The organism is Paenarthrobacter sp. NPDC089307 (genome assembly GCF_040685055.1).
GTDB lineage: Bacteria > Actinomycetota > Actinomycetes > Actinomycetales > Micrococcaceae > Arthrobacter.
The window spans coordinates 173,015-216,760 of the sequence record NZ_JBFBHE010000008.1 but is presented as its reverse complement, the minus strand read 5'-3'; the positions used below and the strand labels follow the sequence as shown (position 1 = coordinate 216,760).

Below are 43,746 nucleotides of genomic sequence, written 5' to 3'. Positions count from 1 at the left end.
GCCCGCACCATCCAGGAACTCGAAAACGCGGGCCTGGCCGGCTGCCACATCGAGGACCAGTTCAACCCCAAGCGCTGCGGGCACCTGGACGGCAAAAACGTCGTGGACATCGACACCGCCACCAAACGCATCCGCGCCGCAGCAGACGCCCGCCGGGACCCGAACTTCCTCATCATGGCCCGCACCGACATCCGCGCCACCGACGGAATACAGGCAGCCCAGGACCGTGCCCGTGCCCTCGTGGACGCAGGCGCTGACGCGATCTTCCCCGAAGCCATGCGTGACCTGGACGAGTTCCAAGCAATCCGCGACGCCGTGGACGTGCCCATCCTGGCCAACATGACCGAGTTCGGCAAAAGCGAACTCTTCACCGTCGAGCAGCTGCAAAGCGTCGGCGTGAACATGGTCATCTACCCCGTCACACTCCTCCGCATTGCCATGGGCGCTGCAGAAGCCACCCTCGAAACGATCAAACGGTTGGGCACGCAGGAGGTTCGCGTCCCGCAGATGCTGACCCGGGCCCGTCTCTACGAACTCGTCGACTACGAGGAATACAACCAATTCGATACCAGCCTCTTCAACTTCCAAATCCCCCACACTCGCTAGTCCAGCACTGCAACGAAGGAGTTCAGCATGGCTGATACAAAAGTTAAAAAAGGGCTTGCAGGAGTGGTGGTGGATTACACCGCCATCTCCAAGGTCAACGCAGACACCAACTCACTGCTCTACCGCGGGTACCCGGTCCAGGAACTGGCTGCCAAGTGCAGCTTTGAGGAAGTGGCGTACCTGCTCTGGAATGGCGAGCTGCCCACCACGGAGCAGCTGGCCGAATTCACCGCCCGCGAGCGTACCGGACGTGCCCTGGATCCTGTGGTGAAGCAGGTAGTTGATGCCTTGCCCACCACGGCCCATCCGATGGACGTGTGCCGTACGGCCACCTCCGTGATGGGCGCCCGGCATGAGCTTGCCGAGGACTCATCGCCCGAGGCCAACATGAAGAAGGCCATTGACCTGTGGGCGGCCATGCCCGCCGTTGTGGCGTACGACCAGCGCCGGCGCCGGGGCCAGGAAGCAGTGGAACCCCGCGATGACCTGGACTACTCCGCGAACTTCCTGTGGATGGCGTTCGGTGAAGAACCCGTGGACGAGGTCGTGGAGGCGTTCAACGTCTCGATGATCCTCTACGCGGAACACTCCTTCAACGCTTCCACCTTCACCGCCCGGGTGGTCACCTCCACGCTCGCGGACCTGCACTCAGCCGTGACCGCTGCTATCGGCGCGCTCAAAGGTCCTCTGCACGGTGGTGCCAATGAAGCAGTCATGCACACCTTCGATGAGATCGGCATCCGCAGCGAGGAATCCCTCGAAGAGGCCGCCTCCCGCGCCAAGACGTGGATGGAAGATGCCTTGGCCCAGAAGAAGAAGGTCATGGGCTTCGGTCACCGGGTCTACAAGCACGGCGATTCCCGGGTGCCCACCATGAAGGCCGCACTGGACAAGATGATTGCCCACTACGGCCAGCCGGAGCTCCTGGGTCTCTACAACGGCCTGGAGCAGGCAATGGACGAAGCAAAGGCCATCAAGCCCAACCTCGACTACCCGGCCGGGCCCACGTACCACCTGATGGGCTTCGAAACCCAGACGTTCACGCCCTTGTTCGTGGCCAGCCGCATCACCGGCTGGACGGCGCACGTCATGGAGCAGCTTGCCTCGAACTCCCTGATCCGCCCGCTAAGCGAATACTTCGGTACGGAGCAGCGCTCGATCTAAATCAGCCCCGTTCAGCCCCTAAACCGGCGGTGGGGCACCGGATGATCAAAAGGATCATCAACTATCGCAACGCTTCGGTGCCCCATCGCCTCATTGAAAACCCGGCCTCACGGAGCAGTCGGAAGTTACGACAGAAAGGACAGCCACCAATGGCCCTGCACCAACAACCCGACTGGGGACGCCTCCTTGGTCAACACGTGGAAATCCGCCAAGCCGGATGCTTGGTCCGGACGGGCATCGTTGACGCAGTGATGCCGGACAATTCGATACTTTGGATTTCAGCCGAGGGGCCGTGGCCCAGGGAAATGGTCGAGAAGACAGGGAACAGGGAAGTCTTCTCCCGCTACGAGTGGGACTTGCCTACGCCGATGTGACTACCTGGGATAACATCCTCGCTACGGATTGGCCTGAATTTATCGTCATCCTGCAGCGGGTGGTCCCGGACAACGAGCTCGCGTCTCGTCTGCTGGCCCGCGCTGCTGAGTCGGGACGCATTTCTTGGCCAAGTTTGAAGAGGCGTGCATTCGCCACGGATGGGGTGCGTTCCTGAAAGCAGGGCTGTATTCCTCCTATGTCACCGAGGGGCCCATGCTGCGCCCTGCTGGGTAACTATCTGTAGTTCCCACGAACGTTGTGAACAGCGTGGCGTGATTTAAAGGACGAGGGCCCGGGGTCGATTTGGGTTACGACGCTCATATCGATGCCCAAGAGGCCCTCGTGTTTTACCTTACCCATGCCTATGCCGGCCTCACACCCAGGGCCAGGGGGAAGCTCGCCGGTTTGGTCATCGAGCAGGGTTGGACGCTACGTCGGGCTGCGGAACGGTTCCAGTGCTCGCCGCCGACGGCCAAGATATGGGTGGACCGATACCGGCCCTTGGGCCAGGATGGCATGGCCGATTCGTCATCACGCTCCCGGCGCAGTCCTGCCGGACTCCCGAGCACCGAGTGGCAAATTGCGGCCCTGCGGTTTACTCGTCGCTGGAGATCGCACCGGATCGCACCGGCCCGCGGCCCACCTTCACGTGGCCCGCTCAACCGTCGGCAAGGTCCTGGCCAAGGTACCGGCTGCCGCGTAACTGCTTGCCTGGACCTGGGAACCGGGCTGCCCGTCCGCAAGCCCGCACCACGGCGCTACGCACACAAGAACGTCGGGAACCTCATCCATGTCGACATCAAGATGCTAGGTCGCATACCGGCCGCCGTCGGATACGCCTATCTGCACCATGCGGTTGATGACACTCACGGCTCGCCTACTCGGAAACCGTCGGTAACGAGAAAAAGGGAACTGCTGCGCCTTCTGGCTCCGTGTTGCAGTGTTCTTCCGCCGCCCAAGAAGTCAGGCCAAGGACCAGCCACCGGCGCAAGCAGAGCGCGCGCACAGAACACTTGAGAGGACATTTCGCATATGATATATTTTGTAAATGACAACAAAGGTGCGTGTTCGCGTAACTGAGGACCGCGTCGGTGTAGTGGAATTCGAGAACGGCCGGTACAACTTCCTGGACGGTGACCTCATTACATCTATCGCGGAGGCCTGTGAAGAACTTGCGGCACAGAGAAACGCCCGTTCCATCCTGCTTTGCAGCAGCGGCCGACATTTCTGTGCAGGCGCAGACTTCTCCGGCGCCGAGGAGAGCTTTTTCGAAGAGGCGGAATACGGCCGTCACCCCTACGACGCAATGGTCAGGATGCTTTCACTAGATCTTCCTGTTGTTGCGTCCGTCCAGGGAGCGGCGATTGGCGGCGGACTTGGCCTCGCGCTAGTTTGCGATTTTAGATTCGCCAGCCCAGAATCGCGATTTGCCGCACCGTTCGCCCGCCTCGGCATGCATCAGGGGTCAGCCATAAGCGTTACGCTGCCGCTCGTGGTCGGCCAGCAGAATGCCAAGGACCTGATGTTTACGGGTAGGCGGGTTAGTGGGGAGGAAGCATTCTCGCTTGGCCTGGTCGACAGGATCATCCCTGCCTCACAATTATCCGAGGGCGCGTACGAATATGCGGCAGCGATCGCCGCAAACGCGCCGATAACCCTTCGGTCGATTCGACGAACACTACGGGGCGACTTGATCAATCGGGCCAAGGAAGCGGTCAAGCACGAAATAGCAATTCAAGCCTTGGAACGAACCACGTTCGACCACAGAGAAGGCGTCGCAGCGGACCTCGCACGACGACTTCCGGCCTTCCTGGATCGTTAAGGAATCGATGTAAATCAAAGGCGCGACACAAGTGCAGATCAGTACCATCTGGCCTCAGCACATGACCAATATCGCTTAGCGAGGATGAGGTGATTACAAAACTTCGCCTTATCGGACAAGCCTCGGGCGGTCCTCGGATTGGAAGGAACTGCTTTAAACCCGTCACGCTGCTGTGACGATCAAAGGAAGGCCTATTAGGGTGGACATTCGGAAATTTCTGCAACCAGGCGACACCGTTGTAGTCGGTCAGGGTGCCGCAGAGCCCACTACGCTACTTGAAGAATTGGGACGGGCGTGTGAGACGATCGATGGTCTTTCTGCAATCTGCGGATATTCTCTTAGCGACGCTTGGCAGAAAATGCCGCCGGGCCGGTTGAAGATTAAATCCTATGCCGGACACGGCGCATTTCGGAAGATAAAATCCGCTGACGTCGATATCCTTCCGGAACATTACAGCCGGTTGGAGGGCCACATTGCCAGCGGTAGGATCCCTGTTGATGTCGTCATGTTGCAGGTGGGGCCCCTCGACGAAGAGGGATGCTACGACTTGGGCCTAACTGTCGATTATGCGGTTGTTGCGGCTGAGCATGCGCGCGTAGTTCTCGTAGAGGTGAACGAAAACATGCCTCGCACTAGGTCGACTCGGCGTCTTCCCGCCTCAAGGGTCACGGCTGCGATGACGAGCAGGCGTGATCTTCCGACGTCGCCGGCGCGACAGGCAAATGACGTGGAGGAAAGAGTCGCAGCGAATGTAGCTGGTCTGATTCCAGACCGTTCGGTCATTCAGCTGGGGGTGGGTGCGCTGGCTGATGCAGTTGCAAATCAACTTCACGACCGGCGCGGTTTGCGGGTTCGTTCTGGTCTTGCAGGAGATTGGCTGAAAGACCTTTGCGAGGCGGGGGCGGTGGATGAGCAGCCTGGGAGTATTGTAATTGGCCTTGCCCTGGGCAGCGATCATTTTTACTCGTTTATTCATGAGACAGATCGGGTAGAGTTTGCGCCAATTGATGTTCAGACGACAATGACTGGTTCGGAATTACGGATGCCGTATTTTTCGATCAACTCCGCAATCGAGGTTGACCTCCTTGGACAGGCAAATTCTGAGATTGTTGGCGAACGATATGTGGGGGCCGTAGGCGGTCAAGTCGACTTCTGTCGTACAGCACAGCGCAGTGGCAATGGTATGGCAATAATCGCTCTCGCCTCAACATCCAGAGACGGAAACAGCAGGATTGCTGCCTCTTTTGATCAGGGGATTGTGACAGCATCAAAGAGCGATGTAGATGTTGTCGTTACGGAATGGGGAGTTGCCGACCTGCGCGCTTGCACCTTCCGGGAGCGCGCACGTCGGCTAATTTCTATTGCTCATCCTAATTACCGCGAATACCTTGCAGCCAATGCGCGTAATTGGTAGAAATCCATCTTGTCACGGATCGATCTCTATCTTATGGATGTCATCTATTTCGATGACTCTTCCGCTTTCTTCCACGCACTACACACACTTTGAATAGGAGAAATAATGGTTCAAGATCTCAGTGGTAAGGTTGCGCTGATTACCGGCGGTACTGCCGGAGTCGGTTTCGAAGCTGCTCGTCAGTTGGCATCTCGAGGAGCAGACGTAGTCCTCACGGGACGTTCAGTGGAACGTGCAGAAGCTGCTGCCAGTGAACTCGCCGGTGTCAAAGGGTCAGTGACTTGGGAGCTGGGAGATGCCTCAGACCCTGATTCTCTGGTGGCGATAGTTGAGAAGGTCAGCAGTCAATACGACGGCGGAATAGACATGCTCGTGAGCGCGGGGGCAACGGGGGAGAGCGGTCCGGCACCTTTCGCGGATCTTAGCTTCGATGAAATAGTGCAGTCATTCAACACGAGGTTCTTTCCTCGGATCTTCCCGGTGCGCGCTGCCATTCCCGCCTTAAAGAGGCGAGGCGGATCGGTTGTCATGCTGACCACCGACGCCGCACGCCAAGTAACAACTGGTGAATCCGTCGTTGGAGCAGCCGGTGCGGGGGTGATCCTCCTGACGAAGGCACTTGGACGGGAATTTGCGCGGTGGAATGTCCGTGTGAATTGTGTGGCGATGACGCTGACCTCAGGCACGCCCTCCTGGAACCGGATCTTCGAAGGTGAAGGATTTCAGAACAAGATCTTCGAGAAGGCTTTGACACGATTCCCACAGGGTCGACCGCCGTCGGTGGAAGAGGTTGCTGACGTGGTGAGCTTTCTGGCAGCTGACGCAAGTCAGGTGACAGGGCAGACTGTTAGTGTCAATGGCGGCCTTTCGTTTGGAGGTTGGTGACGGACGAGCTTGTTAGGGCCCGGACGCGTTGCGTCCGGGCCCTCGCTGCGACACGTTCGTGCCCACGTCTTCAGTAGCCCAAGCGAGGACAAACCGACCTCCGCCGCGAGGTCCGGGGGCCTGCGATGTACCTTTCGATCAGTGCGAGCTTGAATTCGAACGAGTATGCCTGCTTCCCGCGGCTTGCTCACCAGTAGAGAAGCTTTACCGGCGAGCGGGACACCCCGGTAACCTTGCCGCCGCACTATCCGCGAGGGGATGCCCTTCTCAAACCACGCTACGGCAGCCTCACGCGGATCCTCGGATAACGAATTGCGTGCATCATAAACCGCTCGCCGGAAGTTGAAACTGAATCTTCCGGTCCAAACTTTCGGGGAGCAGTTCAGCTCGGGGCGTGCACCTTCCCATTCGCCGGGTTTCACGAACACCGTCCTTCGCTGGCCGCTTACCCGTCGGGGAGCGCCTTGATGGCCCTCAAAATTGAACAGATTCGAGGTCGCGCGTCGGCGGAATCTGTAACTACTCTGCCAGTCCTCAGCAATAGATTCTCCATACACCCGTGCTGGCAGTGCCATGAGCTTCATTTGAAGGACACCGCCGCGACCTTCATGAGCGGTCAAAGGCCTGCAGACCACGAAGCCTCCCGGGTAGGCCTCCCGGCGGGAACTTGCATTCGGCGTCCCGCAGATCTCAGTGCGGGACGCCATGGCCCATCATTAGTACCGGAGTGGCAAACGGCGGGGACTTGGTGTCGGCGATCACCGCTTCGGCCGGATCAGTTCCCACGGACAGGATGGCGTTATTGGTGTCGACATGCACGATCGAGGGGAGGAAGGCTCTGGCCTCCGCTTCACACATGGAGGCATAAGTAATGATAATGACCAGGTCACCCTCATGAACCAGATGCGCGGCGGCGCCGTTAATTCCGATGACTCCTGATCCTCGTTCCCCCGCGATGGTGTAGGTCTCCAACCGAGCCCCGTTGGTGATGTCCACGACGGATACGAGTTCCCCTGGGAGAATGTCAGCCGCCTCTAGCAGGTCGGTGTCGATCGTTATCGATCCGACGTAGTGCAGGTCGGCATGGGTGACGGTGGCACGGTGAATTTTGGATTTAAAAATCGTGCGGTGCATGGGACTCCTCATGGATGTTCCTGCAGGCTTGTTCGGCCCGGGCTTAATCGTTGGCCCGTCTGGATACCGGGTCGGTCGATAAAGGGTTAACCCTGTGGTGCTGTTGACGTCGGTTACATATCAAAGGTGTGCTCGGGGCCCGGAAAGGCGCCAGACCGCACATCGGCGCGGTATGCAACGGCTGCCTCGTGGATGATTGACCGTAGTTCCGCGTACTGCTTGACAAATGTTGCTACCCGGCCGCCGTGAAGGCCAAGCATGTCCGGCCAAACTAAGACCTGCCCTGTGGTGGCATTACCGGCCCCAATCCCGACGGTCGGGATGTGGAGCTCGGCGTCGATCTGCTTCGCAACTGCGGCCGGCACCATCTCCATGAGCACGCAGAAGGCCCCTGCGTCCTGAAGCGCCACAGCATCAGCCACGAGGGAATCGGCCGCATCACCGCGTCCCTGAACCCGATAGCCGCCGAGGGCGTGTTCACTTTGCGGGGTGAAACCTATATGGGCCATAACCGGGACTCCCGCATCGGTTACGGCGCGGACCCGGTCTGCGTAGACGGCGCCTGCTTCCATCTTGACCGCGTGTACGCCTCCTTCCTTCAAGAGCCGAACGGACGATTCCACGGCCTGGGCGGGTGAGGCCTCGTAGGAGCCAAATGGCAGGTCGCAGACCACCAGCGCACGTCGAGCCGCAGTGGTGACGGACTTGGCAAAGACGATCATGTCGTCCATCGTTATGGGCAGAGTGGTCTTATAGCCCATAACATTGTTGGCGGCCGAGTCGCCGACGAGGAGCACCTCTATGCCAGCCTCGTCAAAGATTTGGGCCACGTATTGGTCATAGGCGGTCAGCATAGCGAACTTCTCGCCTGCAGCCTTGGCTTTTGCCAAGTGGTGGGTGCGGATTCTGGCCATGGGCCGGGTTGCGGAGGGAGAGGAAGACAGTCTAGGAGCGGGCTCTCCGTTGCCGTAAGGGACGGTCTCTTCGGGCTGCATCTTCAATTGCCTGTCTTTTCGGTTTCTTGGAACGGTTTAGCGCGGAAAGCTTGGCTTCGGACATCCCCTTTGTCGACGTCACGTTGTTTGCTTGCTAGGGAGGAGCAAAATCCCGCTTTGACTTCCTGAAAAATATATAAAATTTTGTGAATGACCACAAGTGCCCGTTCGAACCGGCCACTCATCATGGCGCAATTAACGGCACCGACGCCCTGCACCTCACATTCAATCGCCTCTCGGGGACGGGCGGCGCGAGTGTCCACTCGACCGTCGTGGTTGACCCGCCGGGCGCGTGAGCGCGACTGAGGGCTACTTCAGCCAGCGAAACGGGGTCTTTGAGCCCCTACCCGTCGCTTCGAGCGGATGGCACCCCCGACCGTTTGCGACGCCGTGCCATAACCTGAATCCTGGCACGGGCGGCCGAGAAGGCTTTCCAAGTGCAGGGCCGGCAACCCGCGCGGGCGTCTTTCGAGCTCTTCCGCCCCGCGATTATGACGGCGTCGACCACTCGCACCACCGTCGTGCGCAGCGGTGGCCGACGAACCCTGGTCTACAGCGAACTGGTTCAGTGCGACGTTGTAGGGGCGCGCGCACATGTCCTCGTCATGGTGCTGTCGGAGAACCAGGATTGCCCCCTCTGGGTTGCTGCTGACGGGCATCTGATTCCCCCGCCGACCGGCATGTGTGGCGATGATGAGGGGCAAATTAATCGGAGGAACAGCGGATGGACCTCACAGGCTGCCGACCACTTCAACGAGCACGCGAAGGCCGTGCGGCAGGAGCCGCTTACAATTGTGCAGGGCGAGTCGCCTGCACCGTTCCAGTACCAGCGACATCACCAGCCTCGTCGTGCACCGGGGCCACCGCGGGCTCGAGTGCATCAATGCGGACGTGTCCGCCGCCTTCTCTCGTCTCCTTGTTGGTCCGGAGCCTTCGGCTCGACGAGCGTTGGTGGCCTGGACAACTCCGGTCACGCCGTGGCTGTGGGCCGCGCAGACAGGGCAACGAACTCAGACTCACGGCAGTAGCAGCGATATCTTGCCAGAGTAGCCCTCAGCACTCCGGAGTGCTCCGATCTCGTTACACCTCTCAGGGGAGGGTGCCGGCCGCGGGCACCGCCCAGCGAGGCGTTGCCAGTTCCAATGGCATCCCTGTACGTCCGTGACGGACGAGCGCAGCTTTGAATCCGGGCGTGACGCGGGTGAGCTGGAAGTCCGAGCGGCTCTACGTCCCCGCTGACTTTCGCGGCAATTACGCCGCGTCGATTCCCTCCAGCGGTACACGGATCAGCGTGAGCGCGATGAGTCCTAGCACGCAACTGGCCGCGACGTATATGCCGAGGGATACAGGCGTGCGGGTCGCCGCGAGCAGCGCCACCATGATGAAGGGCGCGAGGCCGCCGCCGATGATGTTGGCGAACTGGGTGCCGAGAGAGATACCCGAGTATCGCACCCTGGCCGGGAACATCTCAGCCCAGAGAGCCGATCCAGGGCCGAACATCATGCCCACTGAAACCATGCCAACGCACGCGGCGACAGTGAGAAGTGTGAAGTCGCGGGACTGGGCAAGGGGGAACATAACAAAGACCCATATTCCTGCCACGGCAATTCCAGCGGCATACAGCCGGCGCCGCCCGATCTTGTCAGATAGCCAGGCGAAGAAGACCGTGGCCGTCGCGAACGCGGCTATGGACAGCATGATGACGACGAGCATGAGATCCTTTGCGACGTGCAAGTCATTCACCGCGTACTGGAGCATGCCCGTCGATACGACGTAGAACATAATCGTCGCAGGCAGGAAAGCAAACACGATGAGGATCATTTGCTTGGGGCGCCGCAGCACCTGGATTACTGAGGAGCGCGGAGAACGGGACCGCTCGCCGAGCCTGGTCTCGGCCTCATTAAACTGCGGGGTTTCCTCTATGTACTTGTGCACGATGAACGCAATAGGAAACATCACGACAGTAAGGAGGAACGGCACCCGCCATCCCCAGGAGAGGAACTGCTCGTTCGTTGTTACCTCGCCCATGAATAGGAAGACCAGCGTGCCTGTGATCATGCCGATCGTGATGCCGATCTGTGGGAGTGCTCCGTACAGGCCGCGGCGGTGGCGCGGAGCCTGCTCGATCGACAAGAGGGTGGCACCCGCCCACTGTCCGCCGAGCGAGATGCCCTGCAAGATGCGCAGGAGTACGAGGATGATCGGGGCAGCAAGACCAATCGTGCTGTAACCGGGCAGGAACCCGATGAACAGGGTCGAGCTGGACATGATGATTATCGACACTAGGAGCGCCGGCTTGCGCCCGAACTTGTCCCCGATGTGCCCGAAAATGGCTGCGCCGATTGGGCGCCCGGCGAAACCGACGGCGAATGTCGCGAAGGAGGCCAGGACGCCGACGATCGGGTCCATCGAGGGAAAGAATTGGCTGTTAAGTACGAGCGAGGCTGCTGTACCGTAAATAAGGAAATCGTAGTACTCAATCGACTGAGCGGCGACTCCGGCGAACAGGAGACGGCCGTGCCTTCGTCGGTGGGGTTTAGCGTCGAATTTGACGCTGGTTTCAATTGTCATTGAAGTACCTCTTCCAGGGTTGTCCCGGACGTCGTTGACCGGTACAGGTTTCCAGCCTCACTGCGCGACAATATATTTGATATTTGCTGTGGGTAAGTCTCCCTTGATGTTGAGCTCATGTTCGTGCAACCAGAGGGGGATCCCATGGAAAGCTCGTGCGCGTGTCCGGCGGACGGACCGAGCCCTGTCCAACGACAGCGGGCCTGACGCGTGAAGAGCGTCCGGGCCACTGTCTGGGAACGTCAGCGACCGGTGACCTTCCCGAAGATCCGAGCGATGGGAACTAGCAGCAGGGGACGCGCTGCGAGCCATGCTGCGGCGATGATTACGACCGATGTCACGAAGGTCCAGAATCCCGTCCATGAAACCCCGTCTTGTGAGGCGTACATGTGGTTGAGATTCGTAAGCACTCCGGTTGCGAAAACGAGTGTCACGTGCAGGGCTATGAAGGCCACGAAGTAAAGCATCACTGGGAAATGCACTGCGCGAGCCCACTCAACAGGAAAGGCTTTGCTGAGCCGTTCGGAGCTCCTGGGCCAGAACCCGCTCATCCTGAAGCCTGTCACCCCTGCGAGAGGCGCAGCCATGAACACGGTGGTGAAGTAGGCGAGCTGCTGAAGGCTGTTGTAGTTGACCCAGCCGTTCTCGGTCGGCCAGTTGAGCGAGGCGTACTGCAGGAAGGCCGAGAGCGCGTTGGGGAAGACCTGCCAGCTCGTGGGAACGATCCGCACCCACTGCCCGGTCGCGAACAGCAAGATCACGAATACCGCTCCGTTGACCAGCCACAGCACATCGAGCGACTGATGCAGCCACAGAGTGAGGCTGATCTTCGTTGCGCCTGGCCGTCTCGCGCTGAAGAAGACGGTGGGCCTCTTCTCAGTCCGAACGCCCAGCCCGGAGCGAATGATGAGGACCATAAGGAACACATTGAAGAAATGTTGCCAACCGAGCCATGGCGGCACCCCGATGGGGGCGCCGTCGGGGAGGTGGTATTCGCCTGGGTAAGTGGTGAGGAAGTCCCTAAGAGCCTCGGTTCCGAGCAGGAATTTGACCAAAAGGATTCCAGTGGCCGCGACGATGCCGGCTGCGAGGGCGGCGATCACGATTCGGGCCGGCCGGGAAAGACTCCGGCGGGACTCGCGCTGCCTGCGGCTTCCACTCTCAGGTACACCGTACGCGTTTCCGCCGGCCATTGACATGGCTCTTGATGGCGTTCCTTCCGTGGCGGACTCTCCGTTTTCTGTGGCGACCAGCCTCCCGGAAGGCCCTCCAGCAGGCTGGGCAGCATTGGCCGCCACTATTGTTGCATCCGCGGACGCAGCGGCAGAAACAGACTTGACGTCAGTGGCATCCGTCGCCGTCAACCCCTCTTGGGGCCACGGCTCGTGGCCTGCAACCCGCGGTAGTCCGCGCCTAAGGACAAAGGTGGATCCCGAAACGTGCGCCGGCGCAGCTACGGCCGGCGCTTCCGACAGCACGGGCAGGGCGAGGTCTGTAGCGGCAGCTGGGGCAGCGGGCGGCCTAGGTTCGCCACCGGCAATGCGCGGCAAACCGCGGCGCGCAACCGGTGGTGCTCCGGCGTCGGCCGAGGCGGCCGGAGTGCCGGTTGAGGTTGGTTTCGCAGCTGCCCGAATACCCCCCTGGGCCGCAGAGGCTGGTTCGGTACCAAGCGGCCCGAGGAGCCCTGCGGATGGCCATGGGTTGCCTCCGGCAACGCGCGGCAGCCCGCGGCGCATGTTCAGATCTGTCATGGCCCGTTACTTCCCGCGCGCCGCAAGCGCTTCAATCGCCTGCGGAACGACCGTGAACACGTCGCCGACGATGCCAAAGTCAGCCACGTCGAAGATGGGGGCGTCAGGGTCCTTATTGACAGCGACGATGGTCTTCGAGGTCTGCATGCCGGCCCTGTGCTGGATGGCCCCTGAGATGCCTAGTGCGACGTAGAGCTGCGGTGACACGGACACGCCGGTCTGCCCCACCTGGTGCGGCTGGGTGACGAAGCCCGCGTCGACCGCCGCCCGGGAAGCGCCCAGGGCTGCGCCGATCGAATCAGCGAACTGCTCGACGAGGATGAAGTTCTCCTTCGTGCCGAGGCCCCGGCCGCCCGAAACGACTCGCGTTGCGCTGCGCAGCTCGGGTCGTGAGGATGCCTGCCCGAGGAATTCGATATCGCCCGCGACAGCTGCTGGGACCCCGGACGGTGAGAAGGAAAGCGGTTCGGTCTTGATAGGCTTCGCCTTTGCACGCGCATCGCCGGACCCTTGGCGCATCGTGATCACGGGCGTCCCATAGGTCGCGGCTGAGTCTGCGAGGAAGGCGCCGCCGAACACGGAGTGGTGGGCTATTACGCCTTCAGCGTCACGTGAAACGCCGACCGCATCCACGATGAGGGCGGCACGCTTGCGCACGGCGAACCGAGCGGCGACATCGCGGCCGGCGATGGAGTTGGAAACGAGGACGGCTGCGGGACAAACGGCGTCATATGCTGCCGCGAGAGCGTCGACGACCGGCACCGTGAGGGCGTCAGCGTCGGCCTCGGCCGTGAGCACAAGGCCTGCGCCGGCCATTGCTGCCGCGTCGACAGCGGTTTGGGCGGCGCCGGAAGGCGCGGCGACGAGGGCCACAGGATTGCCAATCTGGGAGGCAGCGCCGATCAGGGCCGCCACGCTGCTGGCCGCCTCACCTGTCGGGGCGACTTCGACCAGGACGAGGATCGCGTTATCGGGGTAGCTCATGACTTCCTCACACCAATTGGTTCTGGATTAGATACTCAGCCAGCTTCATGCCGGCGTCGCCCTCGTCGGTGATCTTTACACCGGCTGCACGTGGGGGCTTCTTGGAGACCGCCATCATGATGGTTCGCGGCGCCGCGGACGGGTCGGCCGAGACCTGCAGATCGGCCAGCGAGAGAACGTCGATGGGTTTCTTCTTGGCCGCCATGATGCCCTTGAAATTGGGGAATCGGGCCTCCGGGAGCGCCTCGGTGATCGAAATGACCACGGGAAGCGGGGCGGATACGTGTTGCGTGCCGAACTCTGACGCCCGCTTGCCCGAAACGCCGTCGGCCGCGATCTCGACGGCACTCAGAGCCGTGAGGTGCGCGAATCCGAGGTGTTCCGCGATCATGGCCGGGATGACACCGCCGGACCCGTCGGTTGAAATGTTACCGGCGATGACGACGTCCGGTTCGCCGCGCCGTATCGCGGCCGCGAGCACTTCGGCCGTGAGTCCGAGATCCGCGCCGACGAGGTCCTCGTCGACCACGTGCACTGCGGATCCTGCGCCAATCGCAAGCGCGCGTCGCACGGACGCCGTCGCAGACTCGGGTGCCATGGATAGGGCAATGACCTCGGTCCCCGGATTCCCATCGGCATATGCGAGTGCGACCTCGAGCGAGCGCTCCGTGATCTCATCTAGCACCGGATCATTCGCACCACGATCTACCAGGCCCGTCTCGAGGCTGAGCCCACGGTCACCATAGGTATCTGGAACTTCTTTTACCAAGACAAATATTTTCATTGGAACCTCCTTACCTAATAATATAAAAAATATTCTTCAGTGACTAGAGGCGGCACCAGTTCGGCAAAGCACACCCGCATCGTGGAGCCGGGCCAGTTCGGCGGAACTCAGACCCAACGCCGCGGAGAGCACTTCATCGGTGTCGGCACCGAGCGCGGGAGCCGTAGCGGTCGAGCCATACTCGTCGTGTTCGAGGATTGGCGAACGGGCCGAGATCACGGAGCCGATTCCGGGCTGATCGACGTCGGCGAGGACGCCACTGGTTCCTCCCGCGGCGAAGTCAGCGACCACTTCTGTCATTGTGCGGTACCTGCTCCAGAGCACGCCCTCTTCGGTCAGCGCACTGGCCACTGCGTCACTCGTGCTGCTGGCGAACCACGGCCGCATTACCGCGGCAATGACCTCCCGGTGCAGATATCGGTCGTCCTCGCGGGAGAAATCTACGCTCAGTGACTCTTCGAGCGCCGCAAGCACGCCTCGGGTTCCGGTCGCACGGCCGAGAGCCACCCACTGCCGCGGCGTGAGAGCCACGACCATGATGCGTTGGCCGTCGACGGTCTTGAAATCGACACCGAATGTCCCGTACATGTAGTTGCCGTGCCTTGCTCGATCGCCGTACTCACGTGCCTCTGAGAGCCAGCCGAGGTTTGCCACGCCCGCGAGGGCGACGTCGGCGAGGGCAATCTTGAGGTCGGCTCCCTCGCCCGTACGGTCCCGGCGGCGCACCGCAGCGAGTAGCCCCATTACAGCTGTCATGCCGGCGATGTAGTCCCATGCAGGCAGCACGTGGTTGATCGGTGTGCGCGAGTCGCCCGGCCCCGTCAGATCAGCCACGCCGACGTCCGGGTTGACGGTGTAGTCCACCGCAGGGCCGCCGTCGGCTCTGCCAGCGATGTGCATGCGGATCGCATCCGGACGCCGCGCCGCCAGCGCGCCGTGGGACAACCATGGTCGGCCGACCTGGTTGTCGACCAAGATACCAGCATCCGAACCCGGTCGGGTCGCCAGGGCGAGGACAAGCTCCTGCCCTTCTGGGGACCGGACGTCGATCGTGACCGACTTCTTGCCGCGATTAAGCGACGACCAGTACAAACTGGCGCCCGTCTCGCGGGACAGTGGCCAGCGCCGTATGTCCGGGCCGCCGGTCAGTGGGTCGATGCGAATGACTTCGGCACCGAGCTGCGCAAGCGCCATTCCCGCCGAGGGCCCTGCGACGAAGGAGGCGAACTCGACGATTCTTAGGCCGGCTAGCGGCGAGATGCTCACAACGGTCCTCAGACGTTTGCCGCAAGGGCATCCGCTAGGGCGATGACGCCCTCTGCTGTCTTCACGTGGGCGATGTCGACGTGCTGTCCCTCGAAGTTGATGGCCGCACTCCCTGATTCCTCGGCGCGACGGAAAGCGTCGATCAGTCGGCGCGCCTGATCCACGGTTGCAGCCGAGGGTGCGAACACATCGTTGGCGATTGCCACATGAGACGGGTGGATCGCCACCAACCCGCGGTAGCCGAGGCGGCGGTTGTCCTTACAGAATTCCTGGCATCCCTCGATATCTTGGATGTCCTGCCACACGCCCACCAGGGGATGCGTCAGACCGTTCGAGCGAGCGGCGAGAACTATCCGGCTTCGCATGTACAGGGTCTCCAAGCCTTCCGTGGTGAACTCGATGCCGAGCTCGCGCCCCGCGTCCGCGTTCGGCCCGGTCGCGCCGAGAAGCGACGCCACGCGCGGGCTGGCCGCAGCAATCTCCTCGCATTGGGCCATAGAGGTTGCGGTCTCGTAGCAGACGATGAGCTTCACGGTGCCGACCTCGATATTGATGCGCTGTTCAAGGTGGCTCAGCACGGCGTCCAGGCGAACAATGTCCCGCGCGTCGTAGACCTTGGCTAAGAACAAGCCGGCAAGACCGGGTCGCACCACAGCCTCGAGATCGCCACCGAGCAGGCCGGTCTCGTCGGGATTGGCGCGCACCCAAAGGTCGGGACGCACGCCTTCCGCCGTCAGCCGGTCAATCGTGGCGCCCACGATGCTGCGCGCCTCCAGCTTCTCCGCGTTAGGCACCGAGTCTTCCAAATCTAGGATCAGGGCGTCCGCTCCGGAGGCGACGCCCTTGTCGGCCCAGCTGGCCCTGTGCCCGGGAACAAAAAGCATGGAACGGTAGGGTTTCATAGTGATCTCCTCTGATCGTGAGGGTTTGTGGATTTTGTCCGCATCAGGACTCGTCGGCGTACAGGACGCCCGTGGCAAGGAGCTCCTCAACGCGGCAGGGCGGGAGCACCTCGCCAGCAATAGCGCGGGTGTCGGCACCCACCTTTGGTGCGCGTCCGTGGCGGTCGGGACGTACTCCGTCAAAGGTCCACGGCGGCCGCACGAGAACCAGCCCGTCCGGCTGACGATCCACCATCTGCAAGTGGCGGATCTGCTCGTGTTCAAGATATTCCGTGGGTGACAGGACGGGAGCGAAGGGAACGTCCGCCTCCGCAAGCACTGCCTCCCAGTGAGCTCTGGACTTTGCGGCGAACTCCCGCTCAATGATCGGTACGAGGTCGGAGTAGTTCGCCACACGAGTCCGGTACTCCGCAAAGCGGGGATCGCAGACGAGGTCCTCGCGACCAAACGCCTCGCACATCGCCTGAAAGAATTTCTGGGACGACGAGAGGTGGATGGCAAGGTACTGGCCGTCGGAGGTTGGAACGCAGAAGTTCTGCGCCTGGGGGTGCCGGCTCGTGCGGGTCGGATCAGTGCCAAGCTCAAAGGCCTGCGTGATCGCGTCCGTGGTGAGCACGCTTACCGCTTCCATGATGGATGTTTCCACGCGTTGCGGCTGGCCGGTCGTGAGCCGTCCGACGAGCGCCGCCAGCACGCCCGCCGCCGTGCTCAGGCCCGTTATCAGGTCGGCACTCAGTCCGCCAGCAAGCTGTGGCTGTCCCCGATCAGCCCACATAGAGTAGAGCCCGCCGAACGCATGCCCAATGGTGTCGTAAGCGGGACGGTTCGCAAGCGGCCCCGTCGAGCCGAATCCCGTGACCGATCCGTAGACGATGTCTGGACGAAGTTCGCGGCACGCCTCGGATCCGAGGCCGAGCGCTGCGAGCTTCCCCGGCCGCAAATTCTCGAGCACAACGTCGAAGCGCGGGATCAATGACTTGACGATCTCAACGCCCTCTGCTGACTTTAAGTCAACCGCGAGACTCTGCTTACCCGTGTTGTACTGCCGAAAATAGGGACTCTTATCATTCTGATGCCGGCGAAAGTCCTCGCCTGCCCCGGGTCGCTCGACCTTGACGACTTCGGCGCCAAGGGAGCACAGGATCGAGGTGCCCAGCGGCAGGGCTATATACCCGCCGATCTCGAGGATCCTAATGCCTTCCAGTGGTTTGTGTTGCATTTGCTCCGCCTTTGTGAGCTCGATCCGCAATGGGTGGTAACTGGCCCGGCATCGCATCATTACAGAAACCGGGCCGCGCCCCTCTAATTTCTAATATAATATATTTACTGCCTACATCTCAAGGCCCGACCGACCGAGATGACAACAATGCAATCGGCACAATGAAACAAGCTCAGTTTGTGACCACGCAAACTGCTCTGGCGAGTAACGTTCCCCCGGTTGAAGAATCAGCTGCTCGCTTTCGTAACGCAACGAGCCTGACGTTCGGGGACTTCCCGCCCGAGACCCTCCGCTACGGCAACCTCCCCTCGACCCACCAGGCGTGCTTCCGAATGCGAGACATCGGACCCTGACAGATCTGAATGTGCTCCGTGCTAGCCGAACTCGGCACGGATGGCATCGGTATGCTCTCCCAGCGCCGGCACGGATCCGCTGTGCACCGGCCACCCCAGAGGGACAGCCGGGGGCAGCAGTGCGGGCACAAGGCCCGACGGGGTGCCGATGTCGCGCCAACGGCCGCGCTCCTTCAGTTGCGGGTGGTCGACCAAGTCGCTCACGGTGTTCAGACGTGCATTGCCGATGCCCGCGGCATCGGCTGCTGCCTGGATTTCGTCGAGCGACTTCGTTGCACACCATGCCGAAACGAGCGTGTCGAGCTCGTTGCGCGCGAGGACCCGATCCTCGTTGTGGAGGAAGCGTTCGTCATCGCCGAGCTCGGAGCGGCCGATGAGCTCGGCGAGCCGGCGCCATTCCCGGTCGTTGGTCGTGCCCAGCACAGCAGTCTCGCCGTCGGCGGTCGGGTAGGCGCCGTAGGGGGCGACCATCGGCGAGCCCATTCCCACAGGCAACGGTTCCTTTCCGCCGTGAATCACCTGGTTCACGGCGAATCCCATCATCTCGGCAACCGCGTCGAGCATGGCGATCGGGATAACGGCCCCTAGGCCGGTGCGCTCCCGGTTGTAAAGAGCTGCGAGGATCGCGGAATACGCATAGAGCGCGGTCCCGACATCCGCGATGGGGATGCCGGGCTTGGCAGGGTGCCCGGGGACGCCCGTGATGCTGCAGGACCCAGCCTCGGATTGGATGAGGAGGTCGTATGCCCGCTTGTGGTCGAGGGGACCCCCTGAACCGTAGCCGGAGATGTCCACAACGATCAACCGTGGATACTTCTTCGCGAGTTCTCCAGTTCCGATGCCGAGTCGATCAAGCGCACCGGGGGCCAGATTGCTTACAAGCACATCGGCCGCCGCGAGGATCCCGTGCAGGACGGTCAAATCCGCATGGGCGCGGAGATCGAGTTCGGCGGACTGCTTTCCGTGGTTGAGCCACGCGAAATGCGCCGATAAACCCCCGACCACGGAATCGTAGGACCGGGTCGAGTCGCCATGGCCGGGCGCTTCGATCTTGATCACGCGCGCACCAAGATCGGCGAGGTGGCGCGTGGCGAGCGGGGCGGAAATCGCCTGTTCGAGCCCCACCACCGTGATGCCGGCCAGGGGGCCTTCCATCATCATGAGAACCTCGGGTTGCGCTTCTCGCGGTGCGACGCGATGCCTTCGACGACATCGGGACCGCCGAACCCGTAGAACTCAAGGCCCAGGGAGGCGTCGAAGATCGGCATGGCCTGCCGGTACCAGCCATTGAGTGACATCTTCGTCCCCTGGATGCCGCTGCGGGAGCCGGCAGCGAGTCTGCGCGCAATATCCATTGCGCGGTCCTGCACTTGGTCATCGTCCACGACAAGCGAGACCATGCCGATGCGTTCGGCTTCCTCCCCCGTGATTACTTCGTTGGTCAGCAGGTGATACTTTGCCTTGGCCATAGAGGTTAGGAGCGGCCAGCAGATGGCCGCATGGTCACCTGCTGCGACACCTAGTCGCACGTGCCCATCCACAATCTTCGCGCGGCGGCCGGCGAGGGAGATGTCGGCGAGGAGGGCCGCGACGAGGCCTGCCCCGGCGGCTGGGCCATTGATGGCCGAGATGATGGGCTGGGGAACCTCGATCATGTTGCGCACGAGGTCCCGTGCTTCGCGCATGATGCGCGTCCGCAAGGCGTAGTCCCCGGCCATGTCTTGGACGAGGTCGAAGCTGCCGCCAGCCGAAAAAGCGCGCTCCCCCGCACCACGGATCACCACCGCCCGTACAGAGTCATCCAGGGCTATCACCGGCCAGATGTCGGCCAGTTCCCGGTGCATTTCCGGCCCTACGGCATTGAGGTTTGGTCCGTCGAGCACGATCTGCAAGATACCGTCCTCGGGGCGGACGATTGTCAGTGCTGTGAATTTCTCGTAGTTGGTCACGAGGGGTTCCTTTCCGGCTATGCGCCGACGGTGGTGTGAGAGTGCACGCGTGTGTCACCGTCTGCGCCCCAGCGCATCATGAGCTCTTCGGTTCGGATGGTTCCGGATCGTGGGACCGAGGGCTTGCGGGGTGGCGTCCGGCTGAATCTGGGGGCCGGGGAGGGATGTAGGACGCCGCCAACTACCTGGTACAGCCCACGCGAGGCGTTATGAGGGTCGGCTGCGGCCTCGTCGAACGATAGTACCGGCGTCACGCACGCGTCGGTCGCCTTGAACACCAGTTCCCATTCGTCGCGCGGCTTTGCTCCTATCGCACCAGCGATGAGTTCGCGCAGCTCCGGCCAGCGGTCGCGGTCATCTTGGGCAGGCCACTCCGCCGTGTCGACGCCCAGACGAGACACGAATTCGTGGAAAAAATCGGGTTCGAGGGCGCCGACGGCGACGTACCGCCCGTCGGCACAGCGATATGTGTCATAGAACGGTGCCCCCGAGTCCAGGAAGTTCGTCCCGGGCTCGTCGGAGTAGAGCCCCGCCGCACGCAGACCCTGCAGCTTCGCTGTGAGGGCGGCGACGCCGTCGACCATCGCAGCGTCGATGACTTGACCGCGGCCCGTCCGGGCTGCGGCCAAGAGGGCGCACACAGTACCGAACGCACCCATCGCCCCTCCTCCCGCGTAGTCGCCGAGCAGGTTGATTGGAGGACGCGGCGCGCCACCCGAACGGGCCATGGCGTGCAGGGCACCCGACTGCGCGACGTAATTGATGTCATGCCCCGCGTCCTGGGATCGCGGACCTGTCTGCCCGTAGCCCGTCAGCCTCACATAGACAACGCGCTTATTGCGCGCCGTTAATTCAGCGGGCCCGAGTCCGAGGCGCTCAACGACGCCTGGCCGGTATCCCTCGATGAAGACGTCCGCTTTGGCGGCGAGCCGCAGCACCGTGTCACGTCCTGCGGGGTCCTTCAGGTCAATCGCTGTCGAATCCACACCCCTGTTCACGACGTCCGACTGTTCGCTGAGGCCCATGGTTTGGCTCAGGGCCCGAGCCGCGCGGGACGGCGGCCGGATCACGCGGACAACGTCCGCACCCATGTCGGCCAGGAGCATGGACACGTATGGCACGGGGCCCATACCTGCCAGTACAAGAACGCGTATTCCCGTCAAAGGTCCTGTCATGGCATTCGCCTTTCCTATCGGTATCCCCGCCGCGGATCAGTACGAGCGCGGCAGGCCGAGGACCTGCTGCGAGATGTAATTGCAGACCATCTCCTGCGAGAACGGTGCGTTGCGCAGTAGCCGCACCTCACGCCACAGGCGTTCGATGTGGTACTCCTTCGCATATGCGTACCCGCCGAAGGTGGAGAAGGAGCGGTCGCACGCCAGGAAACCGGCCTCTGCCCCGAGGTACTTCGCTGTGGCCGCCGCTGGGCCGCACTCCTTCTGCTCATCAAACAGCTGCGCGGCGTGCATCGCCATGCGCTCCGCGGCCTCGAGGCGGATCCACGAATCCGCGAGTGGGTGGGCGACTGCCTGATTCTTGCCGATCGGCCTGTCGAAGACAACGCGGTTCTTCGCGTAGTCGGTGCCGAGTTCAAGGGCCGCGCGGCCCATGCCGACGCCCTCCATCGCCACGACGATGCGCTCGGGATTGAGGCCGTCGAGGATGTAGTAGAAGCCCTTGCCAACCTCTCCGATCACATCTTCGTCGGCTACGAAGAGGTTGTCGATGAACAATTCGTTCGTGTCGATCGCCGCGCGGCCGAGCTTGTCGATCTCGCGAATCGTTAGATGCGTGCGGTCCATCTCGGCAAAGAAGAGCGTCATTCCGCGCAGCGGGTGCTCCGGATCACGCGGTGATGTCCGGGCCAGCAGCACCATCCGCTGCGCGTTCTGCGCATTCGTGATGAACACCTTCTGACCGTTGATGACCCATCCTCCATCGACCTTTTCCGCCCTAGTGGTGATCCGGGAGGTGTCAACTCCCGCGGTCGGCTCGGTGAGGGCGAAAGCCGTAAGCATTTCACCAGAGGCCAGCTTGGGCAAGTATTTCCGCTTCATTTTCTCCGAGCCGTGACGCACGATGGGGGTCGGCGGGAAGAGGTAGAAGTGGATGGCCGACCCGCCGCTCATACCCGCACCGGATGCGGAAATTTCCCCCATCATGACGGCAGCTTCTTGGAGTCCCAGTCCGATTCCGCCGTACTCCTCCGGAATCATCGCCCCAAGCCAACCGCCGTCGGCGAACGCCTTGACGAAGTCCCACGGGTACTCGTGCTTGCGGTCCTTGTCGAGCCAGTAGTCGTTGTCAAACTTCCGGGCAAGCTCGCGGGTCGCCTGGCGAACGACCTCAATATTGTTCTCGGTTTCAGTAACGGTCATTGCAGTATCTCCTAGTCGTGTGGTCTGACGTCAACGGGAATATCTTCGAGCGGCGTCGCCGGGTCCAGCGATGACATGTCGCCAATCGCGGCACCGATGAAGCGTGACCGGATGGCGCGCCGCATAATCTTGCCGTTCTTCGTCTTTGGTAGGGTCCGAACCGTATACAAGGTAGGCGCGAACGATTTGCCTGCGTTCGCGAGGGCAGTTGCTTGGAGGTCGTCCTGCCTGGCGTCCATATCGCGCAGCACGGCGAATGCCACGGCGCGCTGGCCGCGAAGCTCGTCGGGCACACCGATTACGGCGACCTCGGCAATCCTGCTGTCGCGTAGCAATGCGGCCTCAATCTCGGCCGGACCGACCCGGCGTCCCGAGAGCTTGATCGTGTCGTCCGAGCGTCCGTGGATCCGCCAGACACTAGCCCCGTCAACGCTCGCAAGATCCCCGTGCAGCCAGATTGTGTCCCATCGATCCCAGTACGTGTCGAGATACCGCTGACGGTCCTGCCAGAAGGCGTGCGTCATTCCAGGGAAGGTGTTTCGGATTACCAGTTCGCCGATCTCGCCGGTGACCGCGGTGCCGTCCTCGTTGAATACGGCCGCATCCACGCCTGGCAGTGGGCCAGTGAACGCTGCCGGCTGACTGGGCAGGAATGGGTATCCGATCAGGATGCCCCCGGCGACCTCGGTTCCACCGCTGTAGTTTACGATGGGCCGGGAACGGTTGCCCACGACGTCGAAGAGCCACCACCACGTGGGTTCATCCCACGCCTCGCCGGTCGAGACAAACGTTCTGAGAGTTGGCATGGCGGGCACGGCGTTGTCGCCTGCCGCCCTGATGGCGCGTGCCGCGGTTGGGGCGATGCCCTGCACTGTGACCGCGTTGCGTACGATTACGTCCCACATGCGCGTCGGCGTCGGATGCGTCGGCAGCCCTTCGATCATGACGACCGTGGCACCGAGCTGGAGCGGCCCGACCATGAGCATGGGCCCCACGAGCCAACCGAGGTCGGTGATCCAGGAGACAACGTCGTCGGAGTGCACGTCGAACCCGTAGGCGAAGTCGACTGCCGTCTTCGCAGCGAATCCGCCATGAGAGTGGACGATGCCCTTGGGACGCCCCGTGGTCCCCGAGGTGTAGATGATCGCGAGCGGCTCGTTCGCCTCGGTCTCTGCAACCGGGACCGGTTCCGGATAGGGCCCAAGTTCGTCGTAGGCGACGTCGCGCCCTTGCTGCAGGTCCGCACCTGAGCCAAGATGGCGCACAACCACGACCGAGCGCACCGAGGGCACCCCCGCAACCGCCTCGTCGGCGATCTCCTTGAGGCGCACGGGCTTGCCCCGGCGTGTCGTGCCATCGGCGGTGATCAGGAGCACGGCCTGAGAATCCTGCAAACGGGTTGCGAGGGCATCCGGTGCATACCCTGAGAAGGTGGGAACCGCGACGGCGCCGATCATGGCGATCGCCAAGAAGGCGACAACGGCCTCTGGGACCACGGGCATGAACAGGACCACCCGGTCCCCACGGTCGACACCGAGGGCGGCCAGGTGTGCGGCGAACCACGCAACCTCCTGCGCGAGTTCCGCGTACGTCAAGGTTCGTCGCTGGCCGGAGTCGCCCTCGTAAACTACGGCCGCCTTGTCAGCGTGGGGACCCCGTGCATGCCGTAGCGCTGCGAGCTCGGCGACGTTGATTCGGCCGCCGGCGAACCATTTTGGGAAGGCCTTGCCCTCCGTGTCGTCAAGAACGCGCTCGAACGGTGCGGCGAAATCGACCCCCAGATCGTCCAGTGCTGCCCGCCAGAACCACTCCGGGTCCGCGACCGCACGCCTGTTGAGTTTGGCGACAGCATCCGCGTCGTCTCCAAAACCCCATCCTCGCATTGCCCTCAGAAGTCGCGAGCGGTCGCGCACTTCCGCAGGCGGGTCCCACGCGACCGCCGCAGCGTCTTGCCTTTGTGACATTCCGTGTCCTCCTTGACTCCCGGTAGATGCGTGCCCCTCACAGAAGGGGGGCGTCAGGCTTTCTGGTCCTCGAGATCCTGAGATGTCTCGGGTGTGCGCTTGAGCATGAGACCTGCGCGGGTGGTCTCACACACCACCTCATCGCGCTGGTTGATGGCCAGATGCCGGAACGTGACGATGCCTGAATCCTCGCGGCTCTTCGACTCACGGACCTCCAGAATTTCCGTGCGCACACGGATGGTATCGCCGTGGAAGACGGGCTTGGGGAACTTGGTCTCCTTGAAGCCGAGATTTCCCAGTGTGGTGCCATACGTCGTGTCCTGCATCGAAATGCCACATACGAGGCCGTGCACGAACAGGCTGTTGACGAGCCGCTGGCCGTAGATCGACTTCTTGCTATATTCGGCGTCCAGGTGCAGCGGCGCCATATTCAGGGTCATAGTGCTGAAAAGGACGTTGTCCGCCTCGGTGAGCGTGCGGCGAACCTCGTGGTCGATGACCATACCCGGCTCAAATTCTTCGAAGTACAGACCCGGCATTGGGTGACCTTTCTCGATACGTGCTGCGCAGTATGCGCCCGCGGATGCTTCAGTCGCGTTGCTGAGCTAGCCTCGAATTTACCAATAAAATATTTTATATGCAATCGCTTGAAGCAACTTCTATTCGATGTTATAAATATATAATATGTAAAATTTCGACGGAGGGAGTCGACCGTGTCCGACGTGAGTCACGAGGACTTTGAACTGATCTTGGCGGAGGTTCGCCAGTGGATACGGGCGCGGGTCGTCCCGCGTGAGCAGGAAATCGCTGATACAGACACCATCCCGGAGGACATCCGGCAACAAGCTCGCGACATGGGGCTGTTCGGTTATGCGATACCCCAGGACTGGGGTGGCCTTGGTCTCGACCTCTCGCAGGACGCCGAACTCGCCATGGAATTCGGTTACACGACGCTCTCGCTGCGTTCGATGTTCGGAACGAACAATGGCATAGCAGGGCAGGTGCTCGTGAACTTCGGAACCGAGGAGCAGAAGTCCACTTGGCTTGAGCGGATTGCGTCGGGTGAAGTTGTTGCGTCGTTCGCTTTGACCGAGCCTGGGGCCGGATCCAATCCTGCCGGACTCCGCACACGCGCCGTTCGTGATGGTGACGACTGGGTCATCGATGGTGAGAAGTGCTTCATCACAAACTCGCCGCTCGCTGATCTCTTCGTCACCTTCGCGCGCACTCGGCCGGCTGACGCCTCCGGCCCCGGAATCGCTGTATTCCTCATTCCCCGCGATACCCCGGGGCTTGATGTCGGGAAGAAGGATAAGAAGATGGGCCAGGAGGGAGCCGTGACCGCGAGCGTACGATTCAACGGCGTCCGCGTGCCTGCCTCTGCGCTCGTGGGTGGAGACGAGGACGCCGGCTACCGCGCAGCGATGAGCTCGCTCGCTCGGGGCCGGGTGCACATTGCCGCCCTCGCTGTGGGGACAGCCCAGCGCGCTCTAGACGAGTCCGTTCGGCATGCTGCGACGGCGACCCAGGGCGGCACGTCCATTGGCAACTTCCAGCTCGTCCAAGCCATGCTCGCCGACCAGCAGACGGGCGTCCTCGCCGGCCGGGCCTTGGTCCGGGACAGCGCCGCGAAGTACGTCTCCGGCGAGGACCGTCGAATTGCTCCCTCCGTCGCGAAGCTCTTCTGCACTGAAATGGCCGGCAAAGCCGCCGATCTCGCGGTGCAAGTTCACGGTGGATCCGGGTATATGCGCGATGTAACTGTCGAGCGCATCTACCGTGACGTCCGTCTCCTCCGTCTTTATGAAGGTACCAGCGAGATCCAGCGGCTAATCATCGGCGGGGGCCTCATGCGCCAAGCCATGAAGAACCTCCAGTGAGCTACAAAGCGTCGCCGGCCAGTAGACTCCGTAAGGACATCGGCGCTGCATCTACTTTCCTGTTTGTTCCGGCTGACCGGCCCGAGCGATTCGCGAAGGCCATAGCCTCCGGCGCGGGAATTGTCGTTCTCGACCTCGAGGACGCGGTCGCTGAAGCCAACAAGGACGCCGCACGGGCCCACGCAGCCTCCTGGGCACGGGACCACGCATGCCTCATCCGCATCAATGCCGTCGATTCGGCCTGGCATGAGGACGACCTTAGGCAACTCGCAGGTTTGCGCTGCGGCATCATGCTCCCCAAGGCAGAACGTGTCCAAGAAATCAGCCGCGTGGCACACGCGATGGGAGGGACAGGGGTCGTCGCCCTGATTGAAACCGCACGTGGAATCCTCGATGCGCTCTCGATCGCGGAGCTCAACGGCGTCGACCGCCTCGCATTCGGCAGTTTCGACCTGGCAACCGAGCTCGGTGTGGATCCGACTGACCGAGAAGCGTTGCTCGCCTCGCGCTCGGCCCTCGTCCTCGCGTCGGCCCGGGCGGGCCTGCCCGGCCCTGTTGACGGCGTCACCGGCGGGATCGACGACGCTTCCGGGATCGCTGACGACACCGATCACGGGCGGCGGCTCGGCTTTACCGCGAAACTTTGCATCCATCCGAGACAGGTAGCAATCGTGGAAGACGCCCTTCGTCCCACTGAGGCGCAGCGGGAGTGGGCCGCGGGCATCCTCGACGCACAGGATGTGGGCGTCCGCGTGGTGAACGGAGCGATGGTGGACAGACCTGTGATGGAGCGCGCCGAGCAGATTCTAAGGCGCTTCGGGGCGCTTCACAACCGTATCAAAGACGACCTAGGAGCACAGAGCACATGAGCGAACCATTACTGCAGGGCAGGACCGCCGTCATCACCGGCGCTGCGCAGGGAATCGGATATGCGATCGCGGAGCGCTTCACGGCCGAAGGCGCCCGGGTCGTGATCGGCGACGTCAACGGCGCTGCCGCTGCCGCGGCCGCCGAACGACTCGGAGGGGAGGCTGTCGCCATCGGTGTACGGTGCGACGTCACCTTGGCCGAGGAGGTGCAGGCCATGCTCGACGCCGCGGCCCTGGCGTTCTCACCTGTCGACATTATGGTCAACAATGCTGGCATCACCCGAGACGCGACCATGCGGAAAATGACCGAAGAACAGTTCGACCAGGTCATCTCTGTCCACCTCAAGGGCGCGTGGAACGGTACACGGCTAGCGGGTGGCATCATGCGCGAGAACGGCGGCGGAGCGATCATCAACATGTCCTCGCTCTCCGGCAAGATCGGCCTCGCGGGCCAGACGAACTACTCGGCCGCCAAAGCGGGAATTGTGGGACTCTCTAAGGCCGCAGCAAAAGAACTTGCACACCTCGGAGTCCGGGTCAACGCAATCCAGCCGGGCCTGATCCGATCCGCCATGACAGAAGCGATGCCGCAGAAGGTCTGGGACCAGAAGATGGCCGAGATCCCTATGGGCAGGGCGGGTGAAGCCGACGAGGTCGCCAAGGCCGCTCTCTTCCTGGCGTCGGACCTGGCCTCCTACATGACCGGGACCGTGCTTGAAGTCACCGGCGGGAGGTTCATGTGACCCTAGACCTTGGCACCTGGACGGCACGCACCGTCGTCACAGAAGAACTGCTGGATCCGAGCCCGGTCGCGGGTCTCGCCGCGCTGCTCGACGACGGCCTGCCGCCACCAGCGGCAGGGGATGAGCTCCCGCCCCTATGGCACTGGGTGGCACTCCCCCGCTGGCCGGTGTCGTCACAGCTCGGGCCGGACGGCCATCCACGACGCGGCGGATTCCTTCCCCCTGTCGAGCTTCCCCGGCGCATGTTCGCAGGCGGTGACATCACCCTTCACAAGCCACTGACGGTCGGCACGATGATCCGCCGTGAGTCCGAGGTCCTCTCAGTCGCAGAGAAGAAAGGCCGCTCAGGGACGCTGGTGATCGTCGACGTTGCCACGCGATTGTTCGATGAGCACGGCAATCTGGCCGTGGCAGAGGTTCAGAACCTGGCCTATCGCGAATCCGCCCCGCCGCGCAATGGCACCCCGCCCGAGCCACCGGCGGCGGAGCCCACCCCAGCGCTTCCCCTCCAGAGGGTCTCCGAGAACGAATGGGAGTTCCGTACGGACGCGTCGCTTCTCGCTAGGTTCTCTGCGGTCACCGCTAACGCTCACCGTATCCACTACGACTGGCCCTATGCCACACGCGTCGAGGGCTACCCTGGCCTTGTCGTGCATGGCCCCCTGCAAGCGATCGCACTGGCAGAGACCCACAGGCTCTCCGGCGGAGCCCGGGTCACGCGTGTTCGCCATCGAGGCCGCGCTCCCCTGTTCTCCGGTCAGCCGGCGCGTTTGCGAGGAACTCGCAACGGTAACGGGAATGCCCTCGTGGAACTCATCAGCGAAAAGGTCGATTCCATCGGTCCCAACGCTACCGTCAATCTCATAACCAGCGGGAGTGCCATATGACTCGGGTGTTCACATCCCTTGAGGACGTCCGTGCTGCGGTCGGCAGGCCAATCGGCCCCACCGAACCGCTGGTCGTATCCCAGGACCGGATCAACGCGTTCGCAAACGCAACAGACGATCAACAGTGGATCCACACGGACCCCGTTCGGGCAGCGAAAGGCCCGTACGGCGGCACGATCGCGCACGGCTACCTCACATTGTCGCTCATTCCCCAGTTCGGGCGTCATCTCTTCTCGCTAGAGTTCGGCACGGCACGCATCAACTATGGGGTAAATAGGGTGCGATTCCCCGCACCAGCACGGGTAAACGAAGCGCTGCGCGCCACCGTCACCTTTGTCGATGTGACCGAAGCCCCCGCCGGAGCGGTGCTGACGGCACGGTACGTCATCGAAGCCTCCTCCGATAAGCCTGCCTGCGTCGCCGAAACGCTTGTGCTCATCACTCGGTGACATTCGACATCGCGGCTGATGGTATAAAGTATATGATGAATGCACAAAGTGAGGTGGTATATCCGTGAACGTTCTGATTGAACTGGCCGAGCCACGGCGCAACGCGCGCCGCACACAGCTGCCTGAAGAGGTTGCCGGGTACGTGCGCGAACAGATTATGTCCGGCAACCTCATGCCAGGACAGTTCATCCGTCTGGAGCCCATTGCCGAAGCTGTCGGGGTCAGCATCACACCCGTACGCGAAGCGCTCGTCGCACTCAGCAACGAAGGGACTGTCACCGCCGTACCCCGACGCGGCTTCGTCGTGGCTCCCTTCACGAGGCAAGACGTCCGCGACCTTTTCTGGACGCAGGGCCGGCTTTCCGGTGAGCTCGCTGCGCGAGCGGCGAAACGGATCACCCCCGATGAGCTGGATCTGTTAGAGAAAGTCATGGACCAAGGCGAAGCCGCGGCGAAGCGCGGAGACAGTGATGAAATCGGCCGGTTGGGACACCAGTTCCATCGCATCATAAACCTCGCAGCCCGCTCCGACCGGCTCGCTCGACTGCTCGCGGGCGTTGTCAAGCAACTTCCGAACGAATACTACGCATCGCTTGAAGGGCACGTGAGTAACCTTCCGTCCCAGCACCGGGATATCTTGGACGCCCTGTCCAAGCGCCAGACAAAGCGCGCTCGGGTGCTAACCGAGGAGCACATTGAAGGAAGCGCAGATTCCGTAATTAATAGCCTCGAACAACGCGGACTCTGGCGAGACACAGCGCTGGAGCAGAAATAACCAACTGCGGAGTGCAGTCGCCTGACTATTTGATTGGGCGACACCCCGCCTTTGCAGCCTGGAACGCACTCGGCCTGTGGACCAATGGTTTGCTCATGATTGCCCAGGCCACGGCTACATGATGCAACACCGGGAGACGTGGGACCGCCACACTCTCAGAGGGCTCATCAACCTTGAATTTCGGCGCCGACTGCTTGATTGCCTCGCTGAATCCGTCCGGTTTTCTGGCGGCTCGTCGCCATGATTGGTCGATCGCTTGGCGGCGGCCCAAGAGGTGGCCATTGCAAGTAACAGTTGGGGTCACCCGCGGGGTCCGCGCGGCCTGCCCTGTGGCCTTCGAAGCTTCCACTCCTGCCGAGCACCGACGTTTCATCAACGCGCTGACCATTGTGTCGATACCGGAGGCCAGTAGGAAGCGGGACGGGCCGAAATCCGTCGGTCCAGCTTCGTAAACGACTCTTGCCGGCGATTGCAGGGAAAGGATCCAGGCGAGAATCTCACGGCGATCTGGAGTCATCGGAGCAAAATGACTTCGCCGGTCTGCGCGTCTAACGCAGATGAGACCATGGTGCGGGCAGGGACACCTAAGCCGCCGCTTGTACGCTCGAACTGTGGCTCTACTTGGTCGCCGAGCGTGGCAGGCAACCCACGTTTTCCTTTGAAAAGGAGGTTTCCGCCCCCTGGACCACGCTTCGCCGACCCACTGCGGCACCATCGAAGTTCCAGCGCCCGTCCGGCGACCGGTTACAACCGAGGGGAAGAATGCGCTGCATCTGGCTCGGCTGCGGAAGCCGGGCGAGGTCAGCGGAGCAAGAATTCCTTAGCGGAACAGGAAGCAGCACAGGATCCGGTCCTTCCCGAGAAGACGTCCGCAGCGATCTGATGCGTTTCCCCCACCGGACCTCCAAACCGCTGTTGCGCCAAGGCATCGTCTATTCCAGCGAGCAGGCCCAGACTGGCGCCCATGCTCTGGCTGGCCCTGAGAGCTTCGATATCCCGGCCGGGCAGCTGATCGACGAGTCCTCTCTTGTGGCGATGCATGAGATCTCGGACCGCTGGGATCGCCTCGACCAAGCGATCACAGTGATGGCATACAGCAGTGAACACACCCCCGTTGCTCCGGGCAATGCAGTGCCTTCGCGGCATCTCGACGCTGACCGCCTTCGGCTGGCCGTTGAGCTCGGCGACTGGGACCGCCATCGCCTACCACCTGCGTTTGAACATCTCCGGGGCCCCCGGATCCTCCACGGCTACCACTGCGCTTTACATAGCCTGCAGCCGGGACGATGATCCGGCAGGAACGGGCCGGCCGCTATGAGTACGCCTGGTCCGGTGAAATGATCCACATGGACATGGAAACTAGGCCGAACCCGGACGTCGGATGCCACTTAGCCTTAGAAGAGTCGCCGGTGATGCGAACAAACGAGCCCGGAATCTCGCTGAAGGGAGTCCGCAGAAACCGGCGGCTGCTTCGTGCTTTCACGTGAATTCATCACGCTGTCGATGACCACTCCCGCTACGTGCACTCCGAGATCCTGCCCTGACGAGACCAAAGAAGCTGCCGCAGCCTTCATGCGCAACGCGATAGCGCGTTCTCCGCTAAAGGGGTGAAGATCCAGCGAGTGCTAACCGATAACGGGTCCTGCGACCGGTCGGAAGTCTTCACCCAGATCTTTGGCCGAGGCCGGAGGCCGGTGAACGGGCGGTTCCGGCGCGGAGCCAGGTCACGTATAACGACTACGACCGGATGTCGCGCAGAGCGGGAAGATCCTCGCCACGGGCAGAACCCTGCACCGCAGCCCCTCAGTTCTAACCCGCCGGACGGGGAGCTGGCTCAAGGGATCCGGAGCGGCATGCACCCACTGCCATCAGCCCACGCGCCGAAACCCAGCCAGAATAGATCAAACTGGTCTCTACAAAATCCGGTCCCTGACAATTGGAATGGTGAATACTGGCTCGACAGCCGGCGGGTGATTGTCGCAGTCACAGGGCGTATTCTTCAAGCAGGCGCCGGCCGATAATCAGCCGCTGGATGTCTGCCGTGCCCTCGCCGATGAGTAGCATGGGTGCCTCACGATAGAGCCGTTCGATCTCATACTCTTTGGCATATCCGTAACCGCCATGGATGCGGAACGCGTCCTCGACGACATCCCGGCAGTACTCGGAGGCGAGGTACTTCGCCATACCCGACTCGAGATCATTTCGGTTGCCGGCGTCCTTAACCCGGGCCGCCCGTACCACCATCTGGTGAGCGGCCTCGACCTTTGTGCCCATCTCCGCTAGCCGGAACAGGACGGACTGGTGTTCGGCGATCGGCTTACCGAAAGTCGTGCGCTGCTGCGCATAGGCGGCGCCAAGTTCGAAGGCACGGGTAGCAACGCCAGCCGCACGGGCAGCAACGTTTACGCGGCCCACCTCAACCCCATCCATCATCTGGTAGAACCCGCGGCCGGGAACTCCGCCAAGGATCTCCGCGGAGTCCACCAGATAGTCGTCGAAGATGAGCTCAGTCGTATCTACGCCTTTGTAGCCCATCTTGTCGATCTTCCCTGGTATCGTCATGCCAGGAGCCACCTCGCCGAAGCCCGGGGCCTTCTCGACGAGGAACGTTGTCAGGTTCCGGTGCGGCTTGTCCTTCCCCTCGGGCGTACGCACCAGCACTGCGACTAGACTCGACGAAGCACCGTTCGTGAGCCACATCTTCTGGCCGTTGATCACGTAGGTGTCATCACCGCGCGGAGTTGCAGTGGTGGTAATAGCGGCTACGTCGGAGCCGAGCGCGGGCTCGGACATCGAGAATGCGCCGCGGATGTCACCGGTTGCCATACGTGGCAGGTACTTCTGCTTCTGCTCCTCGGTGCCGTGCTGTAGCAGCAAGTAGGCAACGATGAAATGGGTGTTGATGATGCCCGACACGCTCATCCAGCCACGTGCTATCTCCTCGACCACCAGGGCATAGGTTAGCAGCGACTCGCCGAGGCCACCGTATTCTTCGGGAATCGTGATGCCGAAGATGCCAAGGTTCTTCATCTGCTCGACAATGGCGGTCGGATATTCGTCTGCGTGTTCCAGCTTCGTGGCTACGGGCAGGATCTCTTGGTCGACGAAACGCCGAACCATGGCCAAAATCTCTGTCTGTGTATCGGTGAGGCCCTCGGTTGCGCGGAGCTTTGGCATGTCTTCTCCCTGTAGGTCGGATGGTAATCATGAACAAATAGAGTATAAAATATAAAAAACACGTTTTGAACCCAGTTGGAGGAGAAGCAATGCGCGATGCTGTAATTTGTGAACCGGTACGCAGTCCAGTAGGCCGGTATGGTGGGACGTTCAAGGACGTTCCGGCTGCCGACCTTGCCGCTGCCGTGGTCCGGGAGCTGGTGCGGCGCACTGGGATCAGCGGCGACGACGTCGATGATGTGTTGTTCGGCCAGTGCTACCCAAACGGCGAAGCCCCCGCAATCGGCCGCGTGGCAGCCTTGGACGCAGGGCTGCCGGTTACGGTGCCGGGACTGCAGATCGACCGTCGCTGCGGCTCAGGCCTGCAAGCTGTGATCGACGCCGCGATGCGTGTTCAGACAGGCATCTGCGACTTGGTGATCGCAGGTGGCGCCGAAAGCATGAGCCAGGCCGAACACTACGCGCTGGGTTTGAGGTTCGGGTTCAAGGGCGACTCCACCTCCCTGTCGGACCGTATTGCACGGGGCCGGGTGACCGCCGGAGGCCGTGACCACCCCGTCCCCGGCGGGATGCTCGAGACCGCCGAGAACCTGAGACGCGAGTATGGCATCACCCGCGAGGCCCAGGACCGGCTCGCAGTGGAATCGCATTACCGGGCCGTGGCTGCCCACATCGAAGGAAGGTTCGCCGACGAAATGGTGCCGATCAAGGTGGCAACCCGCAAGGGCGACGTCATCGTTGACCGCGACGAACATCCCCGGCCGGACGTCTCTTTCGAGGCCCTCGCGGGGCTAAGGCCAGTGCGATCAAAGGTCGATCCCGAGGCCACGGTAACGGCCGGCAACGCTAGCGGCCAAAATGACGGGGCCGCGGCGTGCGTGGTGACCACGCGTGAAGAGGCCGACCGCTTGGGGCTGCGCCCGCTTGCGCGGCTGATCACATGGGCCGCGAGCGGCGTCGAGCCTGCGCGCATGGGCATCGGGCCGGTACCTGCCTCGACGGTAGCCCTGGAGCGAGCAGGTCTTTCGCTGGCCAACATGGACCTGATCGAACTCAACGAGGCGTTCGCGTCGCAAGTGCTTGCCTGTACCGCCGCACTGGGACTGGGCGAAGCAGATCTCGAACGGGTAAACGTGAACGGCTCGGGAATCTCCCTCGGCCACCCTGTCGGCGCCACGGGAGTGCGGATTCTGTCGACGATGCTGCGTGAGCTGGACCGCCGGCAGGACCGATACGCGCTGGAGACGATGTGTATTGGCGGGGGCCAAGGGCTGGCTGCCGTATTCGAGCGCGTTATTTAGGGTCATCCCGAGGAGATCAATAATTCGGCACACATTAGTCCGTTCCATGCAGACTCGTTCCACCTCGTTCAGTTGCTCGGTCTACTCGGGTACGCGGCCTGCTTTCGTCGGCCCATAGACACTGGATCTACTCCGCTGCGTCACCATGCAAGCGCTGTTCGTCTTTACTGCAGGGGCTGCCCCGATCACAGGCCGGGGGCGTCGTTGCCCTGTCCCGAGCTCCTCCATCTCTGGCCGCAGCCCTGATGGCCTCCACGGTCATGGTCGCTGCTTCTCTGGCGAACCGTTTCCACGATGCCCAGAGGAAGACAAACTGCAAGATGAAAATGGATCGGTGCCACGCTCATTGCCGAAGGCATCTAAGCCGCGGGTGAACTTGCTGGCGTCACACCACGTCGGTGAGGGCCGGCCAAGGTTACTACCTCGGCCGGCCCTCACCGACGTGGTGTGTCGACACGTAGAAAACCTGCGCTTGGCGGCGTGGTTGACGGTGTTGGTCCCGCTTCCCGACTACGTCGGCGCGCCGCGTGGAGCAGAAGCACTGGGCACGGGTCCGGGAACTGGTCTGCTACCTCGGCTACGACACCGCCCCGGGCTGGAGAGACTCAGTCAGATCTGGGACCTGGACCGTGTCTTCCCGAATTACCCGCACTATCGTCCTCCCGATCATCGAACCAATCGGTGCGGGGCCTCTGGCCCAGCCCGTATGCATTTCAAGCTCTCTCGAGTCGAGGTGAACGGGGCAAGCGTACCTGGGCTTTTTATTGATTCCGATGACGAGTACCACGGGATGGGAGAGGCCAGCCGCCGGTTGGCTTGGTGGTAGGTGCCACTAGGTTGTGGATGAGCAGAGAGAGGAACACCCCCAGGCAGAGGAGTGCGCCGATGGCGAGCGTTGTGCTGATCCCGGCAGCGGCGGCATAAAGGTCCGGCCCCATGTTCGCCGCGAGCACCGCCCCGGAGACCGCGGTACCAAATGAGCTTCCCACGGTGCGAAGGACTTGATTGAAGCTCACGGAACTGCCCAGCTCCTCGGCGGCCACACTGCGTGCGACCAGTGCCGGCATGGCCGCATAGCTGGCACCCATCCCCAGTCCAAACACAAGCGTCCCGACCAGAATCTCCCAGAGTTCGGTATGGGCTAGCCAGAGCAGTACGCTTGCCGCCGTCATGATGCCGGCGCCCAGAGGCAGCAGCGTCGTGAGGCGGATCCGGCGCGAGAGACGGCGCACGAGACGGTTCGCGGTGAAGCTTCCCACCGAGAGGGGGAACATCACGAACCCGGCCCAGAATGCGGGCAGCGCGATGCCGTAGCCGGTGGAAACAGGAGCTTGAGCAATGAGGCTTGAAATCGAAAGGCCTATGTATAAGGCGGCGCCGAGTCCCACGGCGGTGCCGTTGGCCAGCAGCACTTCGCCGCTTCGAAGAACACGAAGATTGACCAGGGGATGCCTCTTCCGCAGTCCACCGCCGACCCAAGCGGCCAGGATCATCGCCGCGGTGGCGATAACACTGACAGTCCACACAGACCCCCAACCCCAGTTCGGCCCTTCACTGACAGCAAGGAGCAGGCCGCCCAGACCGAGACCAAGTAGGCCGGCACCCTGATAATCGAACGGCACCCGTGCTGCCTGTTCGTCGTGTCCTGCCGGTACGATGCGGAAGACCACGATGATGGCCGTGACCACGAACAGCGCGGCAAACCAGAACGCGAACCGAAAGTCGAATAGTCCCGCGATGATTCCCGTCAGCGGATAGCCGACACCGAGGCCGGTCGCCACCGTCACGGTTAGGCTGGAGATCGAGACCTGCACCTCGTCGGCGGGGACGTGGCAGCGGGCGAGGGCGATTGTCACAGGAACGATTCCGTAGGTCAGGCCCTGAAGCGCCCGTCCGGCCAAGAACAGGGTGAAGTCCGGCGCCACCGCGGCAATCACGGATCCCACGAATATAATTGCCAGAGACCAGAGGAGGAGCCGCTTCTTGTGCGGTCCGTCGCTGAGACGCCCCATGACAGGAGTGGCTACAGCACCAACCAAAAGGTTGATGGTCAGCATCCACTGTGCCGTGCTGACCGACACATCCATCCCACTGGCAATGGACGGGACCAACAGCATGCCCAGCGAGCTAACGATGGCCGTGGAGAGGGCCGCGTAGGCCAGGCTCGGCATCAGAGCCAAACGTGCTTCACTCAACGGATGACTCCGGTCCTAGCTTCCGGAGAACGGGGATGACCGCTTCGAGCGTCTTCCGCTCCTCCGGCGTCAGTCGCTGCGTGATCGCCTGGTCAAGCCAGTCATGGCCGGCTGAGGACTCCCGGGCCAGCTTCAGTCTTCCCGCGTCGGTGAGTTCGATCCAGATCCGTCGGCGATCCTCGGCGTCTGGGACACGCACTACGAGCCGCAAACGTTCAAGTTCACGCGCGGCGAGCGAAATACCCTGGGGGCTGACGTGCACGGCGACAGCCAGTTCCGAGGTGGTCGCTCGCCCGTAGTCCGCCAGATGGCGCAGCACTCCGATCTTCCCCGGAGAGATCGTCCTGTCGGCGTTCAGCCGACTCAGCAGCGGATGTAGCGCCCCTAAGAAGGAGTACGTCATGGAGGTGTCTGTTACTAGCCCGTCGGTCATCCTCAAAGTGTACAAGTAACTTTATCAAGTTGCTTGTTCTTTTCCCAAAGCTCATTCAGTTTCACCAACGAAATGGACCCGGTTCAGGACAGTTTTGAAGTTTGAAACTAAGACGATTTTGCGGGAGTCTCTTGGAACTCCAAGCTCCAGCTGGCGAGGAGCTTCAGTGCATCTTTGGACGTACTCGCGGGTTCGGCCGAGAAGGCGATCAGCTGCAGGTCGTGGGCCGAGGAGAGGTCCATGGCTTCGAAGCTGAGGTCAAGGTCTCCGACAACGGGGTGGGTGAGGAGTTTGGCGCCAGTGCGGTGTTCTCGGACGTCGTGAGAACCCCAGAGAGTCCGGAACTCGCTGCTACGGGTGGATAGCTCGCCGACGAGGTCACTGAGAATGCGGTCATGCGGTGCCCGTCCGGCTTCTGCTCGCAGAACGGCCACGGTCTGCTTCGCAGCCTCGTTCCAGTTCCGGTAGAACGTGCGCGAACGTTCGTCGAGGAACACAAATCTGCCGAAGTTCACCGGTCGTGTAGGTCGCGCGAACATTTCCGAGAACACCGCTTGGCCGAGACGGTTGATGGCAAGGATGTCCAGACGGCCGTTTTCCACGAACGCAGGCACGTCGTGCATTGCGTCCAGGAGCTGTAGAACGCCTTGTCGGACCTTCTGGGTCTTGGAGTGACCCCTGCGTCGCTGAGGATGGTTGCCCTCATTGGCAGCTCGAACCAGGTCATACAGGTGCGAGTGTTCAGCAGTGTCGAGCTTCAGAGCCCGGGCAATCCCTTCAAGGACAGCTTCGGACACGCCGTTGCCATTGCCTCGTTCCAGCCGGGTGTAGTACTCGACACTTATACCGGCAACAAGGGCAACTTCTTCCCGTCGAAGACCGGGCACGCGACGTCGACCGCCAAAATCTGGCAGTCCGATCTGGTCGGGGGTAATCCGTGCCCGACGTGTCATAAGAAATTCCCGGAGGTCGTTCCCAAAATTCATGCCACCAGCCTATGACCCGGACTCAGCCTCTAGGGAGTCCCTGGCATTAACCCGATAGACCGGGTCTCCCTGCCGACCGAGGACCCCTGTTGACTTAGGACAGCAGGTGGGGACAAACCGATCCGAACAATCAGAAGGACTCTCTCACATTGGCCCGCACACTATCTGGGACGGTCGCGACCATCACGGGGCCAGTCTTGGGCGTCGCCTGCACCGCCACGCGGAACGAACTTATCTCTAACCGACAGGAACGACCATCATGAAAACGATCACCTTCAAGAACAAAGAGCTGGATGTCGCGGCTAACGTCTATTTGCCCAACGGTTTTGACCCTGCGCGCAAGTACCCGGCGATTGTAAGCGCTCACCCCATCGGCAGCTGCAAGGAGCAGACCTCCGGCAACATTTATGGTGAGCGGCTGGCAGCTGAGGGCTACGTCGTGTTGGCATTCGATGCCTCCTACCAAGGCGCCAGCGGTGGTGAGCCACGGTTTATTGAGGACCCAGGCCTGAGGGTCGAGGACTTCCGCTGCGCACTGGATTACCTGGTCACCCTCGACTACGTGGACTCTGACCGTATCGGCGTGCTCGGCATTTGCGGCGGCGGGGGGTACGCCGTTAACGCCGCTATGACCGATCGTCGATTCAAAGCGGTAGGAACAGTCACCGCTGTCAACATCGGCCGGATGTTGCGCGAGGGAGACCTTTCACCGGAAGCGGCGATCAAGACCCTAGACGCGATTGCCCAGCAGCGCACCGACGAGGCCCGCGGAGCCGAGCTGCGCGTCGACTTCACCCTTCCCGATTCACCGGAGCAGGCCGCCGAACTAGGCGTTACCGCCCTCGACGTACTGGAGGCTACAAAGTACTACCGCACCCCGCGCGGACAGCAGCCCAACGGAACGACCGCGTGGCTGTTCTCCCACCTGGGGCCGGTACTCGGCTATGACGCCTTCCACCTGGCCGAGCAACTCCTCACCCAGCCCCTGCAAATCATCGTCGGCAGCATCCCAGGTGAGTTCGGTGCCTACCGCGACGGCTTCGACCTGTTCACCCGGGCCCGTTCCCAGGACAAGAACATCCTCGTCGTCCCCGAAGCATCACACTACGACCTGTACTGGCAGCCCGAAGCCACATCACAGGCACTTGATGCTCTGACCACCTTCTACAACAAGTACCTGTAACACCGCACAACGCTCCCAGCATGGTCGGCATGACGAGCTCCATGTCAGGATCCGGGCCGTCCGTCTCCAGCAGACGGGCGGCCTGGGAAGTTCTGTCCCCGGAGGACGTATCTCTCCCCGCACCCAGATGAGGAGAGATACGTCTAGACCCCTCACTCGGTCAAAACCGGTCCGAGTTTATCTTCAGCCGAGCCCAACTCACAGCCCAGCGCATCCGATTAGCCAGGTCCGGACGGCTTCGCCGATAGGGAGGAACTCCGCTTCCGCGGTCGTCTTGGCTTACGCCGTGTATTCGCCTGGGGTCCTGGGCCAGTGGTCCGGGGAGGCGCGGCGTTGATCGCCGGGCTTCCGGGCCGGGCGCACGGGTGCCGGGCGACTTTCACCGGGCCATGATTGCCCTGATGGATCACGATGACCTGCTCGTTGGGGTCCGGGCGCCGTGAGATGGACGAACACACGCACGCCGAGCAAATAGGCCGCGACAGACTTCTGCCTCTTCTCGAACGTGACGATTGGCGTGTTCTCGGGGACGCCGTGGGAGAGCCTGAACGCGACGGCGTACACGCGGTGTCCGGAATCCATCGGGCGGCGCCTCCTCGGCCAGCAGTACGACGGGTTTGCGGATTGCCCGGTGCCAACGTGGGTTTACCTCCTTTATAAACGCTTGGCGAGAACCACGATATCGGCGAAGGAAGGTACAGCCGGCGCGGAGGTTGGTGGCCCCTTGGGCACGAAGTCGGCCGTGCCGATCTTCACCGTGGCCCAGCCCTCATATGGACGCGGGATCCGCGGGCCGGAAACTGTACATCATCACGCCATAATGAGGGCGAGCTAGTTCTTCTGTTGCTTACGGACCGGACCCGGGGACGTGGGAAACCGTGGCCGTTTTCTCATTGTCAGTGGGAACGTAGGTTGGGCGCGGTCAACGGCACGGGAAGTGCGCTCCAGCGCACCTAACGCAATCAGCGCCGTCCGATACCGACCAGGAACCGCGCCCATGTCAGCCACGCCATAACTAAACCTCTTCCTCCCCCTCGATCCGGGACCGTCGCCGAATTTGCATTATCCAGTGACCTGTCCGGTCACCCAGCGCCGTTGCATCGGACATCGCCGAGCCGCCAGGCGGCTCAGACATACGCCACCGCCCGGCGACTCGTTACGCGGGCGCAACGACCGCTCAGATGCTACCGAGCTCTCTGTCAAACTTCATTAGCCCCCTGGCCGGGGGACTTCGGCCCGGCTAGGCGCCGTCATCAGCCCCCGGGAGAGGCTCCCGCCGCTCAGGCAGCTTAATCCACTAGTGTTCCAGACCACATATAATATATAGTGGATTAAAACCTAAGGGTCGGCCTGGAGGCAGCCATATAGTGCTGGTATTCACGGACGAGACGGTCTCCCTTGGCCCCACTATGAGTGCGAAGAGGTGCTCCGTTGGTTGAAACCATTAGTAGATGCGTCGAGAGCGGGCGAAGCCGAGACGCTTTGCTGCCCACTCGGGCATCGCCCTTGGCGAACGTTTCGCGACCAACAATTCAAATTCGTTCATCAAAAAATCAAAGCGGTCCAATGGCCGCTCGGGTGTACACAATCAAGTGAGGACAAAGATGTTCAAACCAATTCGCAACGCAGCACTCGCGGGTGTCGTGGTCTCGGCTTTCGTTCTGACGGCCTGCTCGGCTGCCAGTGGCACAGGCAGCACGAGCGGAGACACGATCACCATTGGGGCGCCGTTGTCGACCACCGGACCTGCTGGCGGCGCAGGCGTGGAAATTCGCGACGGTGCGAAGCTCGCGATCAAGCAGCTCAACGATGCGGGCGGCATCAATGGAAAGAAGGTGGCACTGAACCTCCAGGACCCTGGCGGGGACCCGGCAAAAACGGTTCAGCTCGCCACCCCAATGATGCGCGACCAGAACACGGTGGCCCTGCTCGGCCCCCTTCTGACGCCGGAGATCAGCGCGCTCTACAATCTGGCCCCGCAGAACAAGATCGCCATGGTCCCTCCGGCGTCCGCCGGTGTGGTCACTGGAGCCGAGAACGGCCACTTCAACGACTATACGTTCCGCTTGAACCAGCCGTACACTCCGCTAGCCAAGCCGTTGATGGCGAAGGCTTTGGAGCAAATCCATGCGCACCGGGTCGCTGTGCTCTTCGTCAGTGACAACCCTATATACGCCGGGATGGGCAAGGCATTCGGTGAAGGTGCGAAGGCCGCGGGCGCCGAGGTCCAGCTCGTCCCGCTGCCACAGGCGACAACTGACTTCACTTCTATCGTCTCGGCGATCGCTCCCGGCACCGACGGCATAGTTTTGGCGTTGGCTCCAGAACTCGCCGGCGCCTCCGCCATGGCGATTCGCGGGGCGGGCATCAAGGCAGATTTTATTGGTGACACGTCGGTGCTTGGGGCGGACGTTTGGAAGGGCTCCCACGGTGCCTCCCTCGGCACTCTCGCGTATAGTCCGTACTTGCGAGATGCGTCATCTCAGTCCAAAGCGTTCGCCGAAGCCTTCCAGAAGGAGTACAACCACGAGCCCGGCCTGTTCTCGGCCCTTGGCTATGACGCCATCAAGATGGTCGCCACCGCCGCGAGCGGGGCTAAGGACGTTACTCGCGAGAGCGTGCAAAAGGGACTGTCCACACTAGAGGATTTCCCCGCCGTCACCGGCACACTCAGCTACGACGGTAGCGGTGACGTAAAACGCGCGGCGCTCCCCTTCGTGCGGGTGGGCGAAGGTGGTGCTCTTGAACAGATCGGTTCATTGGAGCCGGAGAACGCGAAGTAGCGGTAATGGGGACTTACGCGACTTCACCCCAGGATGTGCCACTGCTCGACGTCGTTGGGGCCAAACTCAGCTTCGGAGGAGTGCAAGCGCTCCAGGGCATGGACCTGCGGCTCACGTACGGCGAATCAGCTGCGCTCATCGGCCCCAATGGGTCCGGAAAGAGCACCCTGGTCAACGTAATCACACGAATGATCAACCTTGAAGGCGGGGCGGTGAAGCTAGGCGGGACGGACGTCACGAATGTGAAGCCGCACGAACTGATCGGCCACGGCGTCGCCCGTTCATTCCAGCATGTGCGCCTCATTCCGGAGCTCACGCTGCGCGAGAACGTAGAACTTGGCGTAGCTCACGCCGATCTAAAACGCCAGTTCGGCGAGATCAGGACATGGTTCGGCCTCGGCACGAACCGACACGTGTCAGCCGCGGCGCGCGAGGCACTCGGTCTCGTTGAGGTGCCAGAGCGCGTCCGGGATCTGCTGCCGACACAGGTTTCCTTCGCAATGCAGCGCCTCACCGAGATTGCACGAGCACTGATCACCCGACCGAGACTGCTGCTACTCGATGAGCCGGTCGCCGGCATGAATCCGGCCGAAGTGGAGGACTTCCGCGGGACTCTGCGGCGGATCAATGAATCCGGATGCGCCGTCCTGCTGATCGAGCACAACATCGACTTCGTGATGAAAGCCGTGACGAACATCACTGTGATCAACCGCGGCAAGCGCATCGCTTATGGGACCGTAGACGAGGTGCGCCGGGACCCGCGGGTGATCGAGGCCTATCTCGGAGTGCGCCATCGAGTAGATGGGGTAGGTGATGTGCGATGACTGCGCAGAAATATTTTGAGGTGACCAACCTGTCGGTCGATTACGGCGCTGTGCGCGCCGTGGACGACATCTCGTTCGAGGTTCCGCAGGGCACTGCGGTGGCCCTGCTCGGCGCGAATGGCGCGGGGAAGTCCTCACTCATGCAGGCTATTCTCGGGCTGGTCAAACACAAGGGCACGGTCACTCTCAACGAGAGGAATCTTTCCGCTCTGCGTCCCGAATCCCGGGCGATGGCGGGACTCTCCTCGGTCCCCGAAGGGCGCCAGATGTTTGGCCGTCTCACGGTGCGGGAGAACCTGCTGCTCGGGGCTGCTCTCGGCAGACGCTCGGCCCAGAAGCGGCTCGACGAGGTTCTGCAGCGCTTCCCGAATATAGCTGGACGACTAGGCGACTCCGCGTCCCTCCTGAGCGGTGGTGAGCAACAGATGGTCGCCGTCGGGCGGGCGCTGATCACCGAACCGAAGGTGCTGCTCATGGACGAGCCGTCGCTGGGCCTCGCGCCGCTGCTCATCGAGGAAATCTTCCGTGTGATCGGTGAGCTGCGCGATGCGGGCACCACGATCCTGCTGGTGGAGCAGAACGCAACCATGGCGCTCGAGGTGGCCGACTTCGCCTACGTGCTCCGCACGGGCCGGTTGGTTGCCGGCGGAACCGCTGAGGAGATCACCGCGCGGACGGACATCGCAGACGCTTACTTAGGGGGTGGCGAGTAATGGACAGAATACTCGAGCAATTGGTCAATGGT

General features: G+C 62.1%; 39 protein-coding genes and 1 pseudogene (1 of these 40 running past the window's edge). 20 read left to right on the top strand and 20 right to left on the bottom strand.

The window, feature by feature from the left end; translation table 11 throughout:
- The 7 genes and pseudogenes from AB0N72_RS19545 to AB0N72_RS19515 all read left to right on the top strand — a co-directional run.
- Window positions 1-606, top strand: a 606-nt coding sequence (locus tag AB0N72_RS19545) for an isocitrate lyase/phosphoenolpyruvate mutase family protein (protein ID WP_364081399.1), incomplete at its 5' end; no start/stop codon positions are given.
- Window positions 607-633: 27 nt separating this feature from the next.
- Entirely contained in the window at window positions 634-1,770 is a 1,137-nt protein-coding gene (locus AB0N72_RS19540) for a bifunctional 2-methylcitrate synthase/citrate synthase (protein WP_363934159.1), read from the top strand.
- 149 nt (window positions 1,771-1,919) lie between these two features.
- Window positions 1,920-2,144, top strand: a complete 225-nt coding sequence (locus AB0N72_RS19535; protein WP_363934157.1) for a hypothetical protein — start codon at window positions 1,920-1,922, stop codon at window positions 2,142-2,144.
- Window positions 2,145-2,487: 343 nt separating this feature from the next.
- Window positions 2,488-3,094 (top strand): annotated as a pseudogene (locus tag AB0N72_RS19530) (leucine zipper domain-containing protein); the annotation flags it as partial.
- A gap of 99 nt (window positions 3,095-3,193) precedes the next feature.
- A complete protein-coding gene (locus tag AB0N72_RS19525) occupies window positions 3,194-3,967 on the top strand; it encodes an enoyl-CoA hydratase/isomerase family protein (protein ID WP_363934155.1) in 774 nt (257 codons plus the stop codon).
- Between the two features lie 199 nt (window positions 3,968-4,166).
- Window positions 4,167-5,381 carry an acetyl-CoA hydrolase/transferase C-terminal domain-containing protein gene (locus tag AB0N72_RS19520; protein WP_363934154.1) on the top strand — a complete coding sequence of 405 codons (1,215 nt, stop codon included), beginning with the start codon at window positions 4,167-4,169 and terminating at the stop codon, window positions 5,379-5,381.
- Between the two features lie 105 nt (window positions 5,382-5,486).
- Window positions 5,487-6,266: an SDR family oxidoreductase gene (locus AB0N72_RS19515; RefSeq protein ID WP_363934152.1), complete on the top strand. Its 780-nt coding sequence runs from the start codon at window positions 5,487-5,489 to the stop codon at window positions 6,264-6,266.
- A 690-nt stretch (window positions 6,267-6,956) separates the two neighbouring features.
- Here the strand turns inward: AB0N72_RS19515 and panD are convergent.
- The 15 genes from panD to AB0N72_RS19440 all read right to left on the bottom strand — a co-directional run bounded on the left by panD (window position 6,957) and on the right by AB0N72_RS19440 (window position 25,055).
- The gene (gene panD, locus AB0N72_RS19510) at window positions 6,957-7,400 is read right to left on the bottom strand and encodes an aspartate 1-decarboxylase (RefSeq protein WP_363934150.1); all 444 of its coding nucleotides are present in this window, start codon (window positions 7,398-7,400) and stop codon (window positions 6,957-6,959) included.
- Between the two features lie 113 nt (window positions 7,401-7,513).
- Window positions 7,514-8,314, bottom strand: a complete 801-nt coding sequence (gene panB, locus AB0N72_RS19505) for a 3-methyl-2-oxobutanoate hydroxymethyltransferase (protein WP_363934149.1) — start codon at window positions 8,312-8,314, stop codon at window positions 7,514-7,516.
- Window positions 8,315-9,646: 1,332 nt separating this feature from the next.
- Window positions 9,647-10,966 carry an MFS transporter gene (locus tag AB0N72_RS19500; protein WP_363934148.1) on the bottom strand — a complete coding sequence of 440 codons (1,320 nt, stop codon included), beginning with the start codon at window positions 10,964-10,966 and terminating at the stop codon, window positions 9,647-9,649.
- 242 nt (window positions 10,967-11,208) lie between these two features.
- The gene (locus tag AB0N72_RS19495; RefSeq protein WP_363934147.1) at window positions 11,209-12,717 is read right to left on the bottom strand and encodes a cytochrome b/b6 domain-containing protein; all 1,509 of its coding nucleotides are present in this window, start codon (window positions 12,715-12,717) and stop codon (window positions 11,209-11,211) included.
- A gap of 6 nt (window positions 12,718-12,723) precedes the next feature.
- The gene (locus tag AB0N72_RS19490; RefSeq protein ID WP_363934145.1) at window positions 12,724-13,701 is read right to left on the bottom strand and encodes an electron transfer flavoprotein subunit alpha/FixB family protein; all 978 of its coding nucleotides are present in this window, start codon (window positions 13,699-13,701) and stop codon (window positions 12,724-12,726) included.
- A 7-nt stretch (window positions 13,702-13,708) separates the two neighbouring features.
- Complete coding sequence (locus AB0N72_RS19485; RefSeq protein WP_363934144.1) at window positions 13,709-14,485, bottom strand: electron transfer flavoprotein subunit beta/FixA family protein; 777 nt, start codon at window positions 14,483-14,485, stop codon at window positions 13,709-13,711.
- Window positions 14,486-14,521: 36 nt separating this feature from the next.
- Window positions 14,522-15,751 (bottom strand): CoA transferase, encoded by a 1,230-nt coding sequence (locus AB0N72_RS19480; RefSeq protein WP_363934143.1) that lies wholly within the window; start codon window positions 15,749-15,751, stop codon window positions 14,522-14,524.
- Window positions 15,752-15,759: 8 nt separating this feature from the next.
- Window positions 15,760-16,653, bottom strand: coding sequence for a CoA ester lyase (locus AB0N72_RS19475; protein WP_363934141.1), 894 nt, complete (start codon window positions 16,651-16,653; stop codon window positions 15,760-15,762).
- A 43-nt stretch (window positions 16,654-16,696) separates the two neighbouring features.
- Window positions 16,697-17,872, bottom strand: coding sequence for a CaiB/BaiF CoA-transferase family protein (locus tag AB0N72_RS19470; RefSeq protein ID WP_363934139.1), 1,176 nt, complete (start codon window positions 17,870-17,872; stop codon window positions 16,697-16,699).
- Window positions 17,873-18,246: 374 nt separating this feature from the next.
- On the bottom strand, window positions 18,247-19,386 hold the full coding sequence (locus AB0N72_RS19465; RefSeq protein ID WP_363934137.1) for a CaiB/BaiF CoA-transferase family protein: 1,140 nt from the start codon (window positions 19,384-19,386) through the stop codon (window positions 18,247-18,249).
- Entirely contained in the window at window positions 19,383-20,174 is a 792-nt protein-coding gene (locus AB0N72_RS19460) for an enoyl-CoA hydratase/isomerase family protein (RefSeq protein ID WP_363934136.1), read from the bottom strand. Before AB0N72_RS19460 ends, AB0N72_RS19465 begins: the two co-directional genes overlap by 4 nt.
- Window positions 20,175-20,191: 17 nt before the next feature.
- Entirely contained in the window at window positions 20,192-21,349 is a 1,158-nt protein-coding gene (locus AB0N72_RS19455) for a CaiB/BaiF CoA-transferase family protein (RefSeq protein ID WP_363934135.1), read from the bottom strand.
- A 36-nt stretch (window positions 21,350-21,385) separates the two neighbouring features.
- Window positions 21,386-22,552, bottom strand: coding sequence for an acyl-CoA dehydrogenase family protein (locus AB0N72_RS19450; RefSeq protein ID WP_363934133.1), 1,167 nt, complete (start codon window positions 22,550-22,552; stop codon window positions 21,386-21,388).
- A gap of 11 nt (window positions 22,553-22,563) precedes the next feature.
- Entirely contained in the window at window positions 22,564-24,516 is a 1,953-nt protein-coding gene (locus tag AB0N72_RS19445; protein ID WP_363934132.1) for an AMP-binding protein, read from the bottom strand.
- Between the two features lie 53 nt (window positions 24,517-24,569).
- Window positions 24,570-25,055 carry a MaoC family dehydratase gene (locus AB0N72_RS19440; RefSeq protein WP_363934131.1) on the bottom strand — a complete coding sequence of 162 codons (486 nt, stop codon included), beginning with the start codon at window positions 25,053-25,055 and terminating at the stop codon, window positions 24,570-24,572.
- Between the two features lie 174 nt (window positions 25,056-25,229).
- Here AB0N72_RS19440 and AB0N72_RS19435 point away from each other — a divergent pair, with 174 nt between their 5' ends.
- The 7 genes from AB0N72_RS19435 (at window position 25,230) to AB0N72_RS19405 (ending at window position 31,409) form a co-directional block, all read left to right on the top strand.
- Window positions 25,230-26,396, top strand: coding sequence for an acyl-CoA dehydrogenase family protein (locus AB0N72_RS19435; protein ID WP_363934130.1), 1,167 nt, complete (start codon window positions 25,230-25,232; stop codon window positions 26,394-26,396).
- A complete protein-coding gene (locus AB0N72_RS19430; protein ID WP_363934128.1) occupies window positions 26,393-27,265 on the top strand; it encodes a CoA ester lyase in 873 nt (290 codons plus the stop codon). Before AB0N72_RS19435 ends, AB0N72_RS19430 begins: the two co-directional genes overlap by 4 nt.
- Window positions 27,262-28,008, top strand: coding sequence for a 3-oxoacyl-ACP reductase FabG (gene fabG / locus AB0N72_RS19425; RefSeq protein ID WP_363934127.1), 747 nt, complete (start codon window positions 27,262-27,264; stop codon window positions 28,006-28,008). Before AB0N72_RS19430 ends, fabG begins: the two co-directional genes overlap by 4 nt.
- Window positions 28,005-28,895, top strand: a complete 891-nt coding sequence (locus AB0N72_RS19420; protein ID WP_363934126.1) for a MaoC family dehydratase N-terminal domain-containing protein — start codon at window positions 28,005-28,007, stop codon at window positions 28,893-28,895. The genes fabG and AB0N72_RS19420 overlap by 4 nt, the downstream gene beginning before the upstream one ends.
- Window positions 28,892-29,344, top strand: a complete 453-nt coding sequence (locus tag AB0N72_RS19415; RefSeq protein ID WP_363934124.1) for a MaoC family dehydratase — start codon at window positions 28,892-28,894, stop codon at window positions 29,342-29,344. Before AB0N72_RS19420 ends, AB0N72_RS19415 begins: the two co-directional genes overlap by 4 nt.
- Window positions 29,345-29,408: 64 nt before the next feature.
- The gene (locus AB0N72_RS19410; protein WP_363934122.1) at window positions 29,409-30,119 is read left to right on the top strand and encodes a GntR family transcriptional regulator; all 711 of its coding nucleotides are present in this window, start codon (window positions 29,409-29,411) and stop codon (window positions 30,117-30,119) included.
- Window positions 30,120-31,001: 882 nt separating this feature from the next.
- Window positions 31,002-31,409, top strand: a complete 408-nt coding sequence (locus AB0N72_RS19405) for a hypothetical protein (RefSeq protein WP_363934120.1) — start codon at window positions 31,002-31,004, stop codon at window positions 31,407-31,409.
- Between the two features lie 693 nt (window positions 31,410-32,102).
- On the opposite strand, the gene AB0N72_RS19400 is transcribed toward AB0N72_RS19405, so the two are convergent.
- Window positions 32,103-33,296 (bottom strand): acyl-CoA dehydrogenase family protein, encoded by a 1,194-nt coding sequence (locus tag AB0N72_RS19400; protein ID WP_363934118.1) that lies wholly within the window; start codon window positions 33,294-33,296, stop codon window positions 32,103-32,105.
- 89 nt (window positions 33,297-33,385) lie between these two features.
- On the opposite strand from AB0N72_RS19400, the gene AB0N72_RS19395 reads away from it, so the two are divergent.
- Window positions 33,386-34,597: an acetyl-CoA C-acetyltransferase gene (locus AB0N72_RS19395; protein ID WP_363934116.1), complete on the top strand. Its 1,212-nt coding sequence runs from the start codon at window positions 33,386-33,388 to the stop codon at window positions 34,595-34,597.
- Window positions 34,598-35,358: 761 nt separating this feature from the next.
- On the opposite strand, the gene AB0N72_RS19390 is transcribed toward AB0N72_RS19395, so the two are convergent.
- The 3 genes from AB0N72_RS19390 to AB0N72_RS19380 all read right to left on the bottom strand — a co-directional run bounded on the left by AB0N72_RS19390 (window position 35,359) and on the right by AB0N72_RS19380 (window position 38,211).
- Entirely contained in the window at window positions 35,359-36,792 is a 1,434-nt protein-coding gene (locus AB0N72_RS19390; protein ID WP_363934114.1) for an MFS transporter, read from the bottom strand.
- Entirely contained in the window at window positions 36,785-37,225 is a 441-nt protein-coding gene (locus tag AB0N72_RS19385) for a MarR family transcriptional regulator (RefSeq protein WP_363934112.1), read from the bottom strand. Before AB0N72_RS19385 ends, AB0N72_RS19390 begins: the two co-directional genes overlap by 8 nt.
- Window positions 37,226-37,332: 107 nt before the next feature.
- Window positions 37,333-38,211, bottom strand: a complete 879-nt coding sequence (locus AB0N72_RS19380; RefSeq protein WP_363934110.1) for a helix-turn-helix transcriptional regulator — start codon at window positions 38,209-38,211, stop codon at window positions 37,333-37,335.
- Window positions 38,212-38,470: 259 nt separating this feature from the next.
- On the opposite strand from AB0N72_RS19380, the gene AB0N72_RS19375 reads away from it, so the two are divergent.
- A complete protein-coding gene (locus AB0N72_RS19375; protein WP_363934108.1) occupies window positions 38,471-39,394 on the top strand; it encodes an alpha/beta hydrolase in 924 nt (307 codons plus the stop codon).
- A 279-nt stretch (window positions 39,395-39,673) separates the two neighbouring features.
- Here AB0N72_RS19375 and AB0N72_RS19370 read toward each other — a convergent pair whose 3' ends face one another.
- Entirely contained in the window at window positions 39,674-39,976 is a 303-nt protein-coding gene (locus tag AB0N72_RS19370; protein ID WP_363934107.1) for a hypothetical protein, read from the bottom strand.
- An 869-nt stretch (window positions 39,977-40,845) separates the two neighbouring features.
- On the opposite strand from AB0N72_RS19370, the gene AB0N72_RS19365 reads away from it, so the two are divergent.
- The 4 genes in view from AB0N72_RS19365 to AB0N72_RS19350 are tightly spaced (at most 5 nt apart) and all read left to right on the top strand, a layout consistent with a single transcriptional unit that may run on beyond the window.
- Window positions 40,846-42,177 (top strand): ABC transporter substrate-binding protein, encoded by a 1,332-nt coding sequence (locus AB0N72_RS19365; RefSeq protein ID WP_363934106.1) that lies wholly within the window; start codon window positions 40,846-40,848, stop codon window positions 42,175-42,177.
- Between the two features lie 5 nt (window positions 42,178-42,182).
- Window positions 42,183-43,001 carry an ATP-binding cassette domain-containing protein gene (locus AB0N72_RS19360; RefSeq protein ID WP_363934104.1) on the top strand — a complete coding sequence of 273 codons (819 nt, stop codon included), beginning with the start codon at window positions 42,183-42,185 and terminating at the stop codon, window positions 42,999-43,001.
- Complete coding sequence (locus tag AB0N72_RS19355; RefSeq protein WP_363934102.1) at window positions 42,998-43,714, top strand: ABC transporter ATP-binding protein; 717 nt, start codon at window positions 42,998-43,000, stop codon at window positions 43,712-43,714. Before AB0N72_RS19360 ends, AB0N72_RS19355 begins: the two co-directional genes overlap by 4 nt.
- A protein-coding gene (locus tag AB0N72_RS19350; protein WP_363934101.1) for a branched-chain amino acid ABC transporter permease crosses the window boundary here: on the top strand, window positions 43,714-43,746 show its 5' portion. It continues 846 nt past the right edge of the window; 33 of the gene's 879 nt are visible here — the first part of the coding sequence; its start codon is at window positions 43,714-43,716; the stop codon falls past the right edge of the window. The genes AB0N72_RS19355 and AB0N72_RS19350 overlap by 1 nt, the downstream gene beginning before the upstream one ends.

Bases quoted from the DNA above. Each gene is read 5' to 3' on its own strand.
- AB0N72_RS19495 (WP_363934147.1), bottom strand. From the start codon at position 12,717: ATGACAGATCTGAACATGCGCCGCGGGCTGCCGCGCGTTGCCGGAGGC.
- AB0N72_RS19375 (WP_363934108.1), top strand. From the start codon at position 38,471: ATGAAAACGATCACCTTCAAGAACAAAGAGCTGGATGTCGCGGCTAAC.
- AB0N72_RS19370 (WP_363934107.1), bottom strand. From the start codon at position 39,976: ATGGATTCCGGACACCGCGTGTACGCCGTCGCGTTCAGGCTCTCCCAC.
- AB0N72_RS19445 (WP_363934132.1), bottom strand. From the start codon at position 24,516: ATGTCACAAAGGCAAGACGCTGCGGCGGTCGCGTGGGACCCGCCTGCG.
- AB0N72_RS19440 (WP_363934131.1), bottom strand. From the start codon at position 25,055: ATGCCGGGTCTGTACTTCGAAGAATTTGAGCCGGGTATGGTCATCGAC.
- AB0N72_RS19380 (WP_363934110.1), bottom strand. From the start codon at position 38,211: ATGAATTTTGGGAACGACCTCCGGGAATTTCTTATGACACGTCGGGCA.
- AB0N72_RS19485 (WP_363934144.1), bottom strand. From the start codon at position 14,485: ATGAAAATATTTGTCTTGGTAAAAGAAGTTCCAGATACCTATGGTGAC.
- AB0N72_RS19365 (WP_363934106.1), top strand. From the start codon at position 40,846: ATGCGTCGAGAGCGGGCGAAGCCGAGACGCTTTGCTGCCCACTCGGGC.
- panB (WP_363934149.1), bottom strand. From the start codon at position 8,314: ATGGCCAGAATCCGCACCCACCACTTGGCAAAAGCCAAGGCTGCAGGC.
- AB0N72_RS19360 (WP_363934104.1), top strand. From the start codon at position 42,183: ATGGGGACTTACGCGACTTCACCCCAGGATGTGCCACTGCTCGACGTC.
- AB0N72_RS19525 (WP_363934155.1), top strand. From the start codon at position 3,194: ATGACAACAAAGGTGCGTGTTCGCGTAACTGAGGACCGCGTCGGTGTA.
- AB0N72_RS19455 (WP_363934135.1), bottom strand. From the start codon at position 21,349: ATGACAGGACCTTTGACGGGAATACGCGTTCTTGTACTGGCAGGTATG.
- AB0N72_RS19385 (WP_363934112.1), bottom strand. From the start codon at position 37,225: ATGACCGACGGGCTAGTAACAGACACCTCCATGACGTACTCCTTCTTA.
- panD (WP_363934150.1), bottom strand. From the start codon at position 7,400: ATGCACCGCACGATTTTTAAATCCAAAATTCACCGTGCCACCGTCACC.
- AB0N72_RS19475 (WP_363934141.1), bottom strand. From the start codon at position 16,653: ATGAAACCCTACCGTTCCATGCTTTTTGTTCCCGGGCACAGGGCCAGC.
- AB0N72_RS19395 (WP_363934116.1), top strand. From the start codon at position 33,386: ATGCGCGATGCTGTAATTTGTGAACCGGTACGCAGTCCAGTAGGCCGG.
- AB0N72_RS19470 (WP_363934139.1), bottom strand. From the start codon at position 17,872: ATGCAACACAAACCACTGGAAGGCATTAGGATCCTCGAGATCGGCGGG.
- AB0N72_RS19415 (WP_363934124.1), top strand. From the start codon at position 28,892: ATGACTCGGGTGTTCACATCCCTTGAGGACGTCCGTGCTGCGGTCGGC.
- AB0N72_RS19465 (WP_363934137.1), bottom strand. From the start codon at position 19,386: ATGATGATGGAAGGCCCCCTGGCCGGCATCACGGTGGTGGGGCTCGAA.
- fabG (WP_363934127.1), top strand. From the start codon at position 27,262: ATGAGCGAACCATTACTGCAGGGCAGGACCGCCGTCATCACCGGCGCT.
- AB0N72_RS19450 (WP_363934133.1), bottom strand. From the start codon at position 22,552: ATGACCGTTACTGAAACCGAGAACAATATTGAGGTCGTTCGCCAGGCG.
- AB0N72_RS19355 (WP_363934102.1), top strand. From the start codon at position 42,998: ATGACTGCGCAGAAATATTTTGAGGTGACCAACCTGTCGGTCGATTAC.
- AB0N72_RS19405 (WP_363934120.1), top strand. From the start codon at position 31,002: ATGCGTTTCCCCCACCGGACCTCCAAACCGCTGTTGCGCCAAGGCATC.
- AB0N72_RS19515 (WP_363934152.1), top strand. From the start codon at position 5,487: ATGGTTCAAGATCTCAGTGGTAAGGTTGCGCTGATTACCGGCGGTACT.
- AB0N72_RS19490 (WP_363934145.1), bottom strand. From the start codon at position 13,701: ATGAGCTACCCCGATAACGCGATCCTCGTCCTGGTCGAAGTCGCCCCG.
- AB0N72_RS19535 (WP_363934157.1), top strand. From the start codon at position 1,920: ATGGCCCTGCACCAACAACCCGACTGGGGACGCCTCCTTGGTCAACAC.
- AB0N72_RS19400 (WP_363934118.1), bottom strand. From the start codon at position 33,296: ATGCCAAAGCTCCGCGCAACCGAGGGCCTCACCGATACACAGACAGAG.
- AB0N72_RS19540 (WP_363934159.1), top strand. From the start codon at position 634: ATGGCTGATACAAAAGTTAAAAAAGGGCTTGCAGGAGTGGTGGTGGAT.
- AB0N72_RS19500 (WP_363934148.1), bottom strand. From the start codon at position 10,966: ATGACAATTGAAACCAGCGTCAAATTCGACGCTAAACCCCACCGACGA.